This is a genomic window from Uliginosibacterium sp. H1, from assembly GCF_036017065.1.
Lineage (GTDB): Bacteria > Pseudomonadota > Gammaproteobacteria > Burkholderiales > Rhodocyclaceae > Uliginosibacterium.
In genome coordinates, this window is sequence record NZ_JAYXHR010000001.1 from 1028136 (window position 1) to 1085115 (window position 56980).

General features: G+C 65.3%; 51 protein-coding genes, 3 tRNA genes, 1 pseudogene and 1 riboswitch (2 of these 56 only partly in view). Of the genes and pseudogenes, 18 read left to right on the top strand and 37 right to left on the bottom strand.

The window, feature by feature from the left end:
- Positions 1-925, top strand: the 3' portion of a protein-coding gene (gene pgi, locus VVD47_RS04655; protein ID WP_327602234.1) for a glucose-6-phosphate isomerase. It extends 716 nt beyond the left edge of the window; the window shows 925 of its 1641 coding nt (coding positions 717-1641); the start codon falls outside the window, past its left edge; the stop codon is at positions 923-925.
- Between the two features lie 74 nt (positions 926-999).
- Here pgi and VVD47_RS04660 read toward each other — a convergent pair whose 3' ends face one another.
- Positions 1000-2721, bottom strand: coding sequence for a pectate lyase family protein (locus tag VVD47_RS04660; RefSeq protein ID WP_327602235.1), 1722 nt, complete (start codon positions 2719-2721; stop codon positions 1000-1002).
- Positions 2722-3025: 304 nt separating this feature from the next.
- Positions 3026-3850, bottom strand: coding sequence for a pantoate--beta-alanine ligase (gene panC, locus VVD47_RS04665; RefSeq protein WP_327603184.1), 825 nt, complete (start codon positions 3848-3850; stop codon positions 3026-3028).
- A gap of 150 nt (positions 3851-4000) precedes the next feature.
- On the opposite strand from panC, the gene VVD47_RS04670 reads away from it, so the two are divergent.
- Positions 4001-6757, top strand: coding sequence for a sensor domain-containing protein (locus VVD47_RS04670; RefSeq protein ID WP_327602236.1), 2757 nt, complete (start codon positions 4001-4003; stop codon positions 6755-6757).
- Positions 6754-7029, top strand: a complete 276-nt coding sequence (locus tag VVD47_RS04675) for a hypothetical protein (RefSeq protein ID WP_327602237.1) — start codon at positions 6754-6756, stop codon at positions 7027-7029. The genes VVD47_RS04670 and VVD47_RS04675 overlap by 4 nt, the downstream gene beginning before the upstream one ends.
- 59 nt (positions 7030-7088) lie before the next feature.
- On the opposite strand, the gene VVD47_RS04680 is transcribed toward VVD47_RS04675, so the two are convergent.
- A complete protein-coding gene (locus tag VVD47_RS04680) occupies positions 7089-7292 on the bottom strand; it encodes a cold-shock protein (RefSeq protein WP_327602238.1) in 204 nt (67 codons plus the stop codon).
- Positions 7293-7557: 265 nt separating this feature from the next.
- Between VVD47_RS04680 and VVD47_RS04685 the strand changes: the two genes are divergently transcribed.
- Together VVD47_RS04685 and VVD47_RS04690 are read left to right on the top strand one after the other, a co-directional pair.
- The gene (locus VVD47_RS04685) at positions 7558-8457 is read left to right on the top strand and encodes a histone deacetylase family protein (protein ID WP_327602239.1); all 900 of its coding nucleotides are present in this window, start codon (positions 7558-7560) and stop codon (positions 8455-8457) included.
- Positions 8454-9260: a DUF429 domain-containing protein gene (locus tag VVD47_RS04690; RefSeq protein WP_327602240.1), complete on the top strand. Its 807-nt coding sequence runs from the start codon at positions 8454-8456 to the stop codon at positions 9258-9260. The genes VVD47_RS04685 and VVD47_RS04690 overlap by 4 nt, the downstream gene beginning before the upstream one ends.
- Positions 9261-9269: 9 nt before the next feature.
- On the opposite strand, the gene VVD47_RS04695 is transcribed toward VVD47_RS04690, so the two are convergent.
- Positions 9270-9740, bottom strand: coding sequence for a low molecular weight protein-tyrosine-phosphatase (locus tag VVD47_RS04695; RefSeq protein WP_327602241.1), 471 nt, complete (start codon positions 9738-9740; stop codon positions 9270-9272).
- Positions 9741-9868: 128 nt separating this feature from the next.
- On the opposite strand from VVD47_RS04695, the gene VVD47_RS04700 reads away from it, so the two are divergent.
- Positions 9869-11509, top strand: coding sequence for a diguanylate cyclase domain-containing protein (locus tag VVD47_RS04700; protein WP_327602242.1), 1641 nt, complete (start codon positions 9869-9871; stop codon positions 11507-11509).
- Between the two features lie 27 nt (positions 11510-11536).
- On the opposite strand, the gene uvrB is transcribed toward VVD47_RS04700, so the two are convergent.
- Positions 11537-13585, bottom strand: a complete 2049-nt coding sequence (gene uvrB / locus VVD47_RS04705) for an excinuclease ABC subunit UvrB (RefSeq protein WP_327602243.1) — start codon at positions 13583-13585, stop codon at positions 11537-11539.
- A gap of 160 nt (positions 13586-13745) precedes the next feature.
- On the opposite strand from uvrB, the gene VVD47_RS04710 reads away from it, so the two are divergent.
- On the top strand, positions 13746-14951 hold the full coding sequence (locus VVD47_RS04710; RefSeq protein WP_327602244.1) for an amino acid aminotransferase: 1206 nt from the start codon (positions 13746-13748) through the stop codon (positions 14949-14951).
- 140 nt (positions 14952-15091) lie between these two features.
- Here the strand turns inward: VVD47_RS04710 and VVD47_RS04715 are convergent, their stop codons facing one another.
- Together VVD47_RS04715 and VVD47_RS04720 are read right to left on the bottom strand one after the other, a co-directional pair.
- Positions 15092-15460 carry a thioredoxin family protein gene (locus VVD47_RS04715; RefSeq protein WP_327602245.1) on the bottom strand — a complete coding sequence of 123 codons (369 nt, stop codon included), beginning with the start codon at positions 15458-15460 and terminating at the stop codon, positions 15092-15094.
- 19 nt (positions 15461-15479) lie between these two features.
- The gene (locus VVD47_RS04720) at positions 15480-16679 is read right to left on the bottom strand and encodes an AsmA-like C-terminal region-containing protein (RefSeq protein ID WP_327602246.1); all 1200 of its coding nucleotides are present in this window, start codon (positions 16677-16679) and stop codon (positions 15480-15482) included.
- A 100-nt stretch (positions 16680-16779) separates the two neighbouring features.
- Between VVD47_RS04720 and VVD47_RS04725 the strand changes: the two genes are divergently transcribed.
- From VVD47_RS04725 to mobA, 3 genes are all read left to right on the top strand, one after another.
- Positions 16780-16855 (top strand) — tRNA-Asn (locus VVD47_RS04725).
- A 216-nt stretch (positions 16856-17071) separates the two neighbouring features.
- Positions 17072-18148 carry a GTP 3',8-cyclase MoaA gene (gene moaA, locus VVD47_RS04730; RefSeq protein ID WP_327602247.1) on the top strand — a complete coding sequence of 359 codons (1077 nt, stop codon included), beginning with the start codon at positions 17072-17074 and terminating at the stop codon, positions 18146-18148.
- Between the two features lie 3 nt (positions 18149-18151).
- Positions 18152-18793 (top strand): molybdenum cofactor guanylyltransferase MobA, encoded by a 642-nt coding sequence (mobA, locus tag VVD47_RS04735; RefSeq protein ID WP_327602248.1) that lies wholly within the window; start codon positions 18152-18154, stop codon positions 18791-18793.
- 3 nt (positions 18794-18796) lie between these two features.
- Here the strand turns inward: mobA and rpoS are convergent, their stop codons facing one another.
- The 20 genes and pseudogenes from rpoS to VVD47_RS04835 all read right to left on the bottom strand — a co-directional run bounded on the left by rpoS (position 18797) and on the right by VVD47_RS04835 (position 34912).
- Positions 18797-19735 (bottom strand): RNA polymerase sigma factor RpoS, encoded by a 939-nt coding sequence (gene rpoS, locus VVD47_RS04740; protein ID WP_327602249.1) that lies wholly within the window; start codon positions 19733-19735, stop codon positions 18797-18799.
- A gap of 3 nt (positions 19736-19738) precedes the next feature.
- On the bottom strand, positions 19739-20758 hold the full coding sequence (locus tag VVD47_RS04745) for a peptidoglycan DD-metalloendopeptidase family protein (RefSeq protein WP_327602250.1): 1020 nt from the start codon (positions 20756-20758) through the stop codon (positions 19739-19741).
- A gap of 11 nt (positions 20759-20769) precedes the next feature.
- Complete coding sequence (locus VVD47_RS04750; RefSeq protein ID WP_327602251.1) at positions 20770-21432, bottom strand: protein-L-isoaspartate(D-aspartate) O-methyltransferase; 663 nt, start codon at positions 21430-21432, stop codon at positions 20770-20772.
- On the bottom strand, positions 21429-22172 hold the full coding sequence (gene surE / locus VVD47_RS04755) for a 5'/3'-nucleotidase SurE (RefSeq protein WP_327603185.1): 744 nt from the start codon (positions 22170-22172) through the stop codon (positions 21429-21431). Before surE ends, VVD47_RS04750 begins: the two co-directional genes overlap by 4 nt.
- Positions 22173-22223: 51 nt before the next feature.
- Positions 22224-22300: transfer RNA gene (locus tag VVD47_RS04760), tRNA-Pro, on the bottom strand.
- A 68-nt stretch (positions 22301-22368) separates the two neighbouring features.
- Positions 22369-22740: a MerR family transcriptional regulator gene (locus tag VVD47_RS04765; protein WP_327602252.1), complete on the bottom strand. Its 372-nt coding sequence runs from the start codon at positions 22738-22740 to the stop codon at positions 22369-22371.
- A complete protein-coding gene (locus VVD47_RS04770) occupies positions 22724-23026 on the bottom strand; it encodes an integration host factor subunit alpha (RefSeq protein ID WP_327603186.1) in 303 nt (100 codons plus the stop codon). Before VVD47_RS04770 ends, VVD47_RS04765 begins: the two co-directional genes overlap by 17 nt.
- Before the next feature lie 13 nt (positions 23027-23039).
- The gene (pheT, locus tag VVD47_RS04775; RefSeq protein WP_327602253.1) at positions 23040-25418 is read right to left on the bottom strand and encodes a phenylalanine--tRNA ligase subunit beta; all 2379 of its coding nucleotides are present in this window, start codon (positions 25416-25418) and stop codon (positions 23040-23042) included.
- 23 nt (positions 25419-25441) lie between these two features.
- Positions 25442-26473, bottom strand: coding sequence for a phenylalanine--tRNA ligase subunit alpha (gene pheS / locus VVD47_RS04780; protein WP_327602254.1), 1032 nt, complete (start codon positions 26471-26473; stop codon positions 25442-25444).
- Positions 26474-26548: 75 nt separating this feature from the next.
- Positions 26549-26908 (bottom strand): 50S ribosomal protein L20, encoded by a 360-nt coding sequence (rplT, locus tag VVD47_RS04785; protein WP_327602255.1) that lies wholly within the window; start codon positions 26906-26908, stop codon positions 26549-26551.
- Positions 26909-26926: 18 nt separating this feature from the next.
- Complete coding sequence (rpmI, locus tag VVD47_RS04790; protein ID WP_327602256.1) at positions 26927-27124, bottom strand: 50S ribosomal protein L35; 198 nt, start codon at positions 27122-27124, stop codon at positions 26927-26929.
- A gap of 138 nt (positions 27125-27262) precedes the next feature.
- Entirely contained in the window at positions 27263-27787 is a 525-nt protein-coding gene (gene infC / locus VVD47_RS04795) for a translation initiation factor IF-3 (RefSeq protein ID WP_327603187.1), read from the bottom strand.
- 25 nt (positions 27788-27812) lie between these two features.
- The gene (gene thrS, locus VVD47_RS04800) at positions 27813-29729 is read right to left on the bottom strand and encodes a threonine--tRNA ligase (protein WP_327602257.1); all 1917 of its coding nucleotides are present in this window, start codon (positions 29727-29729) and stop codon (positions 27813-27815) included.
- Positions 29730-29894: 165 nt separating this feature from the next.
- Positions 29895-29971: transfer RNA gene (locus VVD47_RS04805), tRNA-Val, on the bottom strand.
- Between the two features lie 88 nt (positions 29972-30059).
- Positions 30060-30941 (bottom strand): 23S rRNA pseudouridine(2605) synthase RluB, encoded by an 882-nt coding sequence (gene rluB / locus VVD47_RS04810; RefSeq protein WP_443080939.1) that lies wholly within the window; start codon positions 30939-30941, stop codon positions 30060-30062.
- A gap of 208 nt (positions 30942-31149) precedes the next feature.
- Positions 31150-31704, bottom strand: a pseudogene (gene scpB, locus VVD47_RS04815) (SMC-Scp complex subunit ScpB); the annotation flags it as partial.
- 103 nt (positions 31705-31807) lie between these two features.
- Complete coding sequence (locus VVD47_RS04820) at positions 31808-32701, bottom strand: segregation and condensation protein A (protein WP_327602258.1); 894 nt, start codon at positions 32699-32701, stop codon at positions 31808-31810.
- A complete protein-coding gene (locus VVD47_RS04825) occupies positions 32698-33354 on the bottom strand; it encodes a site-2 protease family protein (protein WP_327602259.1) in 657 nt (218 codons plus the stop codon). Before VVD47_RS04825 ends, VVD47_RS04820 begins: the two co-directional genes overlap by 4 nt.
- A 29-nt stretch (positions 33355-33383) precedes the next feature.
- Entirely contained in the window at positions 33384-34007 is a 624-nt protein-coding gene (locus VVD47_RS04830) for an L-threonylcarbamoyladenylate synthase (protein WP_327602260.1), read from the bottom strand.
- A gap of 65 nt (positions 34008-34072) precedes the next feature.
- Complete coding sequence (locus tag VVD47_RS04835; RefSeq protein WP_327602261.1) at positions 34073-34912, bottom strand: 3',5'-nucleoside bisphosphate phosphatase; 840 nt, start codon at positions 34910-34912, stop codon at positions 34073-34075.
- A 121-nt stretch (positions 34913-35033) separates the two neighbouring features.
- Between VVD47_RS04835 and VVD47_RS04840 the strand changes: the two genes are divergently transcribed.
- The 4 genes from VVD47_RS04840 to gcvP all read left to right on the top strand — a co-directional run bounded on the left by VVD47_RS04840 (position 35034) and on the right by gcvP (position 40901).
- Positions 35034-35927 (top strand): CPBP family intramembrane glutamic endopeptidase, encoded by an 894-nt coding sequence (locus VVD47_RS04840; RefSeq protein ID WP_327602262.1) that lies wholly within the window; start codon positions 35034-35036, stop codon positions 35925-35927.
- 27 nt (positions 35928-35954) lie between these two features.
- Positions 35955-36048, top strand: a riboswitch (glycine riboswitch).
- A gap of 193 nt (positions 36049-36241) precedes the next feature.
- Positions 36242-37324, top strand: a complete 1083-nt coding sequence (gene gcvT, locus VVD47_RS04845) for a glycine cleavage system aminomethyltransferase GcvT (RefSeq protein WP_327602263.1) — start codon at positions 36242-36244, stop codon at positions 37322-37324.
- Positions 37325-37436: 112 nt separating this feature from the next.
- The gene (gene gcvH / locus VVD47_RS04850; RefSeq protein WP_327602264.1) at positions 37437-37814 is read left to right on the top strand and encodes a glycine cleavage system protein GcvH; all 378 of its coding nucleotides are present in this window, start codon (positions 37437-37439) and stop codon (positions 37812-37814) included.
- 150 nt (positions 37815-37964) lie between these two features.
- A complete protein-coding gene (gene gcvP, locus VVD47_RS04855) occupies positions 37965-40901 on the top strand; it encodes an aminomethyl-transferring glycine dehydrogenase (RefSeq protein WP_327602265.1) in 2937 nt (978 codons plus the stop codon).
- A gap of 88 nt (positions 40902-40989) precedes the next feature.
- Here gcvP and VVD47_RS04860 read toward each other — a convergent pair whose 3' ends face one another.
- The 9 genes from VVD47_RS04860 to VVD47_RS04900 all read right to left on the bottom strand — a co-directional run bounded on the left by VVD47_RS04860 (position 40990) and on the right by VVD47_RS04900 (position 49387).
- The gene (locus tag VVD47_RS04860) at positions 40990-41511 is read right to left on the bottom strand and encodes a hypothetical protein (protein ID WP_327602266.1); all 522 of its coding nucleotides are present in this window, start codon (positions 41509-41511) and stop codon (positions 40990-40992) included.
- An 8-nt stretch (positions 41512-41519) separates the two neighbouring features.
- Complete coding sequence (locus VVD47_RS04865) at positions 41520-42143, bottom strand: DUF4125 family protein (protein WP_327602267.1); 624 nt, start codon at positions 42141-42143, stop codon at positions 41520-41522.
- Positions 42140-43033, bottom strand: coding sequence for a DUF4037 domain-containing protein (locus VVD47_RS04870; RefSeq protein ID WP_327602268.1), 894 nt, complete (start codon positions 43031-43033; stop codon positions 42140-42142). Before VVD47_RS04870 ends, VVD47_RS04865 begins: the two co-directional genes overlap by 4 nt.
- A gap of 14 nt (positions 43034-43047) precedes the next feature.
- Positions 43048-43908 carry a tetratricopeptide repeat protein gene (locus VVD47_RS04875; protein WP_327602269.1) on the bottom strand — a complete coding sequence of 287 codons (861 nt, stop codon included), beginning with the start codon at positions 43906-43908 and terminating at the stop codon, positions 43048-43050.
- Positions 43909-44039: 131 nt separating this feature from the next.
- The gene (locus VVD47_RS04880; protein ID WP_327602270.1) at positions 44040-45551 is read right to left on the bottom strand and encodes an AMP nucleosidase; all 1512 of its coding nucleotides are present in this window, start codon (positions 45549-45551) and stop codon (positions 44040-44042) included.
- Between the two features lie 190 nt (positions 45552-45741).
- On the bottom strand, positions 45742-46233 hold the full coding sequence (locus VVD47_RS04885) for a GlcG/HbpS family heme-binding protein (RefSeq protein ID WP_327602271.1): 492 nt from the start codon (positions 46231-46233) through the stop codon (positions 45742-45744).
- Between the two features lie 136 nt (positions 46234-46369).
- Complete coding sequence (locus VVD47_RS04890) at positions 46370-47005, bottom strand: response regulator transcription factor (protein WP_327602272.1); 636 nt, start codon at positions 47003-47005, stop codon at positions 46370-46372.
- Positions 47006-47007: 2 nt separating this feature from the next.
- Positions 47008-48591 carry a sensor histidine kinase gene (locus tag VVD47_RS04895; protein WP_327602273.1) on the bottom strand — a complete coding sequence of 528 codons (1584 nt, stop codon included), beginning with the start codon at positions 48589-48591 and terminating at the stop codon, positions 47008-47010.
- A gap of 34 nt (positions 48592-48625) precedes the next feature.
- Positions 48626-49387 (bottom strand): hypothetical protein, encoded by a 762-nt coding sequence (locus tag VVD47_RS04900; RefSeq protein WP_327602274.1) that lies wholly within the window; start codon positions 49385-49387, stop codon positions 48626-48628.
- A gap of 303 nt (positions 49388-49690) precedes the next feature.
- Here VVD47_RS04900 and VVD47_RS04905 point away from each other — a divergent pair, with 303 nt between their 5' ends.
- From VVD47_RS04905 to murJ, 4 genes are all read left to right on the top strand, one after another.
- A complete protein-coding gene (locus VVD47_RS04905; protein WP_327602275.1) occupies positions 49691-50731 on the top strand; it encodes an ABC transporter substrate-binding protein in 1041 nt (346 codons plus the stop codon).
- Positions 50728-52185: a sensor histidine kinase gene (locus VVD47_RS04910; protein ID WP_327602276.1), complete on the top strand. Its 1458-nt coding sequence runs from the start codon at positions 50728-50730 to the stop codon at positions 52183-52185. The genes VVD47_RS04905 and VVD47_RS04910 overlap by 4 nt, the downstream gene beginning before the upstream one ends.
- An 81-nt stretch (positions 52186-52266) precedes the next feature.
- The gene (locus tag VVD47_RS04915) at positions 52267-52674 is read left to right on the top strand and encodes a response regulator (protein ID WP_327602277.1); all 408 of its coding nucleotides are present in this window, start codon (positions 52267-52269) and stop codon (positions 52672-52674) included.
- A 158-nt stretch (positions 52675-52832) separates the two neighbouring features.
- Positions 52833-54371 carry a murein biosynthesis integral membrane protein MurJ gene (gene murJ, locus VVD47_RS04920; protein WP_327602278.1) on the top strand — a complete coding sequence of 513 codons (1539 nt, stop codon included), beginning with the start codon at positions 52833-52835 and terminating at the stop codon, positions 54369-54371.
- Between the two features lie 66 nt (positions 54372-54437).
- Here murJ and VVD47_RS04925 read toward each other — a convergent pair whose 3' ends face one another.
- A protein-coding gene (locus VVD47_RS04925) for an NAD(P)-binding protein (protein ID WP_327602279.1) crosses the window boundary here: on the bottom strand, positions 54438-56980 show its 3' portion. The gene runs 682 nt beyond the window's last position; the window shows 2543 of its 3225 coding nt (coding positions 683-3225); its start codon lies beyond the right edge, outside the window; it ends in the stop codon at positions 54438-54440.

Below are 56980 nucleotides of genomic sequence, written 5' to 3' on the forward strand. Positions count from 1 at the left end.
GTCGACCAATCGCGAGAAGGTCACCGCCTTCGGCATCGATGCCGAGAACATGTTCGGCTTCTGGGACTGGGTGGGCGGCCGCTATTCGCTGTGGTCGGCCATCGGCCTGCCCATCATGCTGTCGCTGGGGGGTGCGCGCTTCGACGAGTTGTTGGCCGGCGCCGCCGAGATGGACGAACACTTCCGCGCCGCGCCGGCGGAGCGCAACCTGCCGGTGCTGCTGGGCCTGATCGGCATCTGGTACGTGAACTTCCAGGGCTACGGCTCCCACCTGCTGGCGCCGTACAACAACACCCTGCGCCGCCTGCCCGCCTGGCTGCAGCAACTCGACATGGAGTCCAACGGCAAATCGGTGCACCGCGACGGTAGCGCGACCGACCACGCCACCGGCCCGATCGTGTGGGGCGAGCCCGGCATCAACGGGCAGCACGCCTATTTCCAGTTGCTGCACCAGGGCAGCCAGATCGTCCCGGTGGACTTCATCCTCGCGCTGGCGCAGCGCGGCCAGATCGACAGTCACCTGCCGACCCTGGTGGCGAACTGTCTGGCACAAAGCGCGGCGATGATGCGTGGCAAGACCGCCGACGAGGTGCGCGCCGAGCTCACTGCGCGCGGCATGGCGGCTGCCGACGTCGAGACCGCCATCCCGCATCGCGTATTCCCGGGCAACCGCCCCAGCAACACCCTGCTGATCGACAACCTGTCGCCACATCGCCTGGGTGCCTTGCTGGCACTGTATGAGCACAAAGTGTTCGTACAGGCTGCCGTGTGGAACATCAACGCCTTCGACCAGTGGGGAGTGGAGTTGGGCAAGCAGCTGGCCAGCGACATCGAGAACAGGCTGAAGGGTGCCGATGGCAAGCCATACGACGCCTCGACGGAGGCCTTGATCGCCCTGGCTGCCGCCGGCATAGGCCGACACTGACGCCCTCTGCACGCCAATGAAAAAGCCCGGCCGAAGCCGGGCTTTTTTTGCTACTGACTCGCTGCTTGAATTGCTTACAGCTTGCCAGCTCCCGCATTGTTCATCACCTTCGCCTTGACCGCGCTGGCGGCGTCCGGCGTGTAGGTGTAGTTGGTCACGGGCGTCCAGAAGGTGCTGGTGTTTTCCAGCGCCGGCTTGGACATGCTTGCTGCCATCGTGTTGGCGGATGCGAACAGGTTGGTCGCCGCGCCGTTCAGCAGGGTGCCGGCATCGTAGAAGTAGGTCTTCTGCAGATAGTCCAGCTTGGCGGTATCGCCTGCACCACTCGGCGAAGCCTTGTGCCAGGTGTAGAACGTCACCGTGTCATCCACCACAGCCGGGTTGCCGGCCGGCGGATTGGCAATGTCGAACACGTTGTTCTCGGAATAGATCTTCGCGAGATACCCGATGCCGATGCCATACAGGTGGCGGTTGGTCGGCACGGGAGTGTTATCGACCGGTGCATAGGCACCCAGGTAACCGATCTGACCACTGTAGTAGTTGTTGTAGACGTGCACCTTGCCGAGACGCACGCGCGGCAGACGCTGCCCGGCGTTCTCGTAGTAGTTGTGGTGCAGGGTCACCGACAGCGCACCCCAGCCATTGGCAACGCTCACCGTGTCCGAGCTACCGATCAGGTGAGTCTTGTCGTGGTTCTTGATGTGGTTGTACGACAGGGTCACGAAGTCGGACTTGTTGGTGACATCGATTGCGCCGTCGTGATGCTGGACGAAGTAGTCGATGCCCACATGCGGCGCTTCGAACGGCGACGGGAAGGTGTGATCTTCGCGGTTGCCATCATTGAAGGTGCAGTGGTCGATCCAGACACGCTTGCCACCGTTCAGGGTGATCAGGTCGTAGTTGGAGTTCCAGCGACCGCCAGGGCACTTCTGCGGACCGGTGTTGGCGTCCACGTAGGCCACCTGGCAACCGGCCTGGGCAGGCGTGGTCAGCGAGAAGGAGTCCGTCGGCGACCATACCGGGAAGTAGTCGAACGCATCTTCGAAGGTGATGTTGCGGATCACGACGTTGTCGGCGCCGTCACCCAGCGACAGTTGGCCACGGATGATCTTGGCATCCGCCCCGATGCCGAGCAGCGAAGTATTGGCGCCGACCGGAATCTTGACGATCTTGCCCTGGTTGGTCGAGGCTGCGGCACGTGCCGTTTCCTGGGCACCGCTCACGGCCTTCGGACGGTTGTTCGGCGTGTCCCAATTTGCCGGATCGGCGTTCCACACGCTCGGCTTGTAGGCTGCGACGTAGGCGTTGAAGTCGTAGCTGGACGCGGCCACGCTGGCGGCCTTGTAGTGGGCCTCCGTCAGCTCCATCAGCGCCTTGTTCATCGACAGGTTGATGGTGCCCTTGATGTAGATGATCTTCTTGGTGGTATCCAGCGTGCCGCTGAAACTGCCGTCGTCGTTGATGGTGGCAGCGCCGCCATACAGCGCCTGGATCAACTCGTTGCGGTTGGTCACCGTGTAGGTATGAGCAGCGTCAGCGCCGTCCCCACCCGTCACCTTGTCGGTCTGGCTGTTGGCCCAGCCGTCCGCACCCAGCGAGCTCGGCAGGACCACACCTGCACCGCTGGACGAACTCGAGGAACTGGAAGAGCTGGAGCTGCTGCCGGCGCCAGAACTAGAGCTGGAGCTGCTGGAAGTGGAACCGCCGCTTGCCGGGGGGGTGTCGTCGCTGCCGCCGCAGGCGGCCAGACCCATGGTGGCCAGCAAAACTGCCAAGCCAGTCATTCGGATGGACATCAGGAATCTCCTCCTTTGATAAAACAGAAGAAGCCTGACAAATTCTTGTACTTAGTTCAGATATTTGTCTTTTGGCTTCCAAGGATTGCAGCAAACACGCCTCAGACAGCCTGAAACTGAAAGACAACCGTTTACCGCAGGCCTGATTATAAGTCCACAAAACAAACGAAATTGACTAGGGGCAAGTATGTATTACAACTATCGCGATAAGCTGGTAAATGTGGCGAAGGGTTTCACCTGAGTAAGTCCATCAGTACCGGAATCCCTCCCCCAACGGACGACAGGCGCGCGCATTTTGCGTGCGTCATACCTCCAGATTGTCGATGAGCCGCGTATTGCCCAGCCGCGCCGCGGCCAGCACGACCATCGGATCGCCGACCTGAGCGGGCTGCAGATCCGACCGGCGTCGGATCGCAACGTAGTCCGGCTGCCAGCCATGCGCTGACAGCGCTCCGACAGCCCCCTGCTCCAGCGCAGCAAAATCACTTCGACCTGCGCGCAGGGCTTCCACTACCTTACCCAGCTCCTCGGCAAGCCGCGGCGCCTCAGCGCGCTCCATCGGCGACAGGTAGCCGTTGCGCGAAGACAGCGCGAGGCCGTCGTCGGCGCGCACGGTGTCGCAGCCGACGATCTCGATCGGGAAATCCAGCTCCCGCACCATGTTGCGGATGACCATCAGCTGCTGGTAGTCCTTCTTGCCGAACAGGGCCACCTGCGGCTGCACGATGTTGAAGAGCTTGGCCACCACGGTCGCCACACCGCGGAAATGGCCGTGTCGCGATGCGCCCTCCAGGATGCCTTCGTGCGCATCCGCCGGATAAACCTGGTACTGCTGCGGCACCGGATACAGCTCGGTTTCGTCCGGCGCAAACAGGTGGGCCACGCCTGCCGCCTCCAGCAGGGAGCAATCCTGCGCGAAGGTGCGCGGGTACTTGTCGAAATCCTCGCGGGGCCCGAACTGCAGACGGTTGACGAAGATGCTGGCGACCACCACGTCGCCCAGGGACCGGGCCTGCTGCATCAGGCTGATGTGCCCGGCATGCAGGTTGCCCATGGTCGGCGCGAAGGCTACCCGGCCTGCGCCGCCAAGCGCGGCGCGCAGGCTGGCAATGGTGTTGTGGACGATCATGGACATGGCCTCCGGAAATTTGCGGGGCGAGCATGCCCCAAGTGCCCATCGCGCGCAAATGCCGACTCTGCGCAAACCCTTACTCCACGTGGCCGCAGTCTGACCTGATAATCCGCTCAGCCCCGCCCGCTCCGGCTCCATAAATCCGGCATGACGATTCCTCGCACACTCCTGAACGCCACCCTGTCCGCCACGCGCTCGGTACTCCTGCTGTGCGACGATGACTGGCGGATCGTCGAATCCTTCACCCCGAGCATCGAGGACGTATTCGATCGCGCCGTGCCCGGCACGCGCCTGCCGGAATCCATGGAAGCACGCCTGCGCGCCAGCCCGGAGACGGACGTGGAAGTGGTGCTGGACGGCGCACGCGGCCCGCAGTGGTACCAGGTCACCCGCCTGCCGCCCGACCCGTCTGCCCGACCTGCGCACCAGCACGTGCTGATGGTGCGCGACATCACGCGACAGAAGCGCCAGGAGCTCAGCCTGGTGAACGATGCGGAGTTCTCCCAGCGCCTGATCGACAGCCTGCCGGGGCTCGTCTTCCTGTTCCGTCCGGACGGCCAGCTGCTGCTGTGGAACGCCGGCCTGGAGGAAGCCACCGGCTACCGCCGCGAGGAGATCGCGCAATACTCGGTGCTCGACTACTTCCACGATCAGGCCCGCGAGACCGTGCGGGAGCAGATCGACCATGTGCTGCGCCACGGCCAGGGCCAGAACGAAGGCCTGCTGCGCCACCGCGGCGGTTCGCTTCAGCCGGTGTACTTCCGCACGCGGCTGTTCGCCTACCGGGGGCAGACATGCTTGCTGGGTGTTGGCACCGACATGAGCCCCTTCAAGGAAGCGGCGGCGCGCCTGGAGGAAAGCGAGCGGCGCTTCCGGGCCATCTTCGAGCAGATCCCCAATATCGCCGTGCAGGGCTACAACCGCCAGCGGGAGGTCATCTACTGGAACCCGGCTTCACATGCACTCTACGGCTATCGCCGCGAGGAAGCACTGGGGCGCAAGCTGGAAGACCTGATCATCCCCGAGCCGATGCGCGAGGACGTGGTCCGCTTCATCACCGGGTGGACCAATGGCGGCCCGGCCATCCCCGCCAGCGAACTGGACCTGCAGCGGAAGGACGGCAGCGTGGCGCCGGTGTTCTCCAGCCACGTGATGATCCGCAACACCCGCAACGAGCTGGAGATGTACTGCCTGGACGTGGATCTCAGCGAACTGCGCCGCACCCAGCGCCAGCTGCACCTCACCGACACGATGTTCCGCGACATCCGCGCCGGCATCATGATCACCGACCCGGACAACCGGATCATCACGCTGAATCCCGCATTCACCGACATCCTCGGCTACGGCGTCGAGGAGGTGGCGGGCGAGGACCCGCGCATTTTCGCGTCCGGCCGTCACGACGACGCGTTCTTCCACGGCATGTGGCAGACCCTGCAAAGCGAAGGCATCTGGCAGGGAGAGATCTGGAACCGGCACCGCAACGGTGAATCAGTGCCGTTATGGATGAGCATCAGCGCCGTTCGCGAAGGGGCTGCCCCCGCGTCGCATTACATCGCCATATTTACCGACATCAGCCCTCGCTCCGATGCCCAGCCCGGACTCCATGCGCTTCACGACAGCCTGACAGGCTTGCCCAGCCGCGCGCTGGCCTCGGACCGCCTGGAGCGGTCCCTCGCCCACGGTGAACACTCCCTGGCCGCGCTGATGCTGCTGGACCTGGATCGTTTCGCAGAGGTCAATCAACGTCTCGGCCATGTCTTCGGCGACCGCCTGTTGCAGGCGGCGGTGGCCCGCATCCAGGACTGCATCGGCCATGCAGCCACGCTCAGCCGGCGCGACGGTGACGCGTTCGTCCTGGTCCTGCCCGACCTCCGCCACCACAACGAAGTGTCCGCAATTGCCGAGAGCATCCTTGGGCGCATGGCCGAGCCGATCAGCATCGACGAGCACATACTGATCTCCAGCTTCTCGATCGGCGTCGCCTTGTACCCGGAGGACGGCCGCGATTTCGACGAACTGCTTGCGAGTGCCGACACCGCGTTGCGTCGTGCCAAGGACGCCGGGCGGAACACCTATCGCTTCCTCGCCGACAGCATGAACGCCGACGCGCGGGAACGCCTGAGCCTGCAGAACGAATTGCGGGCGGGGATGCGCCGGGGCGAACTGGTCCTGCATTTCCAGCCCCAGATCGACATGATCAGCGGGCTCATCGTCGGTGCCGAGGCCCTCGTGCGCTGGGACAGTCCGGAGCATGGGCTGGTATCGCCTGCCCGCCTCATTCCCGCTGCGGAAGAAAGCGGGCTCATCATCCCGCTCGGCGAATGGGTACTGCGCGAGGCCTGCCGCCAGGCCCAGGAATGGCGCGCACAAGGCCTGCCCGACCTGACCGTCGCCGTGAACATGTCCGCCGTGCAGTTCCAGCACAGCGATCCGGTGGACACCGTCACCCGCGTGCTGATCGAGACCGGCCTGCCTGCCGGTTGCCTGGAGCTCGAGCTTACCGAGAGCATGCTGGCGGAAGACTCCGGGCAGCTTCTTGCAAGCCTGCATCGGCTGAAGGCACTGGGGCTGCAACTCGCGATCGACGACTTCGGCACCGGCCACAGCAATCTCGCCTACCTGAAGAAATTCCCCATCGACAAACTGAAGATCGACCAGTCGTTCGTGCGGGACATCGGCACCGACGCGGACGACTCGGCCGTCCTGCGCGCCGTCATCCAGCTCGGCTCCAGCCTGCAGCTGTCGACGATCGCCGAGGGCGTGGAGACCGCCACCCAGCTGGAATACCTGCGTAGCCACGGCTGCTCGCAAGTACAGGGCTACCTGATGGGCAGACCGATGACGGCAGAGGCCTTCGCCACCCTGATGCGCGAATCCCTGGGCGTATTGAAGGCCACCGCATGACGGAAACACTTGATCAGCTGAGCTACGCGCTGGCCCGCCGCCGGGACGGCAGCCTCTCGCCCGCCGACTTCGCCCGCCTGCTGCGTGACACGGCGAGCCCGCTATGCACGCAGCTCCCACCACGCTTCGCCGAGGTGCTCGAAGACCTGTGCATGCGCCTGGAGTCCAGCCAGCTTTTCAGTGGCGACAGCTGCTCGTTCAGCGATCGCGAGCTGCTCGACGGCGTCGGCTTCTGGATCGAGCGCGCCCGGCTGCGCATGACAAAAACATAATTGCAGGCAAGAAAAAAGGCAGGGTTTGCACCCTGCCTTCCTGCATCAGGCCTGCTGGATTACAGCGGCTTGATGGTGGAAGCCTGACGACCCTTCGGGCCCTGCTTCACTTCGAATTCCACGCGTTGGCCTTCCTTCAGCGAACGGAAACCGCCAGCCTGGATTTCAGAGAAATGGGCAAACAGGTCATCGCCACCGCCGTCCGGAGTGATGAAGCCAAAGCCCTTGGAATCGTTGAACCACTTGACAATACCGGTTGCCATTCTGACGTCCTTACTTACAAGAGATGTACTCAATGATCCGAAGCGGATCGTTCGCAGCAATCCGAACAGGACAGCGGTGAAGACACTACATGGCGGTCCGTCGCGAGACGGGGTCAAGGCGTTCAACAACACACTACCAATCGACTGCTGGCGGCAAGATAAGCCATTCATTTGCACCGCACAAGCGAGAGAATAGAACACTCGCCCTTTTGGGCATACGCGTAGACCCGCAGCCTGCAAGGCTCTCCGCGATGCGCCCCCGGATATGAATCTCTACTACGCCGAACAGTTCGTCCTCCCCCTCCCTGCAGGACATCGCTTCCCGATGGCGAAGTACCGCTTGCTGCGTGAAGCACTGATTCACAGCAAACTATTCTCCGATAAGGATTTTCATGTGCCACCGGCGGCCACTGATACGCAGATCATGCGTACCCATACGGCGGCGTACCTGCAGCGTGCAGTGGACGGAGCACTCGATCCCGATGAAATCCGGCGCATCGGATTTCCCTGGACGCCACAAATGATCGAACGCTCCCGCCGTTCGTCGGGAGCCACGATAGAGGCTGCACGCAGCGCACTACGCGATGGATGTGCAGCGAATCTCGCCGGTGGTACGCATCACGCACACGCCGATTTTGGTAGCGGTTTTTGCGTTTTTAATGACGCTGCCATTGCTGCTCGCGCGATGCAGGCGGAGGAAGGTATCGGCCGGGTAGCGATCATCGACTGCGACGTCCATCAGGGTGACGGCACGGCCGCCATCCTCGCCGGCGACGCCAGCGTGTTCACCTTCAGCATGCACGGCGCGAAGAACTTTCCCTTTCGCAAGCAGCTGAGCGATCTCGACATCGAGTTGCCGGACGGCACGGAAGACGTCGCGTATCTCGCTGCGCTGGAGGGCGGCCTCGACGAGGTTTTCAGCCGCAGCCAGCCTGAGCTGGTCATCTACCTGGCGGGGGCCGACCCCTTCGAAGGCGATCGACTCGGACGCCTGTCGCTGAGCTTCGAGGGCCTGCGCAGGCGTGACGACATGGTGCTCGCAGCCTGCCAGAGTCGCGGCGTAGCGGTGGTCATCGCCATGGCAGGCGGATATGCCGAGAACATTGCCGACACGGTGGCGATCCACGCCGCCACCATCACCCTCGCACGTCAGCGCTTCGCATGAGGCTCTACGGCGTCGATTTCACTTCCGCCCCACGGCGGCGCAAGACGATCACGATTGCGTGCGGTGTGCTGAAGGACGGTCGCGTAAGGCTGGAGGACTTCGAGCACTGCGCGGACTGGCCCCGCTTCGAACACTTCCTGCACACACCCGGCCCCTGGTGCGGAGCCTTCGACTTTCCCTTCGGCCTGCCGCGGGAACTGGTGCACACGCTGGGATGGCCGACAGACTGGGCTGCGCTCGTCGCGCATGTTGCGGCACTCGGCAAGGAGAACTTCCGCGCGGCGTTGAACGCGGCGCGTGAGGCCCGCCCTGCAGGCCAGCGCTATGTGCATCGCCAGACCGACATTCCGGCGCGTTCGCACAGCCCGATGAAACTGGTCAATCCACCGGTCGGGCTGATGTTCCTGGCCGGCGCACCACGCCTGCTCGCCGCAGGCTTGCACCTCCCGGGCATGCACGCCGGCGATGGTGACCGCGTCGCGCTGGAGGCTTATCCAGGCCTGCTCGCACGCGCCATCACCAAGGCGTCCTACAAGAATGACAACGCGACGAAGCACACGCCAGCACGACAACTCGCACGCAGCCAGATCGTGGAAGCCCTGCGTGCTGGCAGCCATCCGCTGGGCCTGCCGCTGGAGACGACGGCACCACAGGTCGCGGCGATATTGGAAGAGGGTTCCGGCGATCTGCTCGACGCCACGCTCGCCTTGGTGCAGGCCGCGTGGGCCACGCAGCGTGCGGGTGCGCGTTGGGGGCTGCCGGAGGATTTCGATCCACTTGAAGGCTGGATCGTCACCGCTTGATGCTTCGCCTCAGCGCAGGCTGTCGATCAGACCACGCACCGCGTCTTCGCAAAGATCGAGCACGGAGTCGAAACCCGCCTCTTCACCATAGTAGGGGTCGGGCACATCGCCCGGTGCGCGCGTGAAATCCAGGAACATCTTCACCCGCTCCTGCAGCGCGGGCGGACACTCGCGACGCAGCCAAACGTAGTGGCCGCGGTCCATCGCAAGGATCAGGTCGAAGCGCTCGAAATCCTGCGGCAGCACCGGCCGGGCGCGCAGCCTCGACAGGTCGTAGCCACGCCTCGACGCAGCTCTCTGGGCACGCGGATCAGGCGCCTCGCCGTCGTGCCAGGCATGCGTGCCGGCCGAGTCCACCTCGACCTCGCCATCCAGGCCAGTACGCAGGATCCAGTGGCGCGCCACGCCTTCCGCGGTGGGCGATCTGCAGATGTTGCCGGTGCAGACGAACAGGATGCGTTTGATGCTTTTTGCCTTCATGCACTTCAGGGCGCCGCATGATCGGCAGGCGGATGAGTCGCACGCGCCGACCGGAGGCTTTCAGGAATACCGGTAGTGGCGGCATAGTATCGGAATCGGCGTAACCGGTTCCGACCGATCAGCAGACGATGAGGACATCCAGGCCCATCCACCTGACCAGCGAGCGGCGCATCATTACGGGACTCGCGGTTGCCACCGTGCTGTTCATCTTCGTCACCGTTGCCTCCCTGGCGAGTATCCGCCGGCTGGAGGCCGATGTCGCCTCGGTACGCCATACCGAAGAAGTCATCGCGACAGCGCAGACCGTCCTCTCCCACATCACCGAAGCGGAGTCAGCCGGGCGTGGCTACAGCCTCACCGGGGACACTTCCTTCCTCGACCCTTACACGGTCGCGGCCAGCCGGCTCTCGGACGAGCTCAGCGATCTGCAATTGCTGGTGGTCGACAACCCGCAGCAGCTGCAACGCAGCCTTGCCATCCAGCAACGCGTGATGGAGCGCCTCAGCCTGGTTGCGCATCTCATCAAGATACGCAGCGAGGAGGGACTGCTGGGAGCCCAGAAGCAGGTTGCCTCCCGCCGTGGCAAGGACGTCCAGGATGCCATCCGGCAGGACATCGACACCTTCATCGCGGCAGAGCGGGCCTTGTTCGTGGAGCGGACGGAGGCCACCCATCGCTCCACGCTGCGGGCAAAGATCGCTGCGGGCACCGGAACCGCATTGTCGATCGTCATGTTCCTGGTATCCGCGTTTCTGGTCGTACGCGACTACCGCAGGAGCCATCGTGCCCACGCCCGCGTCTCCGCCGACAACCTGGCGTTGAACGACCACGTGCAGAAGGCGCAGACGGCGCTGAGCACCGCGATGTCGCAACTCCACATGACCGATGCCGCATTCCAGAATGCACAGGAGGGCCTGGTCGTCACCGACGGCGATGGACGGATACTCAGCGTGAACCGCGCATTCGTGCGCATCACTGAATTTCCGGCAGAGGCATGCGTCGGACAGTCGATGAACCAGCATCGCTCCGACAGGCATGACGATGGCTTCTATCAGGCGATGTGGCTGCAGCTACGGGAGAAGGCCGAATGGGCCGGCGCCATCTGGAACAAACGGCGCAGCGGCGAGACATACCAAGCATGGCTCTCCATCAACGCCGTGCGGGACGACACAGGGGCCGTGCAGAACTACATCGGCGTGCTGACGGACATGAGCCGGATGCAACGGGTCGAGACCGATCTGGAACGTCTCGCCCTGCACGATGCGCTCACCGGCCTGCCCAACCGCACGCTGCTGAAGTCGCGCCTGTCCCAGGCGCTGGAACAGGCCCGCCTGGATGGCACGCACTGCGCAGTGCTCTACCAGGATCTCGACCGCTTCAAGGCCGTCAACGACACACTGGGCCATGCCGCAGGCGACGCCTTGCTGCGTGAGGTTGCGCGACGCATCCAGTCGCTGCTGCGTGACGGGGATACCGTTGCGCGCCTTGGCGGGGACGAGTTCGTGATCCTGCTGAAAGGGCTGACCCAGACGGGTGCTGCCGGCAAGGTCGCGCAGAAGATCATCGTCGCGCTGAACGAGGCATTCGACCTGGACGGTCAGCCCGCGAGCATAGGCGCCAGCGTGGGCATCAGCCTGTCCGGCGTGGATGGCTCCACCGGGGAAGAGCTGCTGGCAAAAGCCGACGCTGCGCTCTACGAGGCCAAGCGCAGCGGGCGCAACACCTGGCGCTCGGCGTCCCCGCTGGATAGGACCCAGGCCACGTCCTGACGCAGCGCAGGCCTGCGCCGACACCGCTCAGTGATGATCGGCGCCAAAGGCTCGCTGGCGTAGCTTGAACAGCGCATCGCGGGCCGCCGCCGCCTTCTCGAATTCGAGATTGCGTGCATGCTCCTGCATGGCCTTCTCGAGCTTCTTGATCTCCTTGGCCAGCGCCTTCTCGTCCATGGCGGCATAGTCGACGCCGGGCTCCCCGGCGACCAGGGCACTGCCCTGCGCATCCGGCTGGTACACGCCGTCGATGATGTCCTTGATGCGCTTGTTCACCGAGCGCGGCACGATGCCATGCGCTTCATTGTGAGCGATCTGCTTGTTGCGACGGCGCTCGGTCTCGTCGATGGCGCGACGCATCGAATCGGTGATGCGGTCGGCATACAGGATGGCGGTGCCGTGCAGATGGCGCGCCGCGCGGCCGATGGTCTGGATCAGGCTGCGCTCGCTGCGCAGGAAGCCCTCCTTGTCGGCGTCCAGGATGGTCACCAGCGACACCTCGGGAATGTCCAGGCCCTCACGCAGCAGGTTGATGCCGATCAGCACGTCGAACTCGCCCAGGCGCAGGTCGCGGATGATCTCCACGCGCTCCACGGTGTCGATGTCGCTGTGCAGGTAGCGCACGCGGATGCCGTTTTCCTGCAGGTAGTCGGTCAGGTCCTCGGCCATGCGCTTGGTGAGCACCGTCACCAGCACGCGCTCTTCCACGGCGACACGATGGCGGATCTGCATCAGCAGGTCGTCCACCTGCGTGCTGGCCGGCTTGATTTCGACAATCGGGTCGACCAGACCGGTGGGGCGTACCAGTTGCTCCACCACCTGCCCCTGGTTCTTCTTCTCGTAGTCCGCCGGCGTGGCGGAGACGAACACGGTCTGCGGCAGCAGGCGCTCGAATTCCTCGAACTTCAGCGGCCGGTTGTCTGCTGCGGAAGGCAGGCGGAAACCGTAGTCGACGAGGTTCAGCTTGCGCGCGCGGTCGCCGTTGTACATGCCGCCCACCTGCGGAATGGCGACGTGGCTCTCGTCGACGAACATCAGCGAGTCCGACGGCATGTAGTCGATCAGCGTCGGCGGCGGTTCGCCCGGCGCACGGCCCGACAGGTGCCGCGAGTAGTTCTCGATACCCTTGCAGAAGCCCAACTCGGTCAGCATTTCCAGATCGAAGCGGGTGCGCTGCTCGATGCGCTGCGCCTCCACCAGCTTGCCGCCGTGCTGGTAGAAGGAAATGCGGTCCTTCAGTTCCTCCTTGATCGCCTCGATGGCGCGCAGCACGGTGGCGCGCGGCGTCACGTAATGGCTGGAGGGAAACACAGTGAAGCGGCCGAGTTTCTGCTTCATGTGGCCGGTGAGCGGATCGAACAGCGTCAGGTGCTCGATCTCGTCGTCGAACAGTTCGATGCGCAACGCCAGTTCCGCGTTCTCGGCCGGGAATACATCGATGATGTCACCACGCACCCGGAACTTGCCGCGCGTGAAGTCGATGTCGCCGCGCTCGTACTGCATGCCCACCAGGCGCGCGATGAGGTCGCGATGCGCCACCTTCTCACCCTCGCGCAGGTGCAGGATCATGCTGTGGTAATCCACCGGATCACCGATACCGTAGATGCAGGACACGGTGGCGACGATCACCACGTCGCGCCGTTCCAGCAGGCTCTTGGTGGCCGACAGGCGCATCTGCTCGATGTGTTCGTTGATCGAACTGTCCTTCTCGATGAACAGGTCGCGCGAGGGCACGTAGGCCTCGGGCTGGTAGTAGTCGTAGTACGAGACGAAGTACTCGACGGCGTTCTCCGGGAAGAACTCGCGGAATTCGGCGTAGAGCTGCGCGGCCAGCGTCTTGTTCGGTGCCAGCACCAGCGCCGGCTTGCCGGTGCGCGCGATGACGTTGGCCATCGTGTAGGTCTTGCCGGAGCCGGTCACGCCCAGCAAGGTCTGGAACAGCAGGCCGTCGTCGATGCCACCCACCAGTTGCTCGATCGCAGCCGGCTGGTCACCGGCGGGCGGAAACGGCTGATGCAGGCGGAAGGGGCTACCCTCGAAGGTGACGACGGTCGTTCGGTTGTCGTTCTCTGACATGCTAAAATTCAAGGCCTTACGAAGGTTTGTCCCGTTAGCGTCAACCCGCCGGGCAAGCTGGACATTATTCCGCAAACCCTGCGGTAAAACACCCCTGACAAGCCCCCTGCCGACACTCTCCTGACATGTTCAGCGGATGCCGGTTCAACCTGGAGTTGTAATGAGCGCCTCGATCTTCGCTGCGGTGGAAATGGCTCCCCGCGATCCCATCCTTGGTCTGAACGAAGCTTTCAACGCTGACAGCCGTACCACCAAGGTCAACCTCGGTGTGGGCGTGTACTTCACCGACGAAGGCAAGATCCCGCTGCTGGGCGCCGTGAAAGCCGCCGAAGAAGTCCGCCTGAAGGCCGCTCCCGCGCGCGGCTACCAGCCGATCGAAGGCGCCGCCGCCTACAACACCGCTGTTGCCCACCTGCTGTTCGGCAAGGAGTCGCCGCTGATCACCGAGGGCAAGACCCTGACCGTCGAGGCCCTGGGCGGCACCGGCGCGCTGAAGGTCGGCGCCGACTACCTGAAGCGCCTGGTCCCCAACGCCACGGTCTACATCTCCGACCCGAGCTGGGAAAACCACCGCGCCCTGTTCGAGTCCGCCGGCTTCCCGGTCGCGACCTACGCCTACTACGACGCCGCCACCCGCGGCGTGAACTTCGAAGGCATGCTCGCCGACCTGCGCAAGGCGCCGGCCCAGTCCGTCATCGTGCTGCATGCCTGCTGCCATAACCCGACCGGCGCCGACCTGACCGCCGCCCAGTGGGAACAAGTCGTTGCCGCGGTGAAGGAGCGCAACCTCATCGCCTTCATCGACATGGCCTACCAGGGCTTCGCCGATGGCATCGCCGAAGACGCCGTGGCGCTGAACCTGTTCGCCGCCTCCGGCCTGCAGTTCCTGGTGTCCAGCAGCTTCTCCAAGTCCTTCTCGCTGTACGGCGAGCGCGTCGGCGCGCTGACCGTGGTCACGGCCAGCAAGGAAGAAGCCGGCCGCGTCATGTCGCAAGTGAAGCGCGTCGTGCGCACCAACTATTCCAACCCGCCCACCCACGGCGGTGCCGTCGTGGCCGCCGTGCTGTCCTCGCCGGAACTGCGCAAGCAGTGGGAAGACGAACTGGCCGGCATGCGCGTGCGCATCCGCGAAATGCGTACCGGTCTGGTCGAAAAGCTGGCCGCCCGTGGCGTGAAGCAGGACTTCAGCTTCGTCATCAAGCAGCGCGGCATGTTCAGCTACACCGGGCTGACCGCAGACCAGGTCGAGAAGCTGAAGAACGACTACGGCATCTACGCCGTGTCGACCGGCCGCATCTGCCTGGCTGCGCTGAACAGCAAGAACATCGACTACGTGGCCGATGCGATTGCCGCTGTGCTGAAGTAAGCGTGTCGATGCCGGCCACCGCGCCGGCAAGATGAACAAAGGGCCCTGACGGGCCCTTTGTTTTTGGATTGCTGCCTCCTCGGCCTGGGCTCGAACCAGCGGCACACCGCTCCGTCGTCGTCCATTCGCTCAAGAATGCCCTACACGCCCAGACGCCCACGTACATCCGCCTCACCCTGCCAGGCCAGCCGCTGCGGATTGCCGCGCGCATAAGCGCGAGACTGCTCCGGCGTCTGTTCCATCATGCTTTCAAGCAGGCGGCGCAGGATACCCGCCTCGGGCAGCATGGCCCCACAGAACAACACGTCGTGTTCGCGCTGGATCACCAGCATCGGGAAATTGTCGACCTCGATGTCGCCGGCAATCTCGGACTGGTCTTCGATATCCACCCATGCGAAAGCCACTTCGGGGTGAGCCTCGCGCAGTGCCTCGAAGGCTGGCTGGTATTCCCTGCAACTGCCGCACCATGCCGCGCACAGGCAGGCCACGAAAAACTCCTTCTTCGGCATGGTGGATGCTGCGGCAGGCTCAATCGCGCGTGGACAGCTGTGGTGCATCTGCCTTGCCGCCAAGCGCGAAGCTGCGGCTCAGGGTCGCGCCGCTGGGCAGGCGCATGCTGGCCGCGAAACCGCCCTTGAGCACACCGTCCTGCATCACGACAAAGTTGCCCGATCCCTGCAGCGGACCGCTATCCAGTCGTTGCACCGTCACCGATGCGACCTGCCCCGTCTTGCCGTTGAAGGTGCCATTCATGCGTTCGAAGCGCGTGTTGCCGCCACCGGCCGGCCCTGCGCTCTCGCGCTGCATGCCGGAAGCGATGCCGAAGCGGTCGATAGCCCCCTTGTTGATCACGTAAGTGCCGGAAGCAGCCAGGTTCGAGGCGAGGTCCGTAAACTGCTCACCGCTCGCGGTGAGCTTCACCACGCCATTGAGCGCACCACTCACGGTGGTACCAGCCCGCAGCCGCCCCAGCACATCCGCTGCGCGCATGCTGGCCAGCGTCAGCTCACCATCCATCACGAAATTGCCGTCAACGGCCAGACGCAGCGTGCCGGCCAGCGAACCACCGTCCGCATTGCCGCCAATCTTGTGGAAAGACAGGCCGAAGTCGGTCAGGTCGCCTTGGGCAGTCACGTTCTCGAAGCGTAGCGCCGGCAGTGCGTCCCAGCGCCAGTTGGCCATCTGCACCAGCAGGGCAAGCTTGCCGCTGTTGGGCGTCGCATCGAAGTTCACCCCCTCGATACTCAGGCGGATGTGGGACAGCGTGCCATCGGGTGCGAACTCCATTTCGCCGGCAGGCAGATTGACCTCGCGGGTACCCATCAGCAGCTTCAGCCGCTCGAAGCGCATATGGGTGATCCGGCGGGTCGACTTGCCGTCGCTGAGACCGAGGCGCGCCAGTGCAGCCGGACGGGCCACGATCTCGTCGGCGTCGACGCGGATCGCATTGGTGTTGCCGCCCTGGATCCACTGCGCCCAGTCCGGCCGGACCCATGCGCGGTTCATCGTGATGGCGTCGGAGGTCATGATGCGCACCGACTTCAGTTCGATGGCCGGCCAGGGACGGAAGGTGTAGCTGCGCTCGGCGTAACTGACCGGCAGGCCGAGCCAGGACTCCGGTGCGTCCGCCGCAAGTGCCGGCGCCCCCAGCGACAGCCCCAGCCACCAGGTGGCCAGCACGGCGCATGCGCGCCAGACGAACGAAGCTTGAGATTTCATCGAGATCATGGACTCTTTCCAGTGTGGGCGGGAATGTACCCGAGCCCGGTAAAGGCCGAAAGCCATTCTTGACATTGCGTTCTTCTGCATCTATAGTTCGCGCCTCTGTTCCTCGATAGCTCAGTCGGTAGAGCGCCGGACTGTTAATCCGTAGGTCCCTGGTTCGAGCCCAGGTCGAGGAGCCAGAATTCCAAAAAGCCAGAAGCCCAGCTTCTGGCTTTTTTACTTTCTGCGCTGTACGAGTCCGTCCGACAGCGGCGCATGCTCAGGCGGATCATTCCTCTCTATGACGCCGCATGCAAGCAGGGTGCGGCTTGGCGCGGAGCGGACCGCGACGAACGGGTTGCCGCTGCCGCGCTTGTCCTGCTTGCCCTTCAGCGCCAGCGCCCGATAATGCAGTCATGACGTCGCACCCCACGCATCTCCATCCTGTCTCGCTGGACCGCCTGCGCACCGCACCGGCGCATGCCGGCGAAGCGCCGCCGGATCGGCTGGGCAGAGCAATGCGGGACCTGCGGATCTCGGTGACGGACCGCTGCAACTTCCGCTGCAGCTATTGCATGCCGCGCGATCAGTTCGGCCGCGACCACGCCTTCTTGCCGCGCGAAGCGTTGCTGCGCTTCGAGGAGATCACGCAGATCGCCCGCGTGTTTGCAGGACTGGGCGTCCGGAAAATCCGCCTCACCGGTGGCGAGCCGCTGCTGCGCAAGAATCTGCCCGATCTCGTCGCGATGCTTGCGGAGATTCCCGACGTGGAACTGACGCTCACCACCAACGGCGCCCTCCTCGCCCGCCACGCCCGTGCGTTGCGCGAGGCTGGCCTGCGGCGGGTGACGGTCAGCCTGGACGCGCTGGACGATGCCGTCTTCCGCCAGATGAACGACATGGATTTCCCGGTGGCTGACGTGCTGGCCGGCATCGATGCCGCCGCCGCGGAGGGACTCGGACCCGTCAAGGTCAACGCAGTGATCCGCCGCGGCCTCAATGACGGACAGATACTGCCGCTGGTGCGGCACTTCCGTAACAGTGGCCACATCCTGCGTTTCATCGAATACATGGACGTCGGCAGCACCAACGGTTGGCGGCTGGATGACGTGCTCCCCGCACAGGCCATCCTCGACCACATCCACGCCGTGCATCCTCTGCAGGCACTGGAACCCGGTTACGGTGGCGAGGTCGCGGAGCGCTGGCGCTACGCGGATGGCGCCGGCGAGATCGGCGTCATCGCTTCCGTCACCCGGGCGTTCTGCCGCGACTGCACGCGTATGCGGCTATCGCCGGAAGGCAGGCTGTTTACCTGCCTGTTCGCCAGCCAGGGATACGATCTGCGCGAGCATCTTCGCGCCGGGGACAGCCCTGCCCAACTCGCTGGCAGGATCGCCGCCATCTGGGCTGCCCGCAGCGACCGTTACTCGGAACTGCGCAGCGAGGCCACGCCAGGCACACGCAGGATCGAGATGTCCTACATCGGTGGCTGACCCATGGACGCCACCGCCAGCCCCCGACGCAATGCCTGTTCTGCCCGTGCCATCACGGGCGTCATCCTGGCCGGCGGTGCCGGGGCCCGCATGGGCGGGCAGGACAAAGGCCTGATGACGTTGCACGACCGCCCTTTGGCCGCCTGGGCAGTGGAGAGGCTCGCGCCACAGGTCAGCGAACTGCTCATCGTCGCCAATCGCAATCTGGGCATCTATCGCGAACTCGGCCACCCGGTCGTGCAGGATCTGCGCGCCGGTCACCTCGGCCCGCTGGCAGGCATCGAAGCCGCGCTGGCCGCCGCACGCAGGAGCTGGATCATCACCTGCCCGGTCGACGCGCCATTGCTGCCGATGGACTACGTGCAGCGCATGAGCATCGCGGCAGCCGGACGCGCGGCCGTGGCCTGTGTAGACGGCCATCCGCAACCCGTATATGCGCTGCTCCCGCGCAACAGCCTGCCGTCTCTGCGGGCGTTCCTTACGGCCGGCGGCCGCAAGACGATGCTCTGGCTGCAATCACTGGGGGCTGTAACGGTGGACCTGAGTGAGCATGCGCAGGGGTTCGCCGATGCAGACACGCCGCAGGATCTGCGGGCACTGCATGAACGGGCGACACCCGCCGCCAGCGAAGAGCTGGAAGAGTGATCGTTACAACAGGACGTCGCGCGACACACCGCGACGCTTGAGGATGCGCCGCAACTGGGCCAGCGCTTCGAGCTGGATCTGGCGAACCCGCTCCCGGGTGAGGCCGAGCTGCGCAGCCAGGTCTTCCAGGGTCAGGACTTCCACGTCGTCCAGGCCGTAACGGTACTGGATCACCAGACGCTGCTTGTCGGTCAGCTGGTTGGTCCATTCACGGATCAGCGATTCGACTTCCGTGTTCTGGATGGAAACATCCGGCGTCTCGCTCTGCTCGTCGGCCAGCGACTCGCCGATCGACAGGTTCGGGTCGATATCCAGCGGCGCGTCCAGCGAAGCCGTGTGCTCGTTCAGCGCCAGCACCGCCCGCACATCCTCCAAGGGACGGTTCAGTTTCTGCGCGATTTCTTCCAGCGAGGCGCTGACGCCTTGCGAGGCCTCGAGCTGCCGCTGCGCGCGCAGCACCTGGTTGAGCTCCTTCACCACGTGCACCGGCAGCCGGATGGTGCGCGACTGGTTCATGATCGCGCGCTCGATGTTCTGGCGGATCCACCAGGTCGCGTAGGTGGAGAAACGGAAGCCGCGCTCCGGGTCGAACTTCTCGAGGGCGTGGATCAGGCCGAGATTGCCCTCCTCCACGAGGTCCAGCAGCGGGATGCCGCGGTTGAGGTAGTGCTTGGCGATGTTCACAACCAGGCGCAGGTTGTGTTCGATCATCTTCTGCCGCGCCTCGAAATCACCCTTGCGCACGCGGCGTGCCAGCGCGGCCTCCTGCTCGGCCGTCAGCAGGGGATTGATACCGATCTCGTTGAGATAGATCTGGGTGACGTCGTTGAGGAATTCGTTTTCCGGCACGACGGGCGCCGGCTCGGAAAACGCCTCGAGCTCGGGCGGCACATCCGGCTCTTCTTTGTCCTCTTCGTCGTCAAGGAATGCCGGATCGTACATAGTTCAGCGCGCGGGAAGATACTTCATGGGATCCACCGGCTTGCCTTCTCGCCGGATCTCGAAGTGCAGCTTCGGCCGATCGCTGTCACTGGAGCCCAGCGCCGCGATCCTCTGCCCTTTCTGCACCTGCTGCTGTTCCTTCACGTAAATCTCGCTGTTGTGCGCGTACGCACTCAGGTAATTGCCGTCGTGCTTGATGATGACGAGGTTTCCGTAGCCACGCAAGCCACTGCCGACGTACACCACACGTCCGGAACCGGCGGCGAAGATCGGCTCGCCGAGCGTCCCGCCGATGTCCAATCCCTTGTTGGTGCTGTCATTGAAGGATGCCAGCACCTTCCCGGCAGCCGGCCATGCCCACTCCATGCCGGCGTCATTGGCAGCGGCAGCCTTGGGGGTTTCCACAGGTGCCGAAGCGGCAGGTCTGGGGGCGGTCGCCGGGGCTGAAACCGCCGCGGCCGGGGCACTCGTCCCCGCAGCCACCGGCGCGGACGATGCCGCTGGCGGCACTGCAGGCTGCGCCTGCAGGTTCTTCCAAGCCTCTTCGCTATAGGCAATGCGCCCGCCGCGGGGCTCCTGCTTCACGGCGGCGCCGCCGGCAGGGCTGGGCGTGGGAGGTGCAATCGGAACGGGGGCCGCGCTGACAGGTGCTTCGATCCGACGCGGTCCCATGTCGATCGGACGCGCTTCGACGGTCGGGGAAACCTCGGCGCTTGCCACCACGTCGGCTTCCGGCGCCCTCACCCGCAGCTCCTGGCCGACCAGGATCAGGTTGGGATTGTCGAGCTTGTTCCAGGCAGCAACGTCGCGATAGTCCTGCCCGTTCTCCAGCGCGATGCTGTACAGGGTGTCACCACGTTTGACCACGTAGTACCCGGGACGGGCCTGGGAGGGTACTGCGGCGGGCGTGGGCGTCGTGCCGGCCGGACTGCGCGACTCCACTGGCGCAGGCGCCTCCTGCGTGGTGGAACATGCGGCAAGCAGTGCCGTCATGGCACAAACAATCGTCAGGCGGGCCTTCATCTGCACAGGGGTCATTCGGTTCCAGGCAACAAGGGTACAAAGCGTACCGCATCCAGTCGGGTTTCCTTGAGGCTGCCATTGGACAGGCGCTCGACGAGGAGGATGACCTGATCCGTCGCACCCAGCGGCAATGCCATTTTTCCCCCGACAGCCAGTTGATCGACCAGCGCCTGCGGCACACGCGTAGCCGCCGCAGCAAGGATGATCGAATCGAACGGCGCCACGGCGGCGAGACCGAGGCTGCCATCCGCATGTTTCAACCGGACATTGGGCAAGCGCAACGGGCGCAAGTTCGCACGGGCGCGCTCCAGCAGCTTGGCGATGCGCTCGATCGCATAGACGTCGCTCGCCATGTGCGACAACACGGCGGCCTGGTAACCGCACCCGGCACCGACCTCCAGTGTCTTGCCGAGCGTGTCGCGGCCGGCCAGCAACAGCTCGGCCATGCGTGCGACGACAAAAGGCTGGGAGATCGTCTGCTGGAAACCGAGCGGTAGTGCCGTGTCTTCGTAAGCGCGCGACGACAGCGCCTCTTCGACGAACGCATGCCTGGGCACCGCATTCATCGCAGCCAGCACGCGTTCGTCGCGTATGCCTTCGGCACGCAGTCGCTCGATCATGCGCGCCCGCGCACGCGCCGACGTCAATCCGCTGCCTTGCAGGCGATCACTCATTCGCCCAACCACTCGGCCACGCGGCTGATCTGCTTCGTGTGGGTCAGGTCCAGCTGCAACGGCGTGACCGAAACATAGCCCTGTGCCACCGCATGAAAATCAGTCCCCTCTCCGCAATCTGCCGCCTCACCCGCCGGACCGACCCAGTAGATCGTTTCGCCGCGCGGGTTCTGATCGCGGATCACCGGCGCAGCCCGATGGCGCTTGCCCAGGCGAGTGCTGACAAAGCCACGCACCTGCTCGAACGGCAGGTCAGGAACATTGACATTCAGGAGTGCGGGCTGCTGCCAGGGCTGCGCGATGAAACGCTCGACCAGCTGCCGGGCCATGCGTGCCCCGGTGTCGAAGTGGGTCGCATTCTTGCCGACCAGCGACACGGCCACCGACGGCACGCCCAGCAGGAAACCTTCGGTCGCCGCAGCCACCGTGCCGGAGTACACCGTGTCGTCGCCCATGTTGGCGCCATGATTGACACCGGAGACAACCATGTCGGGAAGTTCTTCCAGCATGCCCGTGACAGCCAGATGGACACAGTCGGTCGGCGTGCCATTGACGTAGTAGAAGCCACTGGGCGCGCGACGCAACTGGAGCGGCCGATCGAGCGTCAGCGAATTGCTGGCGCCACTGCGGTCGCGCTCTGGCGCCACCACGGTTACATCGGCAATCTGGGAAAGTTCGGCTGCCAGTGCAGCGATACCCGGGGCAAAGTAACCGTCGTCGTTACTCAGGAGGATTCGCAAGCGGGGCATGGACGTTCCGGCTTCGGAAAGAAGAGAAACGGGGAGAAGATTTGGTCGGGGCGGCGGGATTCGAACTCGCGACCCCTTGCACCCCATGCAAGTGCGCTACCAGGCTGCGCTACGCCCCGACACGGCCAGCATAATAGCAGAGAGCATGCTGCCCTGCCAGAAGATCCGGGCTTTTTTGTTCAGACCTTCAGGCACGCAGTGCGTCGAGCAACCCTTGTAGTTCCGCACGCACTTCGCTGATCGATGCGCGACTGCGACGAACCTCGTCCACCACTTCGCGATTCAGTTCGGCGAGATCTTCAAGCTTGTTGCGCGCACCGCTGATGGTGAATCCGTCGCGATACAGCAGGTCGCGAATGCGGCGTACGAGGAGTACTTCGTGATGCTGGTAGTAGCGCCGATTGCCGCGTCGCTTCACCGGTTTGAGTTGCGTGAACTCCTGCTCCCAGTAGCGCAACACATGCGGCTTCACGCCGCACAACTCGCTCACTTCACCGATGGTGAAGTAACGCTTGGCCGGGATGGGAGGGAGCGCGATCGGCTTAGGACTGCTTTGCATCACTCAGCTGTTCGACGGCTGATTTGAGTTTCTGGCTGGCATGGAAGGTCACGACACGGCGCGCGGTAATCGGGATTTCTTCCCCCGTCTTCGGGTTGCGCCCCGGCCGCTGCGGCTTTTCACGCAGTTGGAAGTTGCCGAAGCCAGAAAGTTTCACTTCCTCGCCACGCTCCAGCGCGTTGCGGATCTCTTCGAAGAAGCCTTCCACCATGTCTTTGGCTTCACGCTTGTTGAGACCGACCTTTTCGAACAGCAGGTCGGCCAGCTCGGCCTTGGTCAGCGTCATCATTCTCTTTTTCTCACGCACGCAGGTGGGCGCCGAACAGCTCGGTCGCACGCGCCACCAGACCTCCCACCACGGAATCCGCCTCGGCGTCCTCCAGGGTGCGGTCAGTATGCTGAAGCACTATACGCAGTGCAACACTCTTGAAACCGGGCTCGATTCCCTTGCCCGAGTAGACGTCGAAGACCTCGACGGACCGCAGCACGGCGTCCGCCTGGGCCCGCAGACCTGCCAGCATTTCCCCCACGGAACGTTTGGCATCCACCACCAGCGCGATGTCCCGCTCTACCGCCGGGAAGCGCGCAATCTCCCTGAATTGAGGGAAGCGTAGCGACAGGGCTTCGTCCAGTTCAAGCTCGAACACGACGGGTGGCGTGATCAATTCGTACTTTTGCACCAGCGCCGGGTGCAATTCCCCCAGGACGCCGATGACTTTGCCGTCACGGAGGATTTCGGCGCAGCGCCCGGGGTGCAGTGCCGGATGAGCGGCGGCCCGGCATTCGACCTCACCCCCCAACAGGGCTTCGACATCGGCCTTCACGTCGTAGAAGTCGACCTTACGTGCAGCAGTACCCCACTGTTCGCTGGTGGCACCGCCCCAAGCCAAGGCCGCGACGCGCTGCGGCTGGCGATAACCGGCAACGGCCTGCGAGGCGTCACCGCTCAGGAAGCAACGCCCCACCTCGAAGAGGCGCACGCGCACGGCACGATGGCGGATATTGGAGGCCAGGGCACCGACGAGGCCGCCGATGAGGCTGGAGCGCATCACGCTCATCTGGCTGGCAATCGGGTTGACCAGCTTGATGGGCGCCACATTGCCGGCAAAATCCCGCTCCCAGGCTTCTTCCACAAAGGCGTAGCTGATCACCTCCTGGTAGTCGCGGCCGGCCAGCAGATGACGCAGCGCGGTGACCGGGCGCTTGCGTTCGACGGCCGGCAGCATGGTGATCGGACCTTGCGGCGGCAGCGGCGGAATGTTGTCGTAGCCGACGACGCGTGCGATTTCCTCGATCAGGTCTTCTTCGATAGCGATATCGAAGCGATAGCTCGGCGCCGTCACCTGCCAAGCTTCGGCAGTCATCTCGACCTTCAAGGCGAGTCGTTCGAAGGCGGCCTTCATGTCTGCATCGGCGACGGCTACGCCCAGAACGCGACGAGCACGTTGCGGGCGGAAGCGCACTGGCGCACGCGTCGGCAACCGGGTTGCGTCGACGGCCTCCACCAACGCACCAGCCTCGCCACCGCAGATCTCCAGGATCAACGCCGTGGCGCGTTCGATGGCACGTACCGCGAGTTCGGGGTCCACGCCCCGCTCGAAACGATGCGAAGCGTCTGAAGAGAAGTTGAGTGCACGGGCACGCCCGACGATCCAGTCCGGCTGGAAGAAGGCGCTCTCGAGAAAGACGTTGCGCGTTTCACCGGCCTGCACGCCGCTGTCGGCACCGCCCATCACGCCGGCCAGCGCCAAGGCGCGAGCTTCGTCAGCGATCAGCAACATGTCGGCGGCAGGCTCGATCTCCTGACCGTTCAACAGCGTAAGGCGCTCACCCTGTTTCGGCAGGCGGACATGGATTGCCCCCTGAAGCTTGTCGTCGTCGAAAGCATGCAACGGCTGCCCGAGCTCCAGCATGACGTAGTTGGTGACATCGACGGCGATGCTGATGGAACGCAGGCCACAACGCTCCAGGCGCTGACGCATCCAGTCCGGCGTCGCCGCGGCAGTGTTTACGCTCTTCAGCACACGGCCGAAATAACGCGGGCAGGCTTGCGGGGCATCCAGCACGACGCTGCGGCGCGCATCACTTGTTGCCGGAACCGCGTCGATCTTCGGTAGCTCCAGCGGCGTATCCGTCAGCGCGGAAAGTTCGCGTGCGATACCGGCCAGGCTCAGGCAATCCGGACGGTTCGGCGTCAGCTTGATGACGATGGCGTTGTCGTCCAGTGCCAGGTACTGGCGGATATCCTGACCCACCGGCGCATCGGCAGGCAGCACCAGCAGGCCGTCATGCGCCTGGGTCATGCCCAGCTCGTCGGCCGAGCACATCATGCCGAAGGACTCGACGCCGCGCAGCTTGGCAGGCTTGATCTCGAAACCAGGCAGCTTCGCGCCGACCAGCGCACAAGGCGCCTTCATGCCCACCTCGACATTCGGCGCACCGCAGACGATCTGCAGCGGCGTGCTCTGCCCGGCATCGACCGTGCAGACACGCAGACGATCTGCATTCGGGTGTTGCTCGAAAGCCAGGATCTGCGCGACCACGACGCCGGTGAAAGGCGGCGCCACGGCGTGGACTTCCTCCACCTCCAGGCCGGCCATGGTCAGCAGATGGCACAGCGCCGCGCTGTCCAGCGAGGGATTGCAAAGCGAACGCAACCAGTTTTCGGAGAACTGCATGGTATCCGGTGAGCCTGAGAGCTTTAGTCGTTGAACTGGCGCAGGAAGCGCACGTCGTTATCGAAGAACAGGCGCAGGTCGTTCACGCCATAACGCAGCATGGTGAGGCGATCCAGGCCCATGCCGAAGGCGAAGCCGGTGTAACGGTCGGCATCGATGCCACCATTGGCCAGCACCTTGGGATGAACCATGCCGCAGCCGGCGATCTCCAGCCAGCGCCCCTTGTTCGGGCCGCTCATGAAAGCGAAGTCGATTTCGGCGCTCGGTTCGGTGAACGGGAAAAAAGACGGGCGGAAACGCACCTGCATCTCGTCCGTCTCGAAGAAGCGCTGCAGGAAGTCGATCACCACGCCCTTGAGACCGGCGAAGCTGATCTGCTCACCGATCCAGAGGCCTTCGACCTGGTGGAACATCGGCGAGTGGGTGGCATCGGAATCGACGCGGTACACCCGGCCCGGCGCAATGATGCGCAGCTCGGGCATCGCGCCGCCTGCGTACTTCGCGGCATGCGCCTGCATGGTGCGGATCTGTACGGGGCTGGTATGCGTGCGCAGCAGCACCTCGCTGGCACCTTCCAGATAGAAGGTGTCGTGCATGGAGCGCGCCGGGTGATTGTCCGGCGTGTTCAGTGCAGTGAAGTTGTGCCAGTCGGTCTCGATCTCCGGACCGTCCGCCACTTCGAAACCGATGGAGCGGAAAAGCGTTTCCACGCGCTCCAGCGTGCGGTTGACCGGATGAATGCCGCCCTGGCGCAAGCCACGCCCGGGCAGCGTCACATCCAGCGCTTCAGCAGCCAGCTGTGCCTGCAGCTGCGCGTCGCGCAGCGCATCCCGGCGGGTTTCCAGCGCGGCTTCGATCGCGCTCTTCACGCGGTTGATTTCGGCACCAGCCGTGCGGCGGGCGTCGGCATCCAGTTTGCCCAGCCCCTTGAGCAGCTCGGTCACGCTACCGCTCTTGCCGAGGAAGCGCGCCTTGGCCTGCTCCAGCGCATTGACGTCCGGCGCAGCAGAAAATGCCCTCTGCGCCTCGGTAATCAGTTGATCCAGTTGGTCCACGAACGATCCTGCGACGGGAATTCTGTAGAGCAAAAAAAAGGAGGCGAGGCCTCCTTTTTTTCTGGCTGATGGTGCTTAGACAGCCAGCTTGGCCTTGGCTTGCTCAGCGAGCGCCGCAAAAGCGGGCTTGTCGAACACGGCCAGATCGGCCAGCACCTTGCGGTCCACTTCGATCGCAGCCTTCTTCAGGCCGTTCATGAAGCGGCTGTAGGTCAGACCCAGCTCACGCGCAGCGGCGTTGATACGGGCGATCCACAGGGCGCGGAACTGACGCTTGCGCTGACGACGGTCGCGGTAAGCGTACTGACCAGCCTTCATCACCGCCTGCTTGGCGATGCGATAGACATTCTTGCGACGGCCGCGGTAACCCTTGGCCTGAGCGAGGACTTTCTTGTGACGGGCGCGAGCCGTTACACCACGTTTTACGCGAGACATTGTTCTTCTCCTTCTCTATCAGGCGTAAGGCATCATGGCATGGACGCGCTTGGTGTCGGTCTCATGCACACCGGTCGTGCCACGCAGCTGGCGCTTGTTCTTGGTGGTCTTCTTGGTGAGGATGTGGCGCTTGAAACCTTGCGAGCGCTTGATGCTCCCACCAGCGCGGACCTTGAACCGCTTGGCGGCTCCGCTCTTGGTCTTCATCTTCGGCATTGCGAAAACTCCGTTCTTGTCATGGCGCCGGGTGACCTGAACATCCAGGTGCTTTGACGACCCGCAACCACTTCTTCTACAGGCTGTTCAACTGAACGGGCTGCCTGTGTCCCGCGAAACCTTGCCGCTCGAAGCGGCTCAGTGTTTCTTCTTGATCGGCGCGATGACCATGATCATCTGCCGGCCTTCCAGCTTGGGAAACTGCTCCACCTGCCCGTAGGCTTCCAGATCAGCCTTGATGCGCTCCAGCTGGCGGACACCGAATTCCTGGTGAGCCATTTCGCGACCGCGGAAGCGGAGGGTCACCTTGACCTTGTCCTCGTCCTGCAGGAAGCGAACCATGTTACGCAGCTTGATCTGGTAGTCGTTCTCGTCGGTACCGGGTCGGAACTTGACTTCCTTGACCTGCACTTGCTTCTGCTTGAGCTTCGCTTCGTGCGCCTTTTTCGATTCCTGGTACTTGAACTTGCCGTAATCCATGAGCCGGGCAACCGGCGGCTTGGCTTGCGGCGCGATCTCGACCAGATCGATCTCGGCTTCTTCGGCCATGGCGAGCGCCTGATGCGTCGGCACGACGCCGATCGGCTCGCCATCCTCCCCTACCAACCGCACTTCCGGTACGTTGATTTCCCGGTTGATGCGGTGCGACTTGTCCTGAGCGATGTTTCAATCTCCAAAAAATAAAAGATCAAGCCTCGGCGCCACGGCTGTGGGTTTCTTGACGCCAACGCTCGATCAGAGCGTCGAGGGACATTTGTCCAAGGTCTTGCCCACCCCGGGCACGCACGGCAACCAGGCCGGCTTCCTTTTCCTTGTCCCCGACGACCAGCAGATAAGGTAGCTTCTGCAAGCTATGTTCGCGGATTTTATAGGTAATTTTCTCGTTCCGCAAATCCGCGTCGACCCGGAAGCCTTCCATGCGCAGCTTTTTCACCACTTCTGCGGTGTAGTCGGCCTGCCCTTCCGAGATGTTCATGACCACGGCCTGGTTGGGCGCCAGCCAGAACGGGAAGCTACCGGCATGGTTCTCGATGAGGATGCCGATGAAGCGCTCCAGCGAACCGAGGATGGCGCGATGCAGCATCACCGGGCGATGGCGGGCGTTGTCTTCGGCCACGTATTCGGCACCGAGACGCTCTGGCAGCACGAAATCCAGCTGTAGCGTGCCGCACTGCCAGGAACGGCCGAGTGCGTCCTTGATGTGGTACTCGATTTTCGGACCATAGAAGGCGCCTTCACCGGGCAGTTCTTCCCAGCTATTGCCAGTGGCTTTCAGCGCCGCGCGCAGGCCGGTTTCGGCCCTGTCCCAAACCTCATCGTTGCCGGCGCGCTTCTCGGGACGCAGCGCCAGCTTGACGGCGACGTCGGTGAAGCCGAAGTCCTTGTACACGCTGACCAGCAGGTCATTGAAGGCGATGGCTTCGGCTTCGACCTGGTCTTCCGTACAGAAGATGTGGGCATCGTCCTGCACGAAGCCGCGCACGCGCATCAGGCCATGCAGCGCGCCGGAAGGCTCGTTGCGATGGCAGGCGCCGAACTCGGCCAGGCGCAGCGGCAGGTCGCGGTACGAGCGCAGGCCGTGGTTGAAGATCTGCACATGGCCCGGGCAGTTCATCGGTTTCACGGCGTAGTCGCGCTTCTCGGACTCGGTCGTGAACATGTTGTCGCGGTAGTTCTCCCAGTGGCCGGAACGCTCCCACAGCGTGCGATCCATCACCAGCGGGGTGCGGACCTCATCGTAGCCGGCACGACGCAGGCGACCGCGCATGTACTGCTCGATCTCCTGGTACAGGGTCCAGCCCTTGGGGTGCCAGAACACCATGCCCGGCGCTTCTTCCTGCAGGTGGAACAGGTCGAGTTGCTTGCCGACGCGACGGTGGTCGCGCTTCTCGGCCTCCTCCAGCATGTGCAGGTAGGCGTCGAGATCTTCCTTCTTCGTCCAGGCCGTGCCGTAGATGCGCTGCAACTGCTCGTTCTTCGCGTCGCCACGCCAGTAGGCGCCGGCGACCTTCATCAGCTTGAAGTGCTTCAGCTTGCCGGTGGACGGCACGTGCGGGCCGCGGCAGAGGTCGATGAAATCACCTTCGCGGTACAGGCCGATCGGCTCGCTGGCCGGAATCGACGCGATGATTTCGGCCTTGTACTGTTCGCCGATCGACTTGAAGAAATCGACGGCAGTGTCGCGCTCCCAGACCTCGCGCGTCACCGGGATGTCACGCTTGGACAACTCGCCCATGCGCTTCTCGATCGCCGCCAGGTCTTCCGGCGTGAAAGGACGCGAATAGGCGAAATCGTAGTAGAAGCCGTTCTCGATGACCGGGCCGATGGTGACCTGCGCTTCCGGGAACAGCTCCTTCACCGCATAGGCCAGCAAGTGGGCTGTGGAGTGACGGATGATATCCAGGCCGTCAGCGTCCTTGTCCGTCACGATGGCAAGCCTGGCGTCGCCATCGATGAGGTAGGAAGTATCGACCAGGCGACCATCCACCTTGCCGGCCAGAGCGGCCTTGGCGAGACCGGCACCGATGGAGGCGGCCACGCCACCCACCGTCACCGGAGCATCGAAACTGCGGACCGAACCGTCAGGAAGCGTGATGTTGGGCATAAGAGGCCTCGGGCAAACGCGATCAATCAGTCAGGGCAAAAAAAAAGTGCGGCCAAGCCGCACTTTTCTTCTTCAGGAACGAAGTAAATCAAACCGGCTTGGTCAGGAAGCTCGGCAAGTGCGAGTTCGAAACTTCAGCATGTCTGTATTACTCCGTCTAAGTGTTGGTAGGCGCGATTGGACTCGAACCAACGACCCCCACCATGTCAAGGTGGTGCTCTAACCAGCTGAGCTACGCGCCTGAAGAGCTGCGCATTATAGCGATGATTCCGGCGCTGTCAAAGGAAACCGGCGCTTGTCGTCAGGATTCCCGCCAATCGCTCCAATCGCTCAGCGGCCACCATCGTCCTCGCGGCGCGGCGTGGAACGCGGGCGGAAGCGCGAGGCATTCGGCGCACGCTCACCTTGCTTCTTCACCACGCGCTCGCCGGTCAGGCGACTGACGTCCTCAGGGGTCATTTCCTGGTACATGCCGCGCTTCAGGTGGCGCGGCAAGGGCACGATGCCGTAGCGCACTCGCATCAGGCGACTGACCGTGAAACCCACGCTCTCGAACATGCGGCGCACTTCGCGGTTGCGGCCTTCGGCCAGCGTCACGTTGTACCAGTGGTTGGTGCCCTCGCCGCCTTCATCACGCAGGCGCAGGAAGCGGGCAAGCCCGTCGTCCAGATGCACGCCTTCCAGCAACTCTTGCTTCTGTTCTTCGCTCAGCTCTCCCACGATGCGCACGGCGTACTCACGCTCGATCTCGTAGCGCGGGTGCATCATCTTGTTGGCCAGATCCCCGTTGTCGGTGAACAACAGCAGGCCGCTGGTATTGAAGTCGAGACGGCCGATGGCGATCCAGCGCCCCTTGTTCAGCCTAGGCAGGCGGTCGAACACACTGGGACGGCCTTCCGGATCGTCTTTGGAAACGATCTCGCCTTCCGGCTTGTGATAGACCAGTACCCGCGCGTTGCGCTTGGTGAAATGCAGGTTGATGAGCTTGCCATTGACCTTCACGCGATCGTTCGGCCCGACCTTCTGACCCAGTTCGGCTGGCAGGCCATTCACGCTGATGCGGCCGGCAACGATCCACTCTTCCAGCTCGCGTCGCGAGGCGAAACCGGCCTGCGCAAGAACCTTGTTCAGGCGCTCCGGCGGAATTTCCCGCTGGCGACGGTCGTCGCCGCCGTTACGGCCGCGGCCGCGACGGTTCTCGGGCTGGCGCACGCCCTGGCGACCCCGCCCGGCAGCCGGACGTGCATCTTCAGGAGCGGAAGCCGGGCCGCCGACCTGCTCGCCGGACTCGTCGAACTCGGGGATCGCCGCGTCGTCACGCGGCAGCTGGCCGCGACTCCGCCGCCCCGTCGGCAGCTCCGTCGTCGCCTTCTGCGGCGGACGGCGTCCCGGGCGGAACTTCCGCGTCGGGGCTTGCGGGCTCGGCGTCCCCTGGGGTTTCGGCCGCTTGGGCCTGGGCGTGGTCGACAAGATCAATGACTCCTTCGAGTTCGGATAGCGGCGGTAACTCGGAGAGGCTTCTCAAGCCGAGGTCGTCCAGCAGTTTCTTGGTGGTGGCGTACAGGGCCGGGCGGCCAGGTGTGTCGCGATGCCCGACGGCATCGATCCAGCCACGGTTCTCGAGAACCTTGATGATCTGGGTGGATACCGCGACGCCGCGGATCTCTTCGATATCGCCACGGGTAACCGGCTGACGATACACGATGATGGCCAGTGTCTCCAAGACCGCCCGCGAGTAGCGCGGCGGACGGGTTTCACGCAGGCGCTCGATATGCCCCTGCAATGCGGGGGCCGTCTGGAAGCGCCAGCCACTCGCCAGGCGCAGCAACTGCACGCTGCCCTGCGCCCATTTTTCCTGCAGCTCGCCAAGCAGTCGTTGCACCACCTCGTGCCCGATGTCCGGCACGAACATGCGGCGCAACTCGGCCACCGACAGCGGCTCGGTTGCCGACAGCAGCGCCGCTTCGAGCGCCATGCGCACGGTGTCCAGCTTGGCCCCCGGCAGCGTCAGGGCTTCCTCGGAGACAGCAGCTTCGCCGGCATCGACCGGAACAGGCGCATCCTGCGCCGCGTCCGCCTCAGGCTGCGAGGGCGTCGGAGTCGGTGTCTGCGGCAACGTCGGCGGCAAGGCCTCCGTCGTCGCCATCTCGGGCAAGTCGGACATAGATCGGCTCCATGGGCGCGGTCTGGGTGATCCGCACCAGGTTTTCCTTCACGAGCTCCAGCATGGCGAGGAAGCTGACCACCAGGCCCGGCACGCCGAGGCCCGGCTCGAACAAGGCATCGAACGCAATGTGGCCACCGTCGGGTACCGCCTGCAGGTCGCGCAGCATGCGCGTCATGTGCTCGCGCACGGACAGTTCTTCGCGGCGGATGTGGTGGTGCGCAGTGAGGCGCGCGCGACGCAGCACCTGCAGCCAGGCCTCCTGCAGGTCCGCCAGGCTGATGTCCGGCAGGCGCTCCACCGTGCGCTCGGCAATATGCACCGCCGTCCATTCGAAGTCGCGCTCCACCCGCGGCACGCGGTCCAGCATCAGGGCGGCGCGCTTCATGCGCTCGTACTCCACCAGCCGGCGCATCAGCTCGGCACGCGGGTCTTCCGGCTCGGCGTCGTCTTCCTTCGGCGGACGCGGCAGCAGCATGCGCGACTTGATGTCGAGCAGGGTCGCCGCCATCAGCAGGTACTCGGACGCCAGCTCCAGGTTGCGCGTGCGCATGATCTCGACGTATTCGAGGTACTGCGCCGTCAGCGGCGCCATCGGAACGTCGAGGATGTCCAGATTGGCGCGGCGGATCAGGTACAGCAGCAGGTCCAGCGGGCCCTCGAAGGTTTCGAGGAAGACCTCCAGCGCATCCGGCGGGATGTAGAGGTCGGTGGGCATCGCATGCAGCGGCTCGCCATGGATGCGCGCGAGCACCAGTTCGCCCTGCGCCGGCGCCTGCGTTGCGTCCCCGGCCACCGTCGTGTTCATGCGCCGGTCAGCATGTGCAGGAAGCTGCGCAGCGGCGGGATCAGGAAGTTCATGATCTTCTCCAGCACACCGGTGAACAGCAGCGCGATGAGGATGAAGAACCCATAGGGCTCCATCCGCGACAGCGCGATGGCCTGACGCATCGGCAGCAGGCTGACGGCGATGCGGCCGCCGTCCAGCGGCGGCACCGGCAGCAGGTTGAGCAGCATCAGCACCAGGTTGGCCTGCACGCCGACCTGGCTCATCAGCGTCCAGTACGGTGCCGTCTCCGCTTGCGAGCTGGCGAAGAGGCCGCCGGCAATCGCCCAGCCGATGGCCTGCACGAAGTTGGAGCCGGGGCCCGCCGCGGCCACCCACAGCATGTCGCGCTTGGGATGGCGCAGGCGGCCGAAGTTCACCGGCACCGGCTTGGCCCAGCCGAACACCGGTAGCGCCGCGCCGGTCAGTGCGCCCATGACGACGATGCCGCCAGGAATGAGCAAGGTGCCCACCGGGTCGACGTGCTTGATGGGGTTGAGGGTGATGCGGCCCGCCTCGTGGGCGGTGGGGTCGCCGAAGATGCGGGCGACGTAGCCATGCGCGGCTTCGTGCAGGGTGATCGCGAGGATCACCGGCGGCGCCGCGATGGCGATCATGAGGATGATGTTGTCCATCTGTCGATTTTACCTGCCTGCCACGGGCATCAGAGACCGAGGGGCGCGAGCTCGCCCTGGCCTTCGCGCACCAGCTCGGCAGCGCCGCTGGTGAGGTCCACTACCGTCGTCACCTCCGCGCCACAGTGGCCAGCATCGACCACCAGTTCCAGCTGGCGCTCCAGCCGCTCGCGGATTTCCTGCGGGTCGGTCAGCGGCAGGTCCTCGTCGGGCAGCAGCAGCGTGGAGGACAGCAGTGGCTCGCCCAGTTCCTCCATCAACGCACTCAGCACCGGGTGTTCCGGCACGCGCAGGCCGATGGTCTTGCGCTTGGCGTGCAGCAGGCGCTTCGGCACCTCCTTGGTGGCTTCGAGAATGAAGGTGTAGGCACCGGGCGTACAGGCCTTCAGCAAGCGGTACTGGCTGTTGTCGACGCGTGCGTAGGTGGATATCTGCGACAGGTCGCGGCACATCAGCGTGAAGTGATGGCGCTCACCCACCTGGCGGATGCGGCGGATGCGCTCGATGACGTCCGCGTCGCCGATGTGGCCGACCAGCGAATAGGCAGCGTCGCTGGGCACGGCGATCAGGCCGCCGTCGCGCAGGATCTGCACGGCCTGGCGGATCAGGCGCGGTTGAGGATGCTCGGGGTGGATCTCGAAATATTGGGCCATGGGAAAGTCACGTCCCGTCAGCGGAACGCGACGTCAGGGAAAGGAAAAAAGGAAACAGAAAACGGTCAGAGGAAGCGCAGCCAGATCGGTTCCAGATCCGGCGGCAAGGCGCTGGCGCGGCCGAGGTCCACCGGGCTCTCGCCCACGCCGTGGAAGTCGGACGCGCGCGAGGCGGCAAAGCCGTAGCGGCGGGCAATGCGGGCGTAGTCCCGCACCTGGCTGGGACTGTGCGCGCCGGACACTACTTCGATGCCCTCGCCACCCAGATCGCGGAAGTGGTCGTAGAAGCGGGTCATCTCGGCCTCGGGCAGGCGGTAGCGGCCAGGGTGGGCAATCACTGCCACGCCCCCCGCGGCATGGATCCAGCCCACCGCCTCGTCCAGCGTTGCCCACACGTGCTCGACGTAACCCGGCTTGCCGGGCGTCAGGTAGTGCTCGAAGACGCTGGCGGTGTCACGCGCCACGCCGGTCGCCACCATGAAGCGCGCGAAGTGGGCGCGGCTCACCAATGCAGGGTTGCCGGCATAGGCCTGCGCACCTTCCAGCGCGCCGTGGATGCCGATGCGCTCCAGCTCCTCACCGATACGCTGGGCGCGCGCGTCGCGGCCGGAGCGCACATTCGCCAGGCCGGCGGACAGCGTGGCATCCGATGGATCGACATCGAGACCGACGATATGAATGGTCTGATCGCCCCAGGAGACCGAGATCTCGACACCATCCAGGAAGCGCAGATCCTGCGCATCCGCCTCGGCGCGCGCCGCGGCCAAGCCGCCCAGTTCGTCGTGGTCGGTCAGGGCCAGCAGCTCGACGCCGTTGTTCACGGCGCGACGCACCACCTCCGTCGGCGCAAGCAGGCCGTCGGAGACCGTGGAATGACAATGCAGATCGGCGTTGAGCGGTGTCATGGGCAAAGTTTAGCGCAAGCGCGGCAAAGCCCTTGACCCTGCAGGCCATTGGCCGCAATCTCGCGCGCTTCCCGCGCCAGCGGGCTCCTCGTCAGCATTCAAGCGTTCCCTCCTTCGCAGCATGAACGTCGCCCTCGCCATCCAGACCCTTGCCTTCCTGACGCTCTTCGGTGCCATCGCCGAAGCCCTGTTCTCCACGTCCTCGCGCTGGAGCCGTCCCCTGGCCGGCATCTCGCTGCTGGCGGCCTTCTCCACCGGCACGGTCAATATGGTCGGCCTGCCGCTGATCGGCATCGCCGTGCTGTTGCTGGCCGGTGCCCGCACCGAGGAAGGGCCGGACTGGCGCCGCACCGCCTGCCTGTGGCTGCTGGCCCTGTGGGCGCTGGCGGCCGGGCTGCACTGGCTGCCTGGCTTCGCGCCACTGGAATGGAGCCGCGAGTTCGGCCGCGACGGCGACAAGCTGTTGCGCTGGCATTACGACAAGGGTTGCGCCGGATTGTTGCTGCTGTGGGCGCTGGACCTGCCGCGCAACCTGCCGCAGATGCTGCAGGAATGGCGCGCGCGCCTGAACTGGCTGCCGGCCGGCGTCGCGCTGGTGCTGACGCTGGGCTGGCTGCTCGGCATCGCCAACCCGCAGCCGGCCTGGGTCGCCGGCACCGGTGCCTGGCTGATCGGCAACCTGTTCCTCACCGTGGTGGCGGAGGAAGTGTTCTTCCGCGGGCTGCTGCAGACCAGGCTGTCGCTGGCGTTTGGCCGCATCCTGCACCCGATTCCCAAAGGTGCCAGCCTGCACACGCCGACTACCCCGGCCTACTGGCCCGGACTGGTCGCGGCGGCCCTCCTCTTCGCCATCGCCCATGCGGGCTGGGGCTGGCAGGTCGCCAGCATCGCCTTCGTGGCCGGGTTGTTCTACGGCCGCATGTTCGGCCGCCAGGGCTTGCTGTTGTGGGCGGTGCTGACGCATTTCCTGGTGAATGCGGCCACCCTGCTCGTCATGCGCTCGCCCCTGGGTTGAGCCAGCGAGGCAAGCCCGGTATAGTCCGCCCGTCGTTTGGGAGAGCGTTCGTCATCGCTGACGAGCCGCCGAAGGCGTAACCCCCCGGGAACCGCTCAGGCAAAAGGACCAACGAAGCACACGAATCTGGAGAGTGGCGCTCGCTGTTACAGGCTTGAGCGCCCACCGAAGGGGCAGCCGGCGACGCGCAAGCGTCACGTAATCTCTCAGGTAAAAGGACAGATGGGGGCCCCGCACAGGAGAAATCCGTGCCGGGCCCCTTTGTTTTGCCCTTTGGTTTTTCCTAACCTGAAGATTCCTTGCGGAGCCCCACCTTGCCCAAGCAGACGCCGCTGTACCCCGCTCACCTTGCCGCCAACGCCAAGTTCGTCGACTTCGGCGGCTGGGACATGCCCATCCACTACGGTTCGCAGCTCGAAGAGCACAAGCTGGTGCGCGAGGATGCGGGCATGTTCGACGTGTCGCACATGCTGCCGGTGGATGTGTCCGGCGCCGGCGCCTTCGACTTCCTGTCGCACCTGCTGGCCAACAACGTCGCCAAGCTGAAAGAGCCGGGCAAGGCGCTGTACTCCTGCATGCTGAAGGAAGATGGCGGCGTCATCGACGACCTGATCGTCTATTACTTCGCGCAGGACGACTACCGCATCGTCGTCAATGCCGGCACCGCCGACAAGGACGTGGCCTGGATGCGCAAGCAGGCCGCCGCCACGCACGGCGGCAACGTCAGCATCACGCCGCGTCGCGACCTCGCCATCATTGCCGCACAGGGGCCCAATGCCCGCGCGAAGGTGTGGGCCGCGCTGCCGGGTTCGCAAGCGGCGTCCGAGAGCCTGAAGTACTTCCAGGCCGCACGCTTCGGCGACATCACGATCTGCCGCACCGGCTACACCGGCGAGGACGGCTTCGAGCTGATCCTGCCCGCCGCGCAGGTCACCGCCACCTGGAACGCGCTGGCCGCGGCCGGTGTGAAACCCGCCGGCCTCGGCGCCCGCGACACCCTGCGCCTGGAAGCCGGCATGAACCTCTACGGCCAGGACATGGATGAAGACGTCGGCCCACTGGAGTCCGGCCTCGCGTGGACGGTGGACCTGTCGCCCGGCCGCGATTTCATCGGCCGCGCCTCGCTTGAATCCGCTCCGCCGCAGCGCGCCCTGGTCGGTCTGGTGCTGGCGGACCGCGGCATCCTGCGCAGCCACATGAAGGTGGTGACCGCACAGGGCGAAGGCGAGACCACCAGCGGCAGCTTCGCACCGACGATGAACGCGTCCATCGCCTTCGCCCGCGTGCCAGCCGGTGTCAGCGTCGGCGACACCGTGCAGGTCGACATCCGTGGCAAGCTGCTCAATGCCCGTGTGGTGAAGACGCCTTTCGTGCGCCACGGCAAGATTCTGGTGTGAAAAGTGATGGCGTTGCGCGCCGGTGAAACGTGAAACGTTGAACCCGCGCACCACCCCTCGTTTCACTTTTCACCTTACTTTCCACTATTAACGTTTCACTCGGAGAGCCCCCATGAGCACCCCCGCCGATCTGAAGTACACCAAGTCCCATGAATGGGTGCGCGTCGAAGCCGACGGCACCATCACCGTGGGCATCACCGACCACGCGCAGAACGCGCTGGGCGACATCGTCTTCCTGGAACTGCCGGAAGCCGGCCGTAGCGTGCAGGCGGGCGAAGAGATCGCCGTGGTGGAATCGGTGAAGGCCGCTTCCGACATCTACGCGCCGGTCTCTGGCGAAGTCGTCGCCGCCAATCAGGATGCCGCCGATGCACCGGAGAGCGTCAACACCGACGCCTACGCCGCCTGGCTGTTCAAGATCAAGCCGGCGAACGTCGCCGATGTCGATGGCCTGCTGGATGCAGCGGGTTACGAAGACAGCGTCGCGTAATACCCCTGAACCCGTCATTCCCGCGGAAGCGGGAATCCAGCGTCGTTCAACGACAGAAAAGTCACTGGGTTCCCGCTTCCGCGGGAACGACAGATTCCTTCCAGTTGTCCCGTTTCACTCCGTAGTCAGCAGTCCACAGGTTCGCCCGCCATGCCTCATACGTCCGCCTCCTCGCTTCCCCTCTCCGTCCTCGAACAACACGACGCCTTCATCGCGCGCCACATCGGCCCGGACGAAGCTGAACGCGCCGACATGCTGGCCAGCCTCGGCGTGCAATCGCTGGATACGCTGATCGCGCAGACCGTGCCGGCGGCGATCCGCCTGGAGCAGCCGCTGCCCATCGCGGACGCGGTGTCGGAAGAGGAAGCGCTGGGCCAGTTGCGTGCGCTGGCCTCGCAGAACGTCATCAAGAAGTCGCTGATCGGCCTCGGCTACTACGGCACGCTGACGCCCAAGGTCATCCTGCGCAACGTGATGGAGAACCCGGGCTGGTACACCGCCTACACGCCCTACCAGGCGGAGATCGCGCAAGGCCGTCTGGAAGCGCTGCTGAACTGGCAGCAGATGGTGTGCGACCTCACCGGCATGACGCTGGCGAACGCGTCCCTTCTCGACGAAGCCACTGCCGCTGCCGAAGCGATGACCATGGCGCGCCGCGTGTCGAAGAGCAAGAGCAACGCCTTCTTCGTGGATGAAGCCGTCTTCCCGCAGACGCTGGACGTGGTCCGCACGCGTGCCACTTACTTCGGTTACGAACTGATCGTCGCCACGGCCAGCGAAGCGGCGAACCACGACGTGTTCGGCGTGCTGCTGCAGAACCCGAACGCACAGGGCGAGGTGCAGGACTTCAGCGCACTGATCGCCAGCGTGAAGGCGAAGGGCGCCATCGTCGCCGTCGCCACCGACCTGATGGCCTCGGTGCTGGTGAAGAGCGCCGGCGGCATGGGCGCCGACATCGCCTTCGGCTCCGCCCAGCGCTTCGGCGTGCCGATGGGCTTCGGCGGCCCGCACGCCGCCTTCTTCGCCACGCACGAGAGCAATGCGCGCTCGATGCCCGGCCGCATCATCGGCGTGTCGAAGGACGTGCGCGGCAAGACCGCGCTGCGCATGGCGCTGCAGACGCGCGAGCAGCACATCCGCCGCGAGAAGGCCAATTCCAACATCTGCACCTCGCAAGTGCTGCTGGCCAACATGGCGGGCTTCTACGCGGTGTATCACGGCCCGCAAGGCCTGCGCACCATCGCCAGCCGCATCAACCGCCTCGCCGCCATCTTCTCCGCCGGCGTGCAGAAGGCCGGTTTCAAGCTGGGCACCAAGGTGTTCTTCGACACCCTGACCGTCGCCACCGGCACGCAGAGCGCGACGATCTTCGCCAACGCTGCTTCGGCCGGCTTCAACCTGCGACAGGTGACGCCGTCGGTGCTGGGCCTGTCCTTCGACGAGACGCACACCCGCGACGACGTGCTGGCGCTGCTGAACCTCTTCGCCGACGTCGGCCGCGCCGCCAACGTGTGCGAGCTGACAGCGCCCTTCTCCGCCGCCGACATCGACGCACTGGACACGCAGGTCGCCGGCAGCGACGCGCTGGCCGCCGTGCTGCGCGAGGACGCCATCCTGACGCACCCGGTGTTCAACACCCACCACACCGAGCACGCGATGCTGCGCTACCTGAAGAAGCTGCAGAACCGCGACCTCGCGCTGGATCACTCGATGATCTCGCTGGGCAGCTGCACCATGAAGCTGAACGCCACCAGCGAGATGATCCCCGTCACCTGGCCGGAATTCGGCGCGCTGCACCCCTTCGTGCCGCGCGACCAAGCGAAGGGTTACCTCGCCATGATCGAAGGCCTCGCCGACTACCTGCGCGCGGTGACCGGCTTCCCCGCCATCTGCATGCAGCCCAACTCCGGCGCACAGGGCGAGTACGCCGGCCTGGTCGCCATCCGCCGCTACCAGCAGGCGAACGGCCAGGGCCATCGCGACATCTGCCTGATCCCCAAGTCGGCCCACGGCACCAACCCCGCCACCGCGCAGATGTGCGGTCTGGAGGTCGTCGTCGTCAATTGCGATGACAACGGCAACGTGGAAGTGGCGGACCTCAAGGCCCGCATCGCCCAGCACAAGGACCGCCTGTCCACGCTGATGGTCACCTACCCTTCCACGCACGGCGTGTTCGAGGAAGCCATCAAGGAAATCTGCGCGCTGGTGCATGAGGCCGGTGGCCAGGTGTACATGGACGGCGCCAACCTGAACGCACAGGTCGGCCTGACTTCGCCCGCCACCATCGGCGCCGACGTCAGCCACATGAACCTGCACAAGACCTTCTGCATCCCGCACGGCGGCGGCGGCCCCGGCATGGGCCCGATCGGGCTGGCGGCACACCTCGCGCCCTACATGGCCGACCACGTGGTGGCCGCGACCGGTGACGACGATCGCCCGAACGCCGGCCAGGGTGCGGTGAGCGCCGCGCCCTTCGGCTCCGCCAGCATCCTGCCGATCTCGTGGATGTACATCACGATGATGGGCGGCACCGGCCTGAAGCAGGCCACCGAAGTAGCGATCCTCAACGCCAACTACATCGCCAACGCATTGAAGGACGATTACCCGGTGCTCTACGTCGGCAGCCAGGGCCGCGTCGCGCACGAGTGCATCCTCGACATCCGCCCGATCAAGGCCGCCACCGGCGTGACCGAGGTGGACATCGCCAAGCGCCTGATGGACTACGGCTTCCACGCCCCGACGATGAGCTTCCCCGTGGCCGGCACCATCATGGTGGAGCCGACCGAGTCGGAGCCCAAGGCCGAGCTGGACCGCTTCATCGCCGCGATGCGCGCGATCCGCGAGGAAATCCGCGCGGTGGAAAGCGGCAAGTGGACCGCGGAAGCGAACCCGCTGAAGCACGCCCCGCACACCCAGGCCGACATCATGGGCGAGTGGGAACGTCCGTACGCGCGCGAGCAGGCGGTGTTCCCGCTGGCGTGGATCGCCGACAACAAGTTCTGGCCCAGCGTGAACCGCATCGACGACGTGTACGGCGACCGCAACCTGTTCTGCGCCTGCGTGCCGATGAGCGAGTACGAGAGCTGATGAAGAGCGGATTGCCCGCTGCACCGACGACAAAAAAGGCCACGCAGATGCGTGGCCTTTTTTTTGCCGGCTCAGGTTCGTCAGGCGCTCACTGCCAGAACACGCAGTTCCTGAACACCGGCGTCTTGCCGGACAGACCGCCGCCGGTGCACTGGAAGCCCACGACCTGCCCCGGCTGTAACGCGGCCTGCACCGCCTGCGCCGTGCGGCTGGCGACGCGGCCGCCGGCGCCCGGCGCCGGATGGCTGGCGAAGAGCTGGAGCACCACCGCAGTGGCCGGATCGCTGCCATCGTTCAACGTCACCGTAACGCGGCGCGCCTTCTCCTCCACCAGCGCCACCTTGCCGCGCACGACCACCGGCTCATCCTCCAGCAGGTCTTCGGCGTAGCCCCGCTTGTCGCGGTACAGCTCCAGTACGCGGCCGGCATCGATGACCGGCAGGTCTTTCACCGCCGGGTAGCGGTTGAGCAGCTTGCACAGGTTCTTGTCGTCGAAGTTACGGCAGTCGAAGTAGTCGTCCGCGGCGGCCTGCGCGGTCAGGCTGAGGCCCAGGAACGACGCTGCGCACAGCGTGGCGAACAGGTTGCGGCATCCGCGTCCGGTCTTCATCCCACCTCTCATGCTCCGCCTCCGGTCGTCTCCTGCAGGCGCGCCTCCGCCGCCTCCAGGCCGCTGTAGCCATAGAGCAGCGCCGTCTGCCGCATGGTCTCGGTGGTGAGATTGTCACCACGCGACAGGTATCCGTCCAGCATGTGGCGGTAGGCCCGCCGCGTCGCCGCCGAGTAACTGCCGAGTTCGCCACGCAGATAGGTCTCGAAGGACGTTCCCCAGGCCGTGTCCTCGTGGGTATGGATCAGCCGCGCCTGGGCGGACATCTGCGGCCAGTCGCGGGCGAAGTCCTCGCGCCAGCGCAGCTGGATCGCCACCATCTCCTCGATCAGCGCGCGCTCGGGCTCATCCATCGCCGGCAGCAGATGCGCGAAGGCCGCGTACTGCTCTGGCGCGGTGGAGGCCATCATGCGCGCGTACTTCTCCTGCACCGGGTTGCGGCAGCGTTGCGCAGCGTCCAGCAGATCACTCATGTAGGCCGCGCGGGTCGCGTCGTCCCAGGCGAGGAACTGGCTGCGCCGCATCAACGAGAAGGTCTCGAAGTTGTCCTGGCAGCTGGCCCGGCCTCCTTCGTTGTGCACCTTGTCGAAGAAGCGCCACTCGAAATCGATCATGTCATCGACGATGCTCATGCCATGCCTCCCCTCGCCTTTCCGAGAATGGTGTCGACATGCGCTTCCAGGAAGGCGTCGCCACCCCGCGTGAAGCCCTGGAAGACCAGTTCCTGCAGCACCCTTGCGCAGATGCGCTCGACCGCTTCGCCGCTCTGATGGATGGGCGCGCGCACCAATGCATCCAGTTCCGCGTGCAAGCCGGACAGGCGCGGCAGGCCCAGCAGGTTGCGATGCAGCCATTTGTCCGGCGGCGCGAACCGGCGGCTCAGCACATGCGCAGCCAGGCAGGCATTGCGCACGAAGTCCGCCAGGCAGAGGGTGGCCGTGGGCAGGGCATCACGACGCAGGGCACGCGGCAGGTTGTACTGGCCGTTCTGCGCCATGCCGGCCACCGCCTGCGCCAGCTTGCGCCGCAAGGCCTGCGCCGGGTAGTAGGCCAGCAGGCGCATGCGCCATTCGCTGAAGCGCCCCAGTGCGTCATCGAAGACAGCGCCGTTGGTGGCGGTGGCGAGCAATGGCTCGGGAATCTGCAGCCAGTCGGCATCGTTCACCGGCAGTTGCGGCGCGCCGAGGAAGCGTCCGTAGAAGGCGGAGATGGCGAACACGCCGACCCGCTTGCCGCTGCGCGCACCGGGCTGACGCGGCGGGATGCCCTCGAAGTCCGCCGGCAATTGCTCGTAGGCGAACTGGAGCGCGGCGCCGATGGCGGCATGGTCCTCGTCGGTCAGCCACAGGCAGAAGCCGGGGCCGAAGTCATGGTCGCGCGAAGATTCATCGTCATGCCCGAGGCATTCCGAGCCGGGGCCGACGAGACCGGCCGCGATCCGCCCGCGGTAGGCGGCCCAGGGCGCCAGCAGTTGGTCGCGATGGGCGGCATGGTAGCGACGCGCGATTTCCAGTCCCTGCATGACGGCTCCCCCACCTAGACCAGCGTCGCGCGGATGGCGCGCGCCTGCCCTGCCAGATCACCAGCGCGCTGCGGATCGAGTGTCTCGCAGGCCAGCGCCAGGCTCTCCAGGGTGATGACGTAATGCATGTTGCGACCGTGGCGCGCCTCGATGTCGGCCAGGGCGCGCTCGTAGCAAGCCACCGCGTCCTCCAGCCGGCCTTCGCGGTAGGCCACCTCCGCCAGTCCCGCCAACGCGGCGCTGTAGTGACCACTCAGTTGCGCCTGCCGCTCGAACAGCGCGATGGCCTCGAACAGCTCGTCACGCGCTTCCGTCAGCTGCCCCAGGCGCAGCCGCGACAGCGCCATGTTGGTCAGCGTGACCGCGACGTCCACCTCGCCGTCCGCACGCGTACGCACCAGCGGCAGGGCCTGCTCCAGCTCGGCCAGCGCCTTGTCGTGCGCACCGGCTTCCTGCCAGGCCAGGCTGAGGTTGTTGTGCAGGGTCGCGCGCAGGCGCGGGTCCGGTGCGGGCAGTGCATCGAGCAGGCGGCCCGCCTCGGTGAACTGCGCGATGGCGGTATCGATCTGCCCGTCGGCCCGGTAGGCAGTGGCCACGTTCAGCAAGGTGGTGGCGTGGTGCACGCTGCCCTGCAGGCCCAGCTCTTCCACCAGCCCGAGTGCGCGACGGGCCACCCGCAGCGAATCCGCACCGCGGCTGAGGCTGCGGTAGAAGCCCATCAGCTCGTTGAGCAGGGCCAGCACGGCGCCCTTGTCGCGCGCCGCCTCGGCCGCTGCCACGGCTTCGAGCATGAAGGGTTCGACGCGGTCGTACTCGCCGCGGCGGAACAGGCCGTCCAGCTGTTGCAGTACCGCCGGGACATTCATGCCGGCCATCACCGACCCTCCTTGCTACTTGTACGGTTCCGAGGCTAGCAGGCGCGCTGCCGTCGAACGGTGTGGCAGATCAAGGAAGGCCGGGAATGACAGGGATGTGCCCGGAAGTGCCAGGAGGCGCCTGCACCCGGCTACTGGAAGGCCACCTCGGCGAAGCTGCGCAGCTTGCGACTCTGCAGCGAAGTGAGGCCACGCTCGCGCAGGATTTCCAGCCCGCGGATGCCGATGCGCAAGTGCTGGTCGACCCGCTCGCGATAGAAATGGTTGGCCATGCCGGGCAGCTTGATCTCGCCGTGCAGGGGCTTGTCGCTCACGCACAGCAAGGTGCCGTAGGGTACGCGGAAGCGGAAGCCGTTGGCGGCGATCGTCGCACTTTCCATGTCCAGCGCCACCGCACGGCTCTGGCTGAAGCGCAGCTGCGGAATGTTGTTGGGCAACAGCTCCCAGTTGCGGTTGTCGGTGGTGGCCACGGTGCCGGTGCGCAGCACCCGCTTGAGGTCCGGTCCTTCCAGGCCGGTGACCTGCGCCACGGCCATCGACAGCGCGACCTGCACCTCGGCCAGGGCGGGGATCGGCACCCAGATCGGCAGCTCTTCGTCCAGCACGTGGTCCTCGCGCACGTAGGCGTGGGCCAGCACGTAGTCACCCAGCTCCTGCGTGGTGCGCAGGCCGGCGCAGTGGCCGAGCATGATCCAGGCATACGGACGCAGCACCGCGACGTGATCGGTGATGGTCTTGGCGTTGGCCGGGCCCACGCCGATGTTGATCATCGTGATGCCGGCGCCATCCTCGCGCACGAGGTGATAGGCCGGCATCTGCGGCAGCCGCGGCGGCGCCTTGCCGAGCGCGTCCGCAGCGTGCGGCGGCAGCCCCATGCGGCGGGTGACGACATTGCCCGGCTGCACGAAGGCCATGTAGCCGTTGTCCGCATCGTGCATCGCCTCCTGCCCCATGCGCACGAACTCGTCGATGTAGAACTGGTAGTTCGTGAAGATCACGAAGTTCTGGAAATGCTCCGGCGAGGTGCCGGTGTAATGGCGCAGGCGCTGCAGCGAGTAGTCCACCCGCGGACCCGTGAACAGGGCCAGCGGTTGCGCTTCGCCGGGACGCGCCAGGTGGGTGCCGTTGGCAATGCCGTCGTCCATGACCGTGAGGTCCGGCAGGTCGAACACGTCGCGCATCAGCTGGCGACGCTCGGCACTCATGCTGCCTTCGATGTGGTCGTGATCGCCGAACGAGAAATGCACCGGGATCGGCTGCGCGCTGGTGCCCACCTCGATCTCGACTTCGTGGTTCTGCAGCAGCAGGCGGAACTGCTCGCGGTAGTAGCTGGCGTACAGGTCGGGACGGGTCAGCGTCGTCTCGTAGACGCCCGGGCCGGCGACGAAACCGAAGCTCAGGTGCTTGTCCGCGCCGTCCGCCTTGGCCACCGTCTCGGTCTGGATGCGCACGAAGGGATAGCAGGCGCGCACACGCGGATGCGCCGCCGGATTGGCGGCATCGAGTGGCTCGCCGGCCACGAAACGCTGCAAGGCGGTGCGCAGGTGGTTGATGCTGGTCTGGTAGATGAGCTGCACCTGCGCAACGGCGGCGTCGGCGTCGGTGAAACGGGAGGGGGTGATGAAGGTCGGCTGGTAAGGCATGACGGAGCGATTCGGAAAGGTTCTTGTTGTCGTGGTTCCCGGCAGCGGCACCGTTCCCTGGCGGCGGCCGTCGCCTCAGGCCATACCTTACCCCTAAGTGCCCTGCCCTGCTTGCCGTCGGCGCCTGCGCTCGAAAGAAAACGCCCCGCAGGAGCGGGGCGTCAGGCACTTCATGAAGTCTCGATCACGCTTACTGCAGCTTGTCCTTCACCTTGTCCAGCGCAGCCATCGCGCATTGCTCGTCGAGGTGACCGCCGGGTGCACCGCCGACGCCCACGGCGCCGATGACGTCGTTGCCGCTGCGGATGGGCACGCCGCCACCCAGCACCAGGAAGCCTTCGATCTCCGGCAGGTACTGCGAGGCCGGCGTCTTCTGCACGGACTCCAGGATCGCGGTAGTGGCGTTGCGGGCGGAGGCCGAGGTGTAGGCCTTCTTGTAGCTGGCGCTCAGCGTGTGCGGGCCGGCGTTGTCGGCGCGCAGCACGGAGCGGGTCAGGCCGGCGCGGTCCACCACCGTGGCGGTGACGTTGTAGCCCTTGGCACTGCAGGCGTTGACGGTCTCGGTGGCGATCTCCTGCGCCAGCGCGCTGGAGATGTTCTTCTCGGTACGCACCTGGGCGGTGGCCGTACCGGCGGCGAGGGCAAGGCTGGAAGCGATCAGGCTGAGGAAAATCTTGTTCATGGCAATCTCCTTTGTCGGTCGGCTGCGTCGGTGCAGCCGATGAACGAATGCTAGGGATCGCCTCGCTGCGCGAACATCGCAGCGGTTGCGGAGGATGCTGCGTAATTCTACGGAGAGGGCGCCGCGACTGCCGCGACTACGGCGCCAGTGCCGCCAGATACAAACGCACCAGTTGCGCCAGCGAGTCCACCTCGAGCTTCTCGAAGAGGTGCGCACGGTGTGTCTCCACGGTGCGCGGCGACAGGTCGAGCACCCGCGCGATCTGCTTGTTGGACAGGCCTTCGACGATCTGCGCCAGCACTTCGCGCTCCCGCTCCGTCAGCCGCGCCAGTTGCGCCTGCGCCTCGCGCGTCACGGCACCACGCTCGCGGCTGGTGATGTGTGCGCGCACCGCCTGTTGCACGGCCTCGATCAGCACATCGTCATCCACCGGCTTGGTGAGGAATTCCACGGCACCACCCTTGAAGGCACGCCGGCAGGCGGCCAGATCGCCATGGCCGGTCAGCATGACCACCGGCAGGTCCACGCCCGCTGCCGGCAGGCGCTCCAGCAACTGCAGGCCGGACTCACCGGGCATGCGGATGTCGAGGATCAGGCAGCCGATCGCCTCGCCATCGTGGCCTTCGATGAACTCCGCCGCGCTCGCGAATACCTGCGTGCGCAGGCCGACCGAGCGCAGCAGCGCCGACAGGCCGTCGCGTACCCCGGCGTCATCGTCGAGGATGCGCACCAGCGGTGAGTGCCGGTCGGCAGAAGGGGGAGATGTCGGCATCGTCAGTCCTCGTTGATGGCGGGCAGCCGCATCACCAGGCGCGCCCCGCCGCCCTCGCCATGTTCGGCCAGCAGGTCACCGCCGGCCTGCTGCACGATGTGCTCGCAGATCGACAGCCCCAGCCCCATGCCACCCGGCTTGGTGGTGAAGAAAGGTTCGAAGAGGCGGCCGCGCACTTCCTCGCTGAATCCCGGGCCGCTGTCCTCCACGCACAGCAGGATCTGTCCGTTCTGCAGCAGCGTGTACAGGCGCACATGGCGCTGTTCCTGCGGCACGCCGTCCAGCGCGTCCGCAGCGTTCAGCAGCAGGTTGACCGCCACCTGCTCGAACGCCACCTGCTCGCCCCGCACGCGCGGCAAGCCGTCGGCGAGCTGCAGGTGCACCTGGACCTGGCGGCGCTGCAAGGCTTCGCCGACCAGGCTGAGCGCCGCGCTGGCGACACGGTTGAGATCCACCGCCTCCACCCTGCCCGGCTGCGGCGAAATGAAGCCGCGCAGACGGTGCAGGATGGCACCGGCACGACGCGCCTGCTGGACGGCGGATTGCGCGGCTTCGCGGGCACCGTCGATGGCGGGCGGGTCATCGTCCAGCCAGCGCCCCACCGCCTGCGTGTTCGACAGGATGGCGGCCAGCGGCTGGTTCAGTTCGTGGGCGATGCCTGCGGCCACTTCGCCCATCGCGTTGACACGCGAGGCATGGGCCAGCGCGAGCTGGCGTTGCGTGAGTACGCGGCGCCGGTATTCGACGAAGGCCCAGGCGGCCGCACCGCATACCGCCAGCAGCACCAGCACGCCCCAGGCGAAACGTCCCCAGGGCAGCTGCGCGGGCAGCGGTGGCTGGCGGGTGATGAGGAGGTAGGGCTGGCTGCGCACGCTGAGATGTTTCTCCGCCTGCAGCGGCGTCAGCGACATCCAGTGCGCACGACTGGCCGGGTGGTCCCACAGGACCTGCCCGTCGTCGGTCGCCAGCGTGAAGGAGAAGCCGGCAGGAGGCTGCTCGCCGGCGGCCAGCAGGCGGTCGGTGCGCACATGCAGGGCCCAGGCGCTGTCGGGCCCTGCCGCACGGGCCAGCCAGATGCCTGCGGCATCCGCCAGCGCCGGCGCAACCGGGCTGCGCAATGACGACTCCAGCGTCGGCGTGAGCCGCGGCAGCATTTCGCCCCCCGCGCCATTCGGCGCCGCCGGCCGCCAGCTGCCATCCGCGTTGCGCAGGTAGCGCCGCACCTGGTCGATCTGCGGATAGCTCAGCATGATGGAGCCGGCGAAGCGCGCCTTCACTTCCGGCGTGATCTGCGGCAGGGAGGGCTCCAGCGCCACCAGCGCGGCGAACACCGCCTCGTGCTGTTCGGCACGCTGCGACAACAGGCGATGGAGGATGCGCGACTGCAGGTCGAAGTCTTCCTGGGCGGCGACCCGCTGGCCATGCAACAGCCAGCCGCCCCACAAGGCGCAGGCCAGCAGCCAGCCCGCGATGGCCCAAGGCCACCAGGCGGCGTTCTGCGTCAGGAAACGACGCAGGCCGGATGGCAGCACGCCGCGAGACGGGCGGGACGACGGAACGGGAGAGAGCGGAACGAACGGCTTCATGGGCGCACGACTCTACGCGGCGCCCCAGTGCGGCTCAATCCGTACGACTACGCGATGCCTGCCAGGCGAGCACCGCTTCGGTGGCGTGCGCCATGATGCGGTCACGCTGCGCTTTCGGCAGGGCCTCGGCGAGGTTGGCGAACAGCCACTGGTTGGCTTCCTGCGCCGCACCTTCCGCGGCCAGCCCGTGCGCCAGGCAGAGGATCTGCACGTTGGCCAGCACGTCGGCGATCAGGCGCCAGCCGAGCCGGGGCATTCCCTGGTCGAGCGCCAGCAGCAGGCTGCGCAGGTGACGGGCGATCGCGAGGGCGTCCTCCTGCGACTCCGCGGCGATCATGGTGTGCCAGAGCGCAAGGTGGATGCCGCGACGCAGGGCGATCTTCCAGTCCAGCGCCGCGCCCTCCTCGTCCTGCAACATACTGAGGCGGACCTGGCAATGCACCTCGCCGTCCTCGCCCAGACCGCCGCGCAGGTCGTCCAGCAGCAAGGACAGGCCGCCGAGCATGCCGGCGCCGTACAGCGGCGCATAGGCCAGGCCCCACTGGTCGAGCCCGGCCAGCATCATGGCCATACGCAGGGTGCTGCCCTCGCGGCTGTCCATGCCGACCCACTCCCGCAAGCCGTCGGCAATGCGGGCAAGGCGGGCTTCACGGACGGTCTCGTCGGCTTCCATGCCAAGCCTGAACGCGGCGCCGAAGGCTTCCTGCGCCAGACGCGCGGCCTGTTGCTGTACATCGGCCGTGGCCAGTTCGGCCAGTGGATCCTGCGGAATGTCCGGTGAATGGGCGGTAGCCATGTTTCGAGGGCGAAAAAGTCAGACATTGTGCCCGAGCGCTCCGCCCCACACAAAGACGGAAAACGCCCATAATGCCGCCGCCGCGGGCGGAATGGCCGGCTGCGCAAGGATTGCATCGACTCGACGCTTTGTGTCTTTGTTTGGCGGAATTCAAGTTTCCACAAACGACTACCGACACAGGCATTGGGGTACGGTCTTTTGCGCGTGCGGACCGGCTCCCTTGCCTGCCTCGCTCGCGCCCCGACGTCGGGGCCGGGGCTACAGTCTTCACATGCTTCACGCTTTCCTACGGGAGAACGCTTCATGAATCGCATGATCCGCTGGGCCTTGTCATTCCTCGCCATCGTGGCCACCGACCAGGCGCTTGCCGCCGACGCGCCGGCTGCGACGTCCAGTCGCCCCCTGCGCGTGTTCCACGTGATGAGCTTCGACTCACCCTGGCGCTGGACCGATGGCCAGCTCGAAGGCTTCAAGAAGGGCCTGGGCAGCGACGTGAAGGTGGAATACCGCGTCTTCCAGATGGACGTGAAGCGCAACAGCACCCACGAGGCCAAGGAAAAGAAGGGCCAGGAGGCCCGCGCGATCATCGACGAGTGGAAGCCCGACCTCGTCTACACCTCGGACGACGACGCGCAGACCTACGTCACCAAGCATTACGCCAACACCAAGCTGCCCTTCGTGTTCAGCGGCATGAACAAGACGCCCGCCGACCACGGCCTGCAAGGCGCCAGCAATATCGCCGGCGTGCTGGAACAGGAGCACTTCGTCGAAACGGTCAAGCTGCTGCAGGCCATCAACCCGAAGGTGAAGCGCCTGGCGGTGATCGGCGACGACGCCCCGCACTGGGCACCGGTCATCGAACGCATCCGGACGCGTATGGCCCAACTGCCGGGCAGCACCCTGGTGGCGGTGGACATCGTCAAGACCTTCGACGAGTACAAGGCCAAGCTCCAGTCCTACCCGCAGGTTGCCGACGCCGTGGTGCAACTGGGCGTATTCACCATCAAGGACAACAACGGCGCAGCAGTGAAGTACCAGGACATCCTGCGCTGGACGGCGGAGAACTCGAAGCTGCCCGACGTGAGCTTCTGGATCGACCGCATCCACTACGGTGTGCTGGCTGCCGTCACCGTGTCCGAACGTGAGCAAGGCCTTGCCGCCGGCAAGCTGGCGCGCAGCATCCTGGTGGACAAGGCGACGCCGTCCTCCCTGCCGATGAAGCCCACGCTGAAAGGCACGCCAAGCCTGAGCCTGGCCCGTGCCAAGGCGCTGAACTACAGCATCAAGTCGTCCCTGCTCCTGTCCTCCGAGGTCGTCACAGCCTACGAGTGGGAGAAACAGTGACGCTGGGACTGCGCAACAAGATTGCACTCATCGTCGTTGGTGTCGTCCTCACCGGCATCGTCGCCATCACGGCGACCTCCAGCCTGCTGTTCTCCGCCCAGTATGCGGACGCCCTGCTGTCGCGTTCGCACGCCATCGCCAAGGGCCTGTCGATCCAGCTCGAACGCCTGCTCGCGCTGGACATCCGCATCGACGAGCTGGTCGGCTTCGAGGAGCAGTGCATCGAGGCGGTGCGGGCCTACGAAGGCATCTCGTACGCCCAGGTGGTCAGTCCGCAAGGCCAGGTACTGTTCCACAGCCAGAACAACCGCATCGGCACAAAGCTGAACCTGCCTTCCGGCAGCGGCGACGACCGTCCCCGGACGATCACCGACAACGTCGAGAACACCTACGTATCCATCGTTCCGGTGATGGACCCGGCCGGCAACCGGGTTGCCGACGTGTGGGTGGGCTTTCCCCGCGAGCAGATCGTCGCACAGCGCAATGCCATGCTGATCGCGGGCTTCGGTGTGGGCCTGTGTGTGTTGATACTGGGCCTGGCCTTCCTGTACTTCACCCTGTCGCGCTACGTCACCGGGCCGATCGCCGCGTTCTCCCGCGTGGTGTCGCATGTCCGCGACAACCAGGGCGACTATTCGCTGCGTGTTCCGCCGCAAGGCGACGATGAGCTCGGCGGCATGATGCAGGGCTTCAACCAGCTGCTCGACCAGATCGAACAACGCAACCGCGACCTCGTACAGGCCAAGGAAGCGTCGGACGCCGCCAACCGCGCCAAGTCGGAGTTCCTCGCGACCATGAGTCACGAGATCCGCACGCCGATGAACGCCGTGCTCGGCATGAACGACCTGTTGATGCGCACCGAGCTGAGCGACAAGCAGCGCCGCTACGCCACCAACGTGCAAAGCGCCGGGCGCTGGCTGCTGGGCATCCTCAACGACATCCTGGATTTCTCCAAGATCGAGGCCGGCAAGCTCAGTCTCAGCCCCGCGCCCTTCTGCGTGCGCACCCTCATCGAAGAGGCCGTGCAGATGCAATCCGAAATGGCGGAAAAGAAGGCCCTCGACATGTCCTGGGAGATTCCCGAAGACATGCCTGCGCGGCTGCATGGCGACAGCGGTCGCCTGATGCAGATGCTCACCAACCTGATCAGCAATGCCATCAAATTCACCGAGCAGGGCCAGATCAGGGTCTCGGTGTCGCGTACCGGCGACCGCATGGTGTTCGCGGTGACCGACACCGGGATCGGCGTTGCACCCGAGATCGTGCCGAAGCTCTTCGAGCCGTTCACACAAGCTGACAGTTCCACCTCGCGCCGTTACGGTGGCACGGGTTTAGGATTGGCCATCGTGAAGCAGCTGGCCGAAGCGATGGAGGGCGACGTCGGTGCCGACTCCACGCCCGGACAGGGCGCGACATTCTGGTTTTCCGCAAGATTGGAAGTTTTGCCCGCATGAGAGCATTGCCCCATGCGGGCAGCTTGTTCCTCGGCTTACAGGCGAGCTAGACTGCGCCGAACCTTCCCCGTACAACGACAAATGCATGAATCCCGGACGTTCAGCATCCCCGTGTTGCTGGCCGAGGACAATCCGCTGAATCAGGAACTGGTCTGCGAGTTCCTCGCCGACACGCCGTTCGCGATCACGATCGCCGAGAACGGCCAGCGCGCGGTGGATGTGTTCACACAGCAGCATTTCGAGCTGGTGCTGATGGACTGCCAGATGCCGATCATGGACGGCCTGGAAGCCACCCGCGTCATCCGCCGCATCGAGGCGGAAAAGGCTCTCCAGCGCACCCCCATCATCGCCGTGACCGCCAACGCCATCCGTGGCGACCGCGACACCTGCCTGGCCGCCGGCATGGACGACTACCTCAGCAAACCTTTCAGCCCGGAAGTGCTGATCGAGCTGCTGGTCAAGTGGGCAGCCAGTCCGCAGGCGTCCTGATTCTTTCCTGACTCTTTCCTGAGCTCTTCCGCACCTTCCCCATCCGCACCTGACGGCGCCGCAGCCAGTCACGTCCCGCCTCGCGCCTTGCCTTGCCGCGCTTCTCCAGCGGCAGCTATGATCCGCGGCTTCCCGCCTCACTACCGCCGCGCCCCCTCATGAACCTGCTTCGCGCGCTCGCCACCGTCAGTGGCATGACGCTGGTTTCGCGCATCCTCGGCTTCGTCCGTGATGCCGTCACCGCCTACGCCTTCGGGGCCAGCGTGATGATGGACGCGTTCGTCGTCGCCTTCCGCCTGCCCAACCTGCTGCGCCGGCTGTTCGCCGAGGGCGCGTTCTCGCAGGCCTTCGTACCGATCCTCGCGGAGTACAAAAACAAGCAGGGCGAAGCCGAGACGAAACGCCTGGTCAATCACGTCGCCTCACTGCTGGGGGTCGCGGTGCTGCTGGTCTCCATCCTCGGCGCCATCGCCGCGCCGGCCATCATCTGGCTGACCGCACCGGGCTTCGCCGACGAGCCGCAGCGCTTCGCGCTCACCGTCGAGATGACGCGGATCACCTTCCCCTACATCTTCTTCATGGCGCTGGTGGCCCTGTCGGCCGGCGTGCTCAACACCTGGGGCCGATTCGCGGTACCGGCCTTCACGCCGGTGCTGCTCAACATCGCGATGATCGTGATGGCACTGTTCGCCGCACCCTGGTTCGACCCACCGGTGCTGGCGCTGGCCTGGGGCGCCTTCCTCGGCGGCGTGCTGCAGCTGGCCCTGCAGGTGCCCGCGCTGATGAAGATCGGCATGCTGCCGCGCTTCTCGCTGACCTTCAGCGACCCGGGCGTGAACCGCATCCTCAAGCTGATGCTGCCCGCGACGCTGGGCGTATCGGTGGCACAGGTCTCACTGCTCATCAACCAGGTGTTCGCCAGCTTCCTGCCCGCCGGCAGCATGAGCTGGCTGTACTTTGCCGATCGCCTGATGGAGTTCCCCACCGGCCTGCTCGGCGTGGCGATGGGCACCATCCTGCTGCCCAGCCTGGCGAAGTACCACAGCACGGACGACCGCGCCGGCTTCTCCGCCCTGCTCGACTGGGGCCTGCGCATGACGCTGCTGCTGACGCTGCCCGCTGCCGTGGCGCTCGCCATCATCGGCGTGCCGCTGGTGGCCACCCTGTTCAAGCACGGCGCCTTCACCGCCGCCGACGTGCTGCAGACGCGCACCGCACTCGCCGCCTATGCCGTCGGCCTCACCGGCCTCATCGCCGTGAAGATCCTCGCCCCCGCGTTCTACTCGCGGCAGGACATCCGCACACCGGTGAAATTCGGCGTCATCTCGCTGGTCGCCACGCAGCTGATGAACCTCGCCTTCATCGGCCCGCTGCGTCATGCCGGCCTGGCGCTGTCGATCAGCCTCGCCGCCCTGCTGAACGCCGGCCTGCTCTACCACGGCCTGCGCAAACGCGACGCCTACCAGCCGGCCGCCGGGTGGGGGAAGTTCAGCCTGAAGCTGGGCGTAGCACTGATCGTGATGGGTGCGGCGCTGTACTTCGCGATGGGCGCTGAAACCTTCTGGCTGCAAGCCAGCACGCACGACCGGCTGATCCGGCTGATGCTCGTCATCCTCGCCGGCGTGACGACTTACTTCGGCAGTCTGTTCGCGCTGGGATTCCGCCCTGCGGACTTCAAGCGACGCACAAAGGTCTAGCTCGCATCCACTCAAAGAGAAACGCCGGCTTGAGCCGGCGTTTCTCTTTGTCACGTCAGGCAGACATCAACCGAAGTCCTTCTCCCCCTGGATGACCGCCGGGTAGCCCGTCATTGCGCGCGAGGTCTGCATGCCGGCCATCGTCGCCGCCTCCACGCAACCCGCGTTCAGGCCCGTGCGGATCCAGTCTCCCGTCAGGTAGAGGTTGGAGAAACCGCTGCCATCGGTTTCCAGTCGTGCCTTGGTGGAGTTCACCACCGACAGCACGTACTGCTCCGACGGGTCGACGTTGGCGCGCCAGTACTGGCTGTTGAAGCGCGCCTCGCCGCTGCCGCCGTCCGGGTCGACCAGCCAGTTCCATTCGAACTTGCCAGGCTTGCCGACGCCCGCGGCGGCGGGCCACAGCCAGCCCATCTCGCTGGTCATGTTGTGGATCGCACCGGCCTTCGCGACGGCGGCGACCTCTGCAGGAAAGCCGTGGTTGCTCGGCGGCGGCAGCTTGCCTTGCGTGAAGGCGCTGCAGAAGTAGGCGCAGTTCTTCGGCTCGTCGGCGCCGACCGGCCAGTCCTCGCGGCACAGCAACTGGTCCATCGATGCCCAGGTGTCATAGGGTTCGGTAAAACCGGACAGCACCGGCTCCTCGCCACTCCTGGGCGTGTAGGCCCAGCCGAGGTTCTTCAGCGGCTGGTTGAGCCAGAGCTGGTAGGCCTGCGTCGCCACCGTCTTCACCACGTTCGAGGTGTTGGCGAGTGCCGGGCTTTCGGCCAGCAGCTTTGGCGCGATCCACGGCAGGGAGCCGATGGAGATGCCGAACACCACGCGGTCGAAATCCACACCGCGCTTCAGCGTGAGTTGCGGCAGCGGCTGGCCGAAGCTCTGCTGGTACACCTCCGGCCAGTTGGTCCACATCGACTCCAGGTTGATGCCGTTGCTCTGCAGCACCGCCGCCTGCTTGTCGTCGATCTCACCGTAGTTCGGCTCGCTCGGCCAGCACGGCAGGCCCTTCACCGGCACGAAGGGATCGTAGTCGTCACCCTTCAAGGCGACCTGCTGGGTCATCAGGATTTCATCGACGGCGCCGTTCTTCGGCACCATGTCCTCCACCTTGTGGAAGAACCGGAACTTCACGCCGCGCTGCTTCAGCACTTCGTACATCGGCGCGAAGATCACGTCGCCCATGCCGGCCTGCATCTTCCACATGACGCCGCCCTTGTAGAGCAGGCCGATGCGCAGCGTGGCGCGCAGCATCGTGCCGGCTTCCACGTTGGGTTTGCTGAAGTCGCCGTCGACATAGGCGAACACCAGGTCGTACAGCGCGCGCACCGGTGCGCAATCCACCGTGTAACGCTCGTTGGCGCCGTGCTTCTTCAGCCAGGCGCGCAGGTCGATGTCGTTGATGACGTCGAAGGTCTGCGCCTTGAACACGCCGTCGCGCACCATGCCCACCAGCGTGGCGACGCCGAGGTCCAGCGTGATGAACAGGCGACGCAGTTCGTCGTTGGTGTCCAGCAGGTCACCGACGCGCGCATACACCAGCCGACGCATCACCTCCAGCGCGTCGGCGGCCAGCTCGAACTGCACTTGATCGCTGCGCAGGTGCGCCGCCTTGAAGCTGCCCACCAGCGCCTCGGCGCGGGTGGACAGGCGCGCGACATCCTCGCCGAACTCGCTCAGCACCTTGATCGCCACATCCTCGGCGCGCTCGACCACCTCCTCCTTCACCTCGGCCACCACCTTGTTGAAGAGGTTGCCGAGCAGGCCGCGCGGCACCGGCCCCGCTGGTCGCGGGTTGGCCTGCACCGCGGCGTGGGCCTGCAACTCGCCGAGGATTTTCTTGATCCACGCGTAGGCCGCCACCGCGGCGTCCCACATGTTCAGCACTTCCTCGCCGTCGCCGGGCGTGCCGGGCAGCAGCGGGAAGTCAACCGGCCAGGTCTTCCAGTCGCCGTCGATGAATTCGGTGACCGCAGTGAAGCTGTGCGACTTGAAGGCCTCGTCCCAGGTCGCCAGCGGCGCGCCGGGCGGGCGGCCGAGTTCGCCGTACACCTTCTGGATCGCGTTGAAGGCGTTCTCGTAGAAGCCGAACCAGATGTGCAGGCCGTGCTCCTCGATGCGCTGCCCGTACTTCGCATTGCGGCCGCTCGCCCCCTTTCCGCCGAGTCGCCAGCCCATCTGGTACAGCGTGATGTCGTACTTGCTCTGCCAGCCCGGCTGATCGGTGAGGTAGAAGGCCGTCATCATCGAGCCGACGCCACCGCCGAGGATGGCGATCTTCTCCGGCGCGATCACCGAGTTGTTGTACAGCTCCTGTGCCTGCTGGACCGTGAAGTCGAAGTACAGGTTGATCGGCATGATGGCGTCCTGCGCGCCGAGTTCCAGGCCGAGCGTCTGCGCCAGCGGGAAGCTGGCGTTGTCGTGCAGGTTCAGGCTGTAGGTGCCGCCCAGCAGTGCGGCGCTGTGCAGCTTGTCCACCTTCGCCGGGGCGATGGTGATGGCCTGGTACACCGCGCGGTCGCCGGTGCCGTCCGGCAGCTGCTTCAGGAAGATCTGCGCCAGTTGCTCGGACAGCAACTGCTTCATCACGTCGCGCACGCCGGCCTCGTCCAGCG

Coding starts and splice junctions, on each gene's coding strand:
- VVD47_RS04875 (WP_327602269.1), bottom strand. CDS start 43,908: ATGGCCGGCATGAATGTCCCGGCGGTACTGCAACAGCTGGACGGCCTG.
- gcvP (WP_327602265.1), top strand. CDS start 37,965: ATGCCTCATACGTCCGCCTCCTCGCTTCCCCTCTCCGTCCTCGAACAA.
- VVD47_RS04770 (WP_327603186.1), bottom strand. CDS start 23,026: ATGACGCTGACCAAGGCCGAGCTGGCCGACCTGCTGTTCGAAAAGGTC.
- VVD47_RS04825 (WP_327602259.1), bottom strand. CDS start 33,354: ATGGACAACATCATCCTCATGATCGCCATCGCGGCGCCGCCGGTGATC.
- VVD47_RS04670 (WP_327602236.1), top strand. CDS start 4,001: ATGACGATTCCTCGCACACTCCTGAACGCCACCCTGTCCGCCACGCGC.
- VVD47_RS04765 (WP_327602252.1), bottom strand. CDS start 22,740: ATGCAAAGCAGTCCTAAGCCGATCGCGCTCCCTCCCATCCCGGCCAAG.
- VVD47_RS04890 (WP_327602272.1), bottom strand. CDS start 47,005: ATGCCGACATCTCCCCCTTCTGCCGACCGGCACTCACCGCTGGTGCGC.
- moaA (WP_327602247.1), top strand. CDS start 17,072: ATGACGTCGCACCCCACGCATCTCCATCCTGTCTCGCTGGACCGCCTG.
- VVD47_RS04710 (WP_327602244.1), top strand. CDS start 13,746: ATGAGCGCCTCGATCTTCGCTGCGGTGGAAATGGCTCCCCGCGATCCC.
- VVD47_RS04915 (WP_327602277.1), top strand. CDS start 52,267: ATGCATGAATCCCGGACGTTCAGCATCCCCGTGTTGCTGGCCGAGGAC.
- VVD47_RS04820 (WP_327602258.1), bottom strand. CDS start 32,701: ATGAACACGACGGTGGCCGGGGACGCAACGCAGGCGCCGGCGCAGGGC.
- gcvH (WP_327602264.1), top strand. CDS start 37,437: ATGAGCACCCCCGCCGATCTGAAGTACACCAAGTCCCATGAATGGGTG.
- rpoS (WP_327602249.1), bottom strand. CDS start 19,735: ATGTACGATCCGGCATTCCTTGACGACGAAGAGGACAAAGAAGAGCCG.
- VVD47_RS04745 (WP_327602250.1), bottom strand. CDS start 20,758: ATGAAGGCCCGCCTGACGATTGTTTGTGCCATGACGGCACTGCTTGCC.
- pheT (WP_327602253.1), bottom strand. CDS start 25,418: ATGCAGTTCTCCGAAAACTGGTTGCGTTCGCTTTGCAATCCCTCGCTG.
- VVD47_RS04685 (WP_327602239.1), top strand. CDS start 7,558: ATGAATCTCTACTACGCCGAACAGTTCGTCCTCCCCCTCCCTGCAGGA.
- VVD47_RS04865 (WP_327602267.1), bottom strand. CDS start 42,143: ATGAGCATCGTCGATGACATGATCGATTTCGAGTGGCGCTTCTTCGAC.
- VVD47_RS04895 (WP_327602273.1), bottom strand. CDS start 48,591: ATGAAGCCGTTCGTTCCGCTCTCTCCCGTTCCGTCGTCCCGCCCGTCT.
- VVD47_RS04675 (WP_327602237.1), top strand. CDS start 6,754: ATGACGGAAACACTTGATCAGCTGAGCTACGCGCTGGCCCGCCGCCGG.
- VVD47_RS04885 (WP_327602271.1), bottom strand. CDS start 46,233: ATGAACAAGATTTTCCTCAGCCTGATCGCTTCCAGCCTTGCCCTCGCC.
- VVD47_RS04835 (WP_327602261.1), bottom strand. CDS start 34,912: ATGACACCGCTCAACGCCGATCTGCATTGTCATTCCACGGTCTCCGAC.
- murJ (WP_327602278.1), top strand. CDS start 52,833: ATGAACCTGCTTCGCGCGCTCGCCACCGTCAGTGGCATGACGCTGGTT.
- thrS (WP_327602257.1), bottom strand. CDS start 29,729: ATGCCCAACATCACGCTTCCTGACGGTTCGGTCCGCAGTTTCGATGCT.
- VVD47_RS04830 (WP_327602260.1), bottom strand. CDS start 34,007: ATGGCCCAATATTTCGAGATCCACCCCGAGCATCCTCAACCGCGCCTG.
- VVD47_RS04905 (WP_327602275.1), top strand. CDS start 49,691: ATGAATCGCATGATCCGCTGGGCCTTGTCATTCCTCGCCATCGTGGCC.
- VVD47_RS04715 (WP_327602245.1), bottom strand. CDS start 15,460: ATGCCGAAGAAGGAGTTTTTCGTGGCCTGCCTGTGCGCGGCATGGTGC.
- VVD47_RS04695 (WP_327602241.1), bottom strand. CDS start 9,740: ATGAAGGCAAAAAGCATCAAACGCATCCTGTTCGTCTGCACCGGCAAC.
- panC (WP_327603184.1), bottom strand. CDS start 3,850: ATGATCGTCCACAACACCATTGCCAGCCTGCGCGCCGCGCTTGGCGGC.
- VVD47_RS04720 (WP_327602246.1), bottom strand. CDS start 16,679: ATGATCTCGATGAAATCTCAAGCTTCGTTCGTCTGGCGCGCATGCGCC.
- VVD47_RS04680 (WP_327602238.1), bottom strand. CDS start 7,292: ATGGCAACCGGTATTGTCAAGTGGTTCAACGATTCCAAGGGCTTTGGC.
- mobA (WP_327602248.1), top strand. CDS start 18,152: ATGGACGCCACCGCCAGCCCCCGACGCAATGCCTGTTCTGCCCGTGCC.
- uvrB (WP_327602243.1), bottom strand. CDS start 13,585: ATGTCAGAGAACGACAACCGAACGACCGTCGTCACCTTCGAGGGTAGC.
- VVD47_RS04660 (WP_327602235.1), bottom strand. CDS start 2,721: ATGTCCATCCGAATGACTGGCTTGGCAGTTTTGCTGGCCACCATGGGT.
- VVD47_RS04870 (WP_327602268.1), bottom strand. CDS start 43,033: ATGCAGGGACTGGAAATCGCGCGTCGCTACCATGCCGCCCATCGCGAC.
- VVD47_RS04690 (WP_327602240.1), top strand. CDS start 8,454: ATGAGGCTCTACGGCGTCGATTTCACTTCCGCCCCACGGCGGCGCAAG.
- rplT (WP_327602255.1), bottom strand. CDS start 26,908: ATGTCTCGCGTAAAACGTGGTGTAACGGCTCGCGCCCGTCACAAGAAA.
- rpmI (WP_327602256.1), bottom strand. CDS start 27,124: ATGCCGAAGATGAAGACCAAGAGCGGAGCCGCCAAGCGGTTCAAGGTC.
- VVD47_RS04900 (WP_327602274.1), bottom strand. CDS start 49,387: ATGGCTACCGCCCATTCACCGGACATTCCGCAGGATCCACTGGCCGAA.
- VVD47_RS04750 (WP_327602251.1), bottom strand. CDS start 21,432: ATGAGTGATCGCCTGCAAGGCAGCGGATTGACGTCGGCGCGTGCGCGG.
- VVD47_RS04860 (WP_327602266.1), bottom strand. CDS start 41,511: ATGAAGACCGGACGCGGATGCCGCAACCTGTTCGCCACGCTGTGCGCA.
- VVD47_RS04880 (WP_327602270.1), bottom strand. CDS start 45,551: ATGCCTTACCAGCCGACCTTCATCACCCCCTCCCGTTTCACCGACGCC.
- VVD47_RS04840 (WP_327602262.1), top strand. CDS start 35,034: ATGAACGTCGCCCTCGCCATCCAGACCCTTGCCTTCCTGACGCTCTTC.
- VVD47_RS04700 (WP_327602242.1), top strand. CDS start 9,869: ATGAGGACATCCAGGCCCATCCACCTGACCAGCGAGCGGCGCATCATT.